At 68.4% G+C, this 57,671-nt stretch carries 45 protein-coding genes and 1 tRNA gene (1 of these 46 running past the window's edge); 11 read left to right on the plus strand and 35 right to left on the minus strand.

The genetic code is table 11. The features are described from left to right. The first annotated feature begins 508 nt into the window (after positions 1-508). Positions 509-1,366, plus strand: coding sequence for a mycofactocin oligosaccharide methyltransferase MftM (gene mftM, locus GONAM_RS05515; RefSeq protein WP_040535526.1), 858 nt, complete (start codon positions 509-511; stop codon positions 1,364-1,366). 9 nt (positions 1,367-1,375) lie between these two features. Here the strand turns inward: mftM and GONAM_RS05520 are convergent, their stop codons facing one another. The 7 genes from GONAM_RS05520 to murA form a co-directional block, all read right to left on the minus strand. Next, positions 1,376-2,062: a MadR family response regulator transcription factor gene (locus GONAM_RS05520; RefSeq protein WP_006865791.1), complete on the minus strand. Its 687-nt coding sequence runs from the start codon at positions 2,060-2,062 to the stop codon at positions 1,376-1,378. Next, entirely contained in the window at positions 2,059-3,423 is a 1,365-nt protein-coding gene (locus tag GONAM_RS05525) for a MadS family sensor histidine kinase (RefSeq protein WP_006865792.1), read from the minus strand. Before GONAM_RS05525 ends, GONAM_RS05520 begins: the two co-directional genes overlap by 4 nt. Next, positions 3,423-4,598 (minus strand): iron-containing alcohol dehydrogenase, encoded by a 1,176-nt coding sequence (locus GONAM_RS05530; RefSeq protein WP_006865793.1) that lies wholly within the window; start codon positions 4,596-4,598, stop codon positions 3,423-3,425. The genes GONAM_RS05525 and GONAM_RS05530 overlap by 1 nt, the downstream gene beginning before the upstream one ends. 69 nt (positions 4,599-4,667) lie before the next feature. Continuing rightward, complete coding sequence (gene madC / locus GONAM_RS05535) at positions 4,668-6,212, minus strand: MadC family VWA domain-containing protein (protein WP_006865794.1); 1,545 nt, start codon at positions 6,210-6,212, stop codon at positions 4,668-4,670. Continuing rightward, positions 6,209-7,300, minus strand: a complete 1,092-nt coding sequence (locus GONAM_RS05540; protein ID WP_006865795.1) for a MadB family AAA-type ATPase — start codon at positions 7,298-7,300, stop codon at positions 6,209-6,211. The genes madC and GONAM_RS05540 overlap by 4 nt, the downstream gene beginning before the upstream one ends. Positions 7,301-7,427: 127 nt before the next feature. Next, entirely contained in the window at positions 7,428-8,699 is a 1,272-nt protein-coding gene (gene mdo / locus GONAM_RS05545; protein ID WP_006865796.1) for an NDMA-dependent methanol dehydrogenase, read from the minus strand. 152 nt (positions 8,700-8,851) lie between these two features. Further along, entirely contained in the window at positions 8,852-10,108 is a 1,257-nt protein-coding gene (murA, locus tag GONAM_RS05550) for a UDP-N-acetylglucosamine 1-carboxyvinyltransferase (RefSeq protein ID WP_006865797.1), read from the minus strand. Positions 10,109-10,164: 56 nt separating this feature from the next. Between murA and GONAM_RS05555 the strand changes: the two genes are divergently transcribed. Next, positions 10,165-10,779, plus strand: coding sequence for a cob(I)yrinic acid a,c-diamide adenosyltransferase (locus GONAM_RS05555; protein WP_006865798.1), 615 nt, complete (start codon positions 10,165-10,167; stop codon positions 10,777-10,779). A gap of 55 nt (positions 10,780-10,834) precedes the next feature. On the opposite strand, the gene GONAM_RS05560 is transcribed toward GONAM_RS05555, so the two are convergent. The 16 genes from GONAM_RS05560 to rpmE form a co-directional block, all read right to left on the minus strand. Further along, entirely contained in the window at positions 10,835-11,323 is a 489-nt protein-coding gene (locus GONAM_RS05560) for a DUF2550 domain-containing protein (RefSeq protein WP_006865799.1), read from the minus strand. A 203-nt stretch (positions 11,324-11,526) separates the two neighbouring features. Further along, positions 11,527-11,907 (minus strand): F0F1 ATP synthase subunit epsilon, encoded by a 381-nt coding sequence (locus tag GONAM_RS05565; RefSeq protein ID WP_005194830.1) that lies wholly within the window; start codon positions 11,905-11,907, stop codon positions 11,527-11,529. 9 nt (positions 11,908-11,916) lie between these two features. Beyond that, the gene (gene atpD / locus GONAM_RS05570; protein ID WP_006865800.1) at positions 11,917-13,365 is read right to left on the minus strand and encodes a F0F1 ATP synthase subunit beta; all 1,449 of its coding nucleotides are present in this window, start codon (positions 13,363-13,365) and stop codon (positions 11,917-11,919) included. A 67-nt stretch (positions 13,366-13,432) separates the two neighbouring features. Next, entirely contained in the window at positions 13,433-14,356 is a 924-nt protein-coding gene (locus GONAM_RS05575) for a F0F1 ATP synthase subunit gamma (protein WP_006865801.1), read from the minus strand. A 45-nt stretch (positions 14,357-14,401) separates the two neighbouring features. Then, positions 14,402-16,030: a F0F1 ATP synthase subunit alpha gene (gene atpA / locus GONAM_RS05580; protein ID WP_006865802.1), complete on the minus strand. Its 1,629-nt coding sequence runs from the start codon at positions 16,028-16,030 to the stop codon at positions 14,402-14,404. Between the two features lie 81 nt (positions 16,031-16,111). Beyond that, positions 16,112-17,536, minus strand: coding sequence for a F0F1 ATP synthase subunit B/delta (locus GONAM_RS05585; protein WP_006865803.1), 1,425 nt, complete (start codon positions 17,534-17,536; stop codon positions 16,112-16,114). Further along, positions 17,536-18,024 carry a F0F1 ATP synthase subunit B gene (locus GONAM_RS05590; protein WP_005196345.1) on the minus strand — a complete coding sequence of 163 codons (489 nt, stop codon included), beginning with the start codon at positions 18,022-18,024 and terminating at the stop codon, positions 17,536-17,538. Before GONAM_RS05590 ends, GONAM_RS05585 begins: the two co-directional genes overlap by 1 nt. Positions 18,025-18,071: 47 nt before the next feature. Next, positions 18,072-18,323, minus strand: a complete 252-nt coding sequence (locus tag GONAM_RS05595; protein WP_006360523.1) for a F0F1 ATP synthase subunit C — start codon at positions 18,321-18,323, stop codon at positions 18,072-18,074. 132 nt (positions 18,324-18,455) lie between these two features. Continuing rightward, entirely contained in the window at positions 18,456-19,205 is a 750-nt protein-coding gene (gene atpB, locus GONAM_RS05600; RefSeq protein WP_006865804.1) for a F0F1 ATP synthase subunit A, read from the minus strand. Further along, on the minus strand, positions 19,202-19,615 hold the full coding sequence (locus GONAM_RS05605) for a hypothetical protein (protein WP_006360521.1): 414 nt from the start codon (positions 19,613-19,615) through the stop codon (positions 19,202-19,204). Before GONAM_RS05605 ends, atpB begins: the two co-directional genes overlap by 4 nt. 283 nt (positions 19,616-19,898) lie before the next feature. After that, positions 19,899-21,098 carry a glycosyltransferase family 4 protein gene (locus tag GONAM_RS05610; protein ID WP_006865805.1) on the minus strand — a complete coding sequence of 400 codons (1,200 nt, stop codon included), beginning with the start codon at positions 21,096-21,098 and terminating at the stop codon, positions 19,899-19,901. A 57-nt stretch (positions 21,099-21,155) separates the two neighbouring features. Then, positions 21,156-22,379 (minus strand): serine hydroxymethyltransferase, encoded by a 1,224-nt coding sequence (glyA, locus tag GONAM_RS05615; RefSeq protein WP_083876383.1) that lies wholly within the window; start codon positions 22,377-22,379, stop codon positions 21,156-21,158. 1 nt (position 22,380) lies between these two features. After that, positions 22,381-23,034, minus strand: a complete 654-nt coding sequence (locus GONAM_RS05620) for an L-threonylcarbamoyladenylate synthase (protein WP_006865807.1) — start codon at positions 23,032-23,034, stop codon at positions 22,381-22,383. Positions 23,035-23,081: 47 nt separating this feature from the next. Continuing rightward, positions 23,082-23,960 carry a peptide chain release factor N(5)-glutamine methyltransferase gene (prmC, locus tag GONAM_RS05625; protein WP_006865808.1) on the minus strand — a complete coding sequence of 293 codons (879 nt, stop codon included), beginning with the start codon at positions 23,958-23,960 and terminating at the stop codon, positions 23,082-23,084. Between the two features lie 4 nt (positions 23,961-23,964). After that, complete coding sequence (gene prfA, locus GONAM_RS05630) at positions 23,965-25,041, minus strand: peptide chain release factor 1 (RefSeq protein ID WP_006865809.1); 1,077 nt, start codon at positions 25,039-25,041, stop codon at positions 23,965-23,967. Positions 25,042-25,174: 133 nt separating this feature from the next. Next, positions 25,175-25,387 carry a 50S ribosomal protein L31 gene (gene rpmE, locus GONAM_RS05635; RefSeq protein WP_006865810.1) on the minus strand — a complete coding sequence of 71 codons (213 nt, stop codon included), beginning with the start codon at positions 25,385-25,387 and terminating at the stop codon, positions 25,175-25,177. A 271-nt stretch (positions 25,388-25,658) separates the two neighbouring features. On the opposite strand from rpmE, the gene GONAM_RS05640 reads away from it, so the two are divergent. Both GONAM_RS05640 and GONAM_RS05645 read left to right on the plus strand, forming a co-directional pair. Further along, positions 25,659-26,882, plus strand: coding sequence for a sulfite reductase subunit alpha (locus GONAM_RS05640; protein WP_006865811.1), 1,224 nt, complete (start codon positions 25,659-25,661; stop codon positions 26,880-26,882). Between the two features lie 26 nt (positions 26,883-26,908). Next, positions 26,909-27,856, plus strand: coding sequence for a ChuX/HutX family heme-like substrate-binding protein (locus GONAM_RS05645; RefSeq protein ID WP_006865812.1), 948 nt, complete (start codon positions 26,909-26,911; stop codon positions 27,854-27,856). Between the two features lie 297 nt (positions 27,857-28,153). On the opposite strand, the gene rho is transcribed toward GONAM_RS05645, so the two are convergent. The 6 genes from rho to argS all read right to left on the minus strand — a co-directional run bounded on the left by rho (position 28,154) and on the right by argS (position 37,149). Beyond that, a complete protein-coding gene (gene rho / locus GONAM_RS05650) occupies positions 28,154-30,232 on the minus strand; it encodes a transcription termination factor Rho (RefSeq protein ID WP_006865813.1) in 2,079 nt (692 codons plus the stop codon). A 443-nt stretch (positions 30,233-30,675) separates the two neighbouring features. Then, complete coding sequence (thrB, locus tag GONAM_RS05655; protein WP_006865814.1) at positions 30,676-31,680, minus strand: homoserine kinase; 1,005 nt, start codon at positions 31,678-31,680, stop codon at positions 30,676-30,678. After that, positions 31,661-32,746, minus strand: a complete 1,086-nt coding sequence (gene thrC, locus GONAM_RS05660; RefSeq protein ID WP_006865815.1) for a threonine synthase — start codon at positions 32,744-32,746, stop codon at positions 31,661-31,663. The genes thrB and thrC overlap by 20 nt, the downstream gene beginning before the upstream one ends. Continuing rightward, on the minus strand, positions 32,739-34,082 hold the full coding sequence (locus GONAM_RS05665) for a homoserine dehydrogenase (protein ID WP_006865816.1): 1,344 nt from the start codon (positions 34,080-34,082) through the stop codon (positions 32,739-32,741). Before GONAM_RS05665 ends, thrC begins: the two co-directional genes overlap by 8 nt. Then, positions 34,079-35,500, minus strand: coding sequence for a diaminopimelate decarboxylase (gene lysA, locus GONAM_RS05670; RefSeq protein WP_006865817.1), 1,422 nt, complete (start codon positions 35,498-35,500; stop codon positions 34,079-34,081). The genes GONAM_RS05665 and lysA overlap by 4 nt, the downstream gene beginning before the upstream one ends. Further along, positions 35,497-37,149 (minus strand): arginine--tRNA ligase, encoded by a 1,653-nt coding sequence (gene argS, locus GONAM_RS05675; RefSeq protein WP_006865818.1) that lies wholly within the window; start codon positions 37,147-37,149, stop codon positions 35,497-35,499. The genes lysA and argS overlap by 4 nt, the downstream gene beginning before the upstream one ends. A 156-nt stretch (positions 37,150-37,305) precedes the next feature. Between argS and GONAM_RS05680 the strand changes: the two genes are divergently transcribed. The 3 genes from GONAM_RS05680 (at position 37,306) to GONAM_RS05690 (ending at position 42,375) form a co-directional block, all read left to right on the plus strand. After that, positions 37,306-38,130: a thioredoxin-like domain-containing protein gene (locus tag GONAM_RS05680; RefSeq protein WP_006865819.1), complete on the plus strand. Its 825-nt coding sequence runs from the start codon at positions 37,306-37,308 to the stop codon at positions 38,128-38,130. 17 nt (positions 38,131-38,147) lie between these two features. Next, a complete protein-coding gene (locus tag GONAM_RS05685) occupies positions 38,148-38,939 on the plus strand; it encodes a DUF305 domain-containing protein (protein ID WP_006865820.1) in 792 nt (263 codons plus the stop codon). 121 nt (positions 38,940-39,060) lie between these two features. Further along, positions 39,061-42,375 carry an ATP-binding protein gene (locus tag GONAM_RS05690; RefSeq protein ID WP_006865821.1) on the plus strand — a complete coding sequence of 1,105 codons (3,315 nt, stop codon included), beginning with the start codon at positions 39,061-39,063 and terminating at the stop codon, positions 42,373-42,375. Here the strand turns inward: GONAM_RS05690 and GONAM_RS05695 are convergent. The 6 genes from GONAM_RS05695 to GONAM_RS05720 form a co-directional block, all read right to left on the minus strand. Continuing rightward, positions 42,353-43,036: a hemerythrin domain-containing protein gene (locus GONAM_RS05695; protein WP_006865822.1), complete on the minus strand. Its 684-nt coding sequence runs from the start codon at positions 43,034-43,036 to the stop codon at positions 42,353-42,355. The genes GONAM_RS05690 and GONAM_RS05695 overlap by 23 nt on opposite strands. A gap of 166 nt (positions 43,037-43,202) precedes the next feature. Then, positions 43,203-43,278 (minus strand) — tRNA-Arg (locus tag GONAM_RS05700). Positions 43,279-43,333: 55 nt separating this feature from the next. After that, the gene (locus tag GONAM_RS05705) at positions 43,334-46,309 is read right to left on the minus strand and encodes an AAA family ATPase (protein WP_006865823.1); all 2,976 of its coding nucleotides are present in this window, start codon (positions 46,307-46,309) and stop codon (positions 43,334-43,336) included. 13 nt (positions 46,310-46,322) lie between these two features. Continuing rightward, positions 46,323-47,522, minus strand: a complete 1,200-nt coding sequence (locus GONAM_RS05710; RefSeq protein WP_006865824.1) for an exonuclease SbcCD subunit D — start codon at positions 47,520-47,522, stop codon at positions 46,323-46,325. A 47-nt stretch (positions 47,523-47,569) separates the two neighbouring features. Continuing rightward, a complete protein-coding gene (locus GONAM_RS05715) occupies positions 47,570-49,123 on the minus strand; it encodes a DHA2 family efflux MFS transporter permease subunit (protein WP_006865825.1) in 1,554 nt (517 codons plus the stop codon). Between the two features lie 2 nt (positions 49,124-49,125). Beyond that, positions 49,126-49,791 (minus strand): PadR family transcriptional regulator, encoded by a 666-nt coding sequence (locus GONAM_RS05720; protein WP_006865826.1) that lies wholly within the window; start codon positions 49,789-49,791, stop codon positions 49,126-49,128. Between the two features lie 112 nt (positions 49,792-49,903). Here GONAM_RS05720 and GONAM_RS05725 point away from each other — a divergent pair, with 112 nt between their 5' ends. The 4 genes from GONAM_RS05725 to GONAM_RS05740 all read left to right on the plus strand — a co-directional run. Next, positions 49,904-50,980, plus strand: a complete 1,077-nt coding sequence (locus GONAM_RS05725; protein WP_006865827.1) for a glutathione S-transferase family protein — start codon at positions 49,904-49,906, stop codon at positions 50,978-50,980. Next, positions 50,977-51,702, plus strand: a complete 726-nt coding sequence (locus tag GONAM_RS05730; protein WP_006865828.1) for a hypothetical protein — start codon at positions 50,977-50,979, stop codon at positions 51,700-51,702. Before GONAM_RS05725 ends, GONAM_RS05730 begins: the two co-directional genes overlap by 4 nt. Next, the gene (locus tag GONAM_RS05735; RefSeq protein ID WP_006865829.1) at positions 51,699-55,655 is read left to right on the plus strand and encodes an ABC transporter ATP-binding protein; all 3,957 of its coding nucleotides are present in this window, start codon (positions 51,699-51,701) and stop codon (positions 55,653-55,655) included. The genes GONAM_RS05730 and GONAM_RS05735 overlap by 4 nt, the downstream gene beginning before the upstream one ends. A gap of 138 nt (positions 55,656-55,793) precedes the next feature. After that, positions 55,794-57,671, plus strand: partial view of a multifunctional oxoglutarate decarboxylase/oxoglutarate dehydrogenase thiamine pyrophosphate-binding subunit/dihydrolipoyllysine-residue succinyltransferase subunit gene (locus GONAM_RS05740; RefSeq protein WP_040535531.1) — the 5' portion only. The gene runs 1,935 nt beyond the window's last position; the window shows 1,878 of its 3,813 coding nt (coding positions 1-1,878); its start codon is at positions 55,794-55,796; its stop codon lies off the right edge, out of view.

Below are 57,671 nucleotides of genomic sequence, written 5' to 3' on the forward strand. Positions count from 1 at the left end.
GCTACGCACCCCCACAAGGGCTTTCACCAGCAGACTAGGTTCAGACTTTCCACGTCCACCCCGTCTCCGGGGCAACTCTTCCAGCCTACCAGACCTTCTCTGCGACCCGCAAACCCGAAGTTGGCGACTCACAAGGGATCTGGCAACCCCGTACCGCGTCCGCAAGACAAGAAGTCCTGCAGTCGAAGTTCGGGGGCGGTCTGCGCGAAGCCCGGTCTCCACTCCCCGTCTCCAGACCCTCTCAGGTCTTCCGGGGCGGCGCCGTGGCGCGCTGACTCGAAGAAAGTTACGCAACCGTTTCGCCAGGGTCAAATCGCCAGGTGGCCACCCGTCGCGTCGAACATCTTCGCAGGTCACGGTCTTCCGGCCTGCGACGAAACCGCCTGTCGGGCGTCCATTTTCCGCGATCCCACGGATGTGACGTGCACCGCAGAACCGTCCTTTCGGACAGGTACCCGCCCCCGGTAGGTCAGTTATGCGCAGGTCAGGATGTTTCTACGGTCGATTCATGACCATCATCGATCAGTCGACGACCGTCCGGGCGGAGCTTCTCGACTCATCTGTCGCACGCGAACGTATGCCGCGGATTCTCCGATCCGCGCTTGTTCCCAGTGGTTTCGCGCGCTGCGGCCTTCTGTCGTGGCGTCGGGTGGCCGGCGTCCTCCAGATCGCGCACCCATTCGACGAGGAGACCATCTCCGACTCGGTGGTCGTCGACGGCCTGGTGTCACTGGTCGACGCAGGTGTCCTGTCGGGGCAGGAACAGTTCGAATCCGCGGCGGTGGGCATCATCCGGACCTCGGCGGGCACGTCCGCCGACGCGTGGTCGGCGTTCTACGACAACTCGATCCGCGAACTCCGCTGCGGGGCTTCGGCATTCGCGCCGGTGCACCGGCGCGCACGGTCGCTCGTCACCGGTTCGTCGGTGCTCGAGGTCGGTTCGTGCTTCGGATTCCTGGCCCTGGCGTGCGCGATGGACGGGTTCGAGGTGTCGGCCTGCGACATCTCGCCAGGCGCCGTCTCCCTGCTCTCGTGCGCATCGCGTCGACTCGGCCTGCCGGTCGACGCGACCGTCGGCGACGCGACCGCTCTCCCCTACGACGACGACTCCGTGGACACGGTCTCGCTCATCCATCTGCTCGAGCATCTCGACGCCACCGGTGTGAAGGCGGCGCTGTCGGAGGCCCTGCGGGTGGCGAGGCGACGTGTGGTCGTCGCGGTCCCGTTCGAGGAGGAGCCCAGTCCGCACTTCGGACATCGTCTCCGCCTCAGCGAGAAGGACCTGCACCTCTGGGCACGCGGCGTCGGGCACTCCGGAGCCGAGGTGTTCGTCGACCACGGCGGCTGGCTGATCCTCACCCCGTAGGACCGCCGATCAGATGAGACCGCGCTTGCTGGCGATGTACACCGCGTCGGTGCGCTTGCTGACACCGAGCTTGCGGATGATGTTGCGGATGTGGAACTTCACGGTCGATTCGGAGATGTAGAGCGTCTCCCCGATGCGCTTGTTCGACATGCCATCCGCCAGCAACCGCAAGACCTCGCGCTCCCGGTCGCTGAGCGTCTCGGTGGCCTCCGCCTCCCCCGACACCGTTCGCAACACGACCGCGGCACTGCGCGGATCGAAAGCACTACCACCGGTGGACACCGCCTGGATCGCACGAACGAGTTCGGTCGTGTCGACGTCCTTCACGACGTATCCCCGGGCACCGGCGCGGACCGCCCGAACGACCAGGTCATCGTCGAGGAAGGTGGTGAGCACGAGCGCCGCGACCTCCGGGTGGCGCTGGGCGATGTCCTTGATCAGGCGCAGCCCCTCGTACTCGGTACCCGCGGACAGCTTGAGGTCCACGACCACGACGTCCGGTCGGCATGCGTTGACCTCGGCGAGCGCGGCGTCGTGCGAGCCTGCCTCCCCGACCACCTCGACGACCTCCTCCCGCTCCAGGAGTGAGCGCATCCCCTCCCGGAGCAGCGCATGATCGTCGACCAGCAGTGTCCGGATGGGCCTGACCTGCTTGCCCCGGCTGGTCGTGTCCCCGGCCGTGTTGTCAGTGCTCACGAGAACTCCCTGGTCGTCGTTCCGGCATCGGATGCAGTCGGCAGGATCGCGGTCAGCCGGATACCGCCCGCCCGCGACCGTCGTATCCGTACCTCGCCGCCGAGTTCGGTCGCCCTCGAGGCCATGTTCGCCAGACCGCGATGGCGTCCGGCGGCGAGGTCGCCGAGCGATGCGGTCCTGAGCACGCGTCGGAGGTGCTCGGGGTCGCCGACCCCGTCGTCGTCGACGGACAACGACACCTGATCCGGTGTGTAGGTGAGCGTCACGGTGACCTCGGTCGCGCGTGCGTGGATCGCCGCGTTGAAGAGCGCTTCTCCGGCGATTCGGAGGAGCGCGTGCTGGACGTCGTCGGTCAGGTCGCGGGAGCGGCCCCGGATGCGGACCGCGGTCGTCAGGTCCGGCGGCATGTGCAACGAGCACAGTTCGGTCAGGACCTCGTGGACGCTCGGCGACGGCACGCTAGCGGCGTTGTTGAGTGCGTAGATGAACGTCCGCAACTGCTCGACCGCCTCTTTTGCGAGCCGGCCGGCCATCTTCAAACGCTCGAGGGCGGCCCCGTCGACGAGGTCACGGCACAGCTCGATCTGCACGCCCGCGGACAGAACCGACTGGGTCACCGAATCGTGCAGCTCGCGGGCGATCCGTGACCGCTCCTCGTTGAGGACCGTGGTGCGCATCGCGGCGGAGAGTTCGCGTTGCGTGCGTTCGAGCTCGTCGTTCCGTTCGGCCAGTTCCGCTGCATGGCGGTGGGTTTCAGAGAAGAGCTCGGCGTTGAGCAGGGCGACGATCGCCTGGCTGGCCAGGATCCGCAGGACCACGACGTCGGTCGGGTCGACGACCCGGTCGGACGGCGTCCACGCCGACAGGCCGCCGACCACGTTGCCGTCGAGCTCGACCGGAACGTGCACGTGGTCCTCGGACAGGATCGGGCCGTGCAGCAGCGGCTCGTGGCCGCGCAGGATGTCGTTGAGACGGTTCAGCACCTCGTCGGGCAGACCGTCGGGCGGCGAGGCCGTCGCCGAACCCTCGAAGGCGTAGAGCCGGCCGCTGCCCGAGCTGATCAGGTGACGCGGCGCGGACCGCTCGAGCCGACCGTCGGCGAGGCCGAAGACCACCCACTCGGCGCCCAGGTGATCGCGTGCGGCCTCGACCACCGCGATGACCAGCGCCTCGGGCCCCTCGGCGGTGCGCACCAGCGCCCGCGAGATCCGTTCCAGTGCACCGACCACCCGGCTCAGCCGGGCCTCGACCCCGCGGTACTGGGCATAGTGACTGCCCTTGACGCTGCGGAGGCCGACGAGGCTCTCGAGGTCGGAACGGGCGGGTTCCCGCTCGGGGTCGGGGCGCGCGGCGCCGGCCATCACAGGGCCTCCACATACAGATCGCGAATCCCGGCCGCCTGCGGTCGGCGCGGGTTGGTGGTCATGCACGAGTCCGCGAGGGCGTGCGTGGTGAGCCGGTCGAGGTCTTCGGCGCGAACCCCCAACGGCTTCAGCGACTCCGGCATCCCGACCCGGGCTCCCAGTCCCCCGACGGCGTCGGCAAGGCGGTCGGCGACCATGCGTGCGTTCCCGTCGGTGGACAACCCGATCGCCCCGGCGAGGTCGACGAAGCCGTCAGCGCACACCTCCGCGTTGTAGCGGATGACGTGCGGCAACAGAACCGCGTTGATCGCGCCGTGGGGCGCGTCGCAGTGCCCGCCGACCGGGTGACTCATCGCATGCGTCGCGCCGAGGATCGCATTGGTGAACGCCATCCCGGCCCGCAGCGACGCCAACGACATCTCCTCGGCCGCGACCTTGTCCAGCGGATCGTCGACGAGCCGCTCGAGGTGGGTCCAGACGCCCCGGATCGATTCCAGCGCAAGCGAATCGGTCATCCGTCCGTGCGCGAGGGAGACATACGCCTCGACGCAGTGCGTCAGGACGTCCATGCCGACCTGTGCGGTGACCTCGGCCGGCACCGTGGTGAGCAGTTCCGGATCGCTCACCGACAGGTCGGGTACCAGCGAGCGGCCGATGATGGTGACCTTGGTGCGGCGCTGCGCGTCGTTGATGATGCAGAACTGCGAGACGTCGGCGCCGCTGCCGGCCGTGGTGGGCACCGCGACGAGCGGCGGCAGGGGCCGGTGGGCACGATCGATGCCCTCGTACTCCAGGATGTGGCCGCCGTTGGACGCGAGCACCGCGACCCCCTTGGCGGCGTCGATGACCGATCCGCCGCCGAGCGCCACGAGCCCGTCTGCGTCGTGCGAGTTGTACGCCAGGAACGCTGCGGTGACCTCCCCGGCGCGCGGGTTGGGCGACACGTCGAGGAAGGCGGCCGCGTGCAGACCGGCGTCGGCCAGCCCCGACATCAGCTGTGCATACCAGGGGGTGCCTTCCAGACCGCGGTCGCTGACCACCAGCGGACGGCGCATCCCGAGGCCCGAGGTGGCGAGCGGCACCTCACCGAAAGCGCCCGGTCCGAGCACGATCTCGGGGGCATGGAACTTGGCGACATGACCGGCGCTGCGTCGGCGCGTGCCACCCTGCATCCGTTGTCCTCCGATCACCACGGGCCGATGACTCGCTGTCCGCGACCCGCACATCCGACGCTACTCACGTCACCTCAGCGCTGCACCAAGTTCATCACAGCGCGCGAGCATCTCGGCGCCGTCCCGCACGCTGACCACCCCGCTGCAGTGCTCGGCATAGTCGGCCATCGCACAGCCCGTCTGGGACCAGTAGCGCGACGGCTCCGGCGTCACCCACGCGAGCCGGTGCGCGCGTCGACCGATCTCGGCGACGAGGTCGGTGCGCGCGTCGAATCCATTGCTGCGCGCGTCGCCGACGACGAGCACCGAGGTACGCGGGGTGATGAGGTCGCCGAACTCACCCAGCAACCCGGCGAACATCTGCCCGTAGTCACTTGTCGCGGCCAGGTCGAGGCCGTCGGCGGCGAGCACTGCGGCCAGTGCGGCGTCGGCGGACGCCGCCCGGAGCGCCGTGGTGACGCGCACCGGACGGTCGACGAAGGCGACGACCTCGCACCGGTCGCCGAAGCGGTGCAGGGTCTGGGCGAGTCGCAGGATGAACCCGGTGACCGGCCGGACCGACAGCGAGACGTCGACCAGGACCAGCAGTCGCACCGGACCGGGCCGCGGACGCCGCCGCCACAGTTTGGCCGGCACCCCGTCGGTCGCCACGGCCGCGCGCATGGTGGCCCGGATGTCGAGGGTTCCGCGGTCTCCGGGACGGATCACCCGACGCGGTGCACCGCGCATGCGCTGGACCAGCCGGTGGCACGCGCGGTCGATGTCGGCCTGCTCGGTGCGCGCAGGCGCGGACTGTCCGAGTGCGTCGCCCATGGCGATCCCGGCCGCCTCGAGGCGTGCGGTGAACGCATCGACGAAGGCCGCGAGCGCCCGTTCGAGTTCGACGCGACGCGCGTCGTCGAGGTCGGCGTTCCCGTCGGTGCCGTAGGCGCTGCGGGGGTCGTAGGCGTCGAGCGCAGCCAGGATCGCGGCGGCGCCGGTCAGACCCAGCGGCGTGGACTCCACCCGGGCCGCGGCACCGGTCAGTTCACCCACGGTTGCCGAATCGGCGGAATCGATCTCGACCGTGTAGGTCACTCCCCCGCTCACCGAACCGCTGTCCGGGTCGACGCCGAGCTGCTCGGCACCGGCGGAGACGGTGAAGTCGTTCTCCTCGCGATGGGCGCTCTCGCCATGACGCTCACCCGCGTCGGGATCGGGCGCCATCAGGTCGCCGATCTCCTCGGTGTGTTCGTCGGCGCCGATGCGACGGGCAGCCCCTTCGAACTCCTCGTCCCAGACGACGTCGTCGGGGAGGTCCGCGGCGGCACCCCGCGGCCGGGGCAGATCCGCCTCCCGACCGGAAGGCAGGTCGGCGTCGAGGAAGAAGACGTCGAAGGCGTGCTCGAAACCTTCGGTCTCATAACCGTATTTGACCGAGACGCTACGCAGGGCCGCGCGCAGCACGCCGAGATCACCGCCCCCGACGATGGCCAGCGTCCGGCGGATCTCGATCACCTCCGCGGGCGACGCCGCGACCCCGGCACCGCGCAGCGCCTGCCCGAACAGGACCGCGAGCAGGTCGAGGATCTCCGCGCGGCGGATGCTCCCCTTCGGCGGCGTGAGCACGTTCATCGTCCCGCGTGGACCCCGGCGCTGCGGGCCCGGCCCGCACCGAACGCCCGCGCCGTGACCGATCCCTGCGGCGTCGTGCCGTCGACCCCGACCTCCGCGACGGGGGTGTCGGCGGCGGCCGGCGACAGCACACGACGGGCGAGGTCGAGGTCGGTGCCGAACTTGACCAGCAACGAGAGCAACGCGGCGTCGGCGGGAGCGGGGCCAGAACCGACCTCCGGGCGGGACCCGGTGCTCTTGAGATATGACGCAGCCCGGGCGGCGTCGATGACCTCGGCGATCGAAGGACTCTTGCGCAGCGGCAGATCGCGGAGTCGCCGGGCGAGGTCGACGACCTCACCGATGACCTCGTCCTCGATGTCGGGCGCCCGCACCGCAACGATGGCGCGCTCGGTCTCCGGGTCCGGATAGTCGACCTGGAAATGCAGGCACCTGCGCTTGAGGGCCGGCGAGAGTTCACGGGTGTCGTTGGAGGTCAGGATCACCCAGGGCGACGACCGCGCGGTGAACGTGCCTAGTTCGGGGACCGACACCTGGCGTTCGGCGAGAACCTCGAGCATGACCGCCTCCATCGCCTCGTCGGTGCGATCGATCTCGTCGACGAGCAGCACGGTGGGGGTGGTCGAGGTGATCGCGGCCAGCAGCGGCCGGGCCACCAGGAAGTCCTCGGTGTACACCCCGACCTCGGTACGCGCCAGGGCTGCCGAAGCCGCCGAAAGGCTTGTCTCCGCGGCCAACTCGGCGCTGATGCGATCGCGCAGCATCTGCACGTGCAGCAGCTGGCGGGCGTAGTCCCACTCGTAGAGGGCGCGCGAGTCGTCGAGTCCCTCGTAACACTGCAGGCGGATGAGCTCGCGCCCCGACGCCGCGGCCAGTGCCTTGGCCAATTCGGTCTTGCCGACGCCGGCCGGCCCCTCCAGGAGCAGCGGGCGGTCGAGCAGCGTCGCCAGGTGCACGACGACCGCCAGCTCGGGTCCGATCAGGTATCCCTGCTCGCCCAGGGCGGCGGTCAGTTCCTCTGCGGAGGCGAAACGAGCGGTCTCGTCGGCATCCGCCAGGCGGGCCAGACCGGTGGAGGTGTGCGTCATCGGGTCGCCAGACCTTCCTTCGTCGGATCGATGGGGAGCGACGGACCGCAGGCCCCGGGAGGGATCTCCCCTCCCGGGGCGCTGCTCCGCCACAGGCGTCGTGGGGGGTCGACGCCCAGGGGCATGATCAGTAGCTGCCGGTAAAGGCGTGCGTGACCATCGGGATCAGCGATTCGACGGTGCTCTCGCGGGGATTGCCCGGGGTGCACCAGTCGCCCATCATGTGCTCGGCGATGGCGCGGATCTGCTTCTCCGAGGTGTCGATGCCCTCGCCGCGGCCCTCGTACTTGCCGGTGTTCATCCGGTTCTTCTCGTAGCTGTTGGTCGACAGCTGTCCGAAGTTGTCCGGGATGCCGAGGTCCTTCGACAGGCGGATGGCCTCCTCGACCGCAGCGTCGGCGGCCTGGACGGTGGTCATCTTGGAGGTGTCGACTCCGAGCAGCGCGGCGATCTCGGCATAGCGCTCGAAGCGGGAGGGCAGGTTGTACTCCCACACGCGGGGCAGCGCGATGGCGTTGTTGAGACCGTGGTGGCTGTCGTAGAAAGCGCTCACCGCGTGGGACAGGCTGTGCACCAGGCCGAGACCGCCGGAGTTGAACGCCTGCGCCGAGATGTACTGCGCGTGCATCATTCCGGTGCGCGCCTCGAGGTTGCGGGGATCGTAGACGGCGGTCCGCAGATGCTTGGCGATCAGCTCGATCGCGTACTTCGCGTTGCCGAGCGACGGCGCGAAGTCCAGGCGCGAGACGTACGGTTCACTGGCGTGGGCGAGGACGTCGAAGCCGCAGAACGCGGTGAAATGTTCCGGGCAGGGGTAGTACAGCAGCGGGTCGTCCATCGCGAGGTCGACCAGACAGGTGTCGTCGAACGCGACCCACTTGTGCGGGTTGTTCATGTCCGAGGTGTCGGTGATGACGTACGCCCACGAGGTCTCCGAGCCGGTGCCCGCGGTGGTCGAGACCGCGATGTGCTTCGGGTTCTCCTTGTTGGTGGCCTTGGAGAATCCCTCGAACTCGTTGATGTTGCGGCCGTCGTGCGCGATCACCATGCGGGCGCCCTTGGCGGCGTCGTGGCTGGAACCACCGCCGACCGAGATGATGCCGTCGCACTTCTCCGACTGGTACAGCGCGGCGGCGTCCATGACGTTGTAGTCCTTGGGATTGGACTCCACCTGGTCGAAGAGGACCACGTCGACGCCCTGGTACTCGATCTTGCCGATCAGCTCTTCGATGATGCCCGAACCGCGGAGGCCGGTGGTCATCAGCAGGGCACGGGTCATGCCCAGTTCCTTGGCCTCGACACCGAGCATGTCGTGCGCACCGACGCCCAGCTTCGCCTTCGGGAACGGGTGGAACTCCTTGATCGGGAAGTCCCAGATCTGGTTCAGCTCAATGGCCATGGGGGTGAACTCCTTGTGACGGTTGGGTCTGTCACAACGAGAATGTCGCTCAGATCACAACGGCCACAAGGGGTCCTGACCCTTGGCCGACAGGGACGGTCCAACGGGACGGGGGTACCACCTGTCCGATCGGACAGGTCGGCACGCGCGAATCAGTCGGAGACGCGCTCGATCTCGCCGCCGAGGCTGCGGAGGATCTCGACGAAGTGCGGGTAGCCGCGGTCGATGTGTTCGACGTCGTGCACCTCGGTGACGCCGTCGGCGACTAGGCCCGCTAGCACCAGTCCGGCGCCGGCGCGGATGTCCGAACACCAGACGGGGGCGCTCGAGAGCTTCTCGATGCCGCGGATCACCGCATGGTGTCCGTCGGTGCGTGCGTCCGCCCCGAGGCGGACCATCTCCTCGACGAAGCGGAACCGGGCCTCGAAGACGTTCTCGGTGATGACGGACATGCCCTCGGAGATGGCGGCGAGGCCGATGGCCATCGGCTGCAGGTCGGTGGGGAAACCGGGGAACGGCAGCGTCGAGACGTTGACCGCGACCGGTCGGCTGTCGTGACGCACCCGGAAGCCGTCGTCAAAGGTGTCGACGCGGGCGCCGGTGTCGACGAGCTTGTTGAGTACGAGCTGCAGGTGTTCGGGAAGTACGCCGCGGACGGTCACGTCACCGCGTGTCATCGCGGCGGCGATGCCCCAGGTGGCGCCGACGATGCGGTCCCCCACCACCCGGTGAGTCGTGGGATGCAGGCGGTCGACGCCGTTCACGGTCAGCGTCGACGTGCCGGCGCCCTCGATCTGCGCACCCATCTGCTGCAACATCACGCAGAGGTCGACGATCTCGGGCTCGCGGGCGGCGTTGTCGATGGTCGTCTGGCCCTCGGCGAGGACCGCGGCCATCAGGATGTTCTCGGTGGCGCCCACCGACGGGAACTCGAGCGCGATGGGCGCGCCGATGAGCGCGTCGGCCTCGGCGACCACGCAGCCGTGCTCGATGGAGCTGGTCGCACCCAGGGCGCGCAGGCCGGCCTGGTGCATGTCCAGGGGCCGCGACCCGATCGCGTCACCGCCAGGAAGAGCCACGACGGCGCGATGGCACCGGGCCATCAGCGGACCGAGGACGCACACCGAGGCACGGAATTGACGAACGGCCGCGAAATCGGCGTGGAACTTCGGTTCGGCCGGGGCCGTGATCGAGACGGTCTCGCCGTCCATCTCGACGACCGCACCGAGACCGCGCAGGACGTCGGCCATCAGCGGCACGTCGGCGATCTCAGGCGCGTTCGTCAGCACCGTCGTCCCCTCGGCCAGCAACGCCGCCGCCATCAGCTTCAGCACGCTGTTCTTGGCGCCACCCACCGACACCTCACCGGACAGACGTGCCCCGCCCGTCACCAGAAACCGATCGCTCACGCATGCCACCTTATCCGCCGCCGTCCGGCACTCATCGCACGCAGTACATTCAACGCATGGCCGTTCATCTGACGAGGATCTACACCCGCACCGGCGACGACGGTTCGACCGGTTTGAGCGATTTCTCGCGAGTTCCCAAGACGGATCCGCGCGTGGTCGCCTATGCCGACTGTGACGAGGCCAACGCTGCGATCGGCACGGCACTGGCTCTCGGCGGCGATGTACCCGCCGACATCGCCGCGGTGCTGTCCACGGTGCAGAACGACCTGTTCGACGCCGGCGCCGACCTGTCGTCGCCCATCGTGGAGAACCCGAAGTACCCGCCGCTGCGGATCGCCCAGGAGTACATCGACGCCCTCGAGGGCTGGTGTGACGACTTCGGCGCCGATCTGCCGCCGCTGGACTCGTTCATCCTCCCCGGCGGCACCCCGTTGGCGGCCCTCCTGCACCAGGCACGCACGGTGACCCGCCGCGCAGAACGTTCGGCTTGGGCCGCGGTGTCGGCACACCCGGACACCACCAGCGTGTTGCCGGCGAAGTACCTCAACCGACTGTCGGACCTGTTGTTCATCCTGTCGCGTGTGGCCAACCGGGCGCCCGACGGAACGCTCGGCGACGTGAAGTGGGTTCCGGGCGGCAACCGGCAACGTCCGGAATCGTCCGACAGCTGACGTCTGGGAGCCGAAAGGCCCCTGATCTAGAAGGGATCCCGCCGGAAGGGCGGGATCAGGCGCTTTTGCGCCGTTGTGACCGTGCCGACTGCCGCGACTCCAGCCAGGACTGGAACGCGGTGACCGCGCCCGGGCCCATGGCGAGCTCGTAGCCGTCCTTGACCTTGCCGTCGGGGAACGCTCCATCGGAACCCTTGCCGATGGAGGGGGTCCTACCGGTGGTCTGTACCTGGAGGATCAGCATGCCCTCGAGGATCTCCGTCTCGGTTCCCTCGGGACGGCGACGGCCGGCGATCTCGATGCTCTGACGGGCGAACGTGACGTTCGGGCCCGGACGCAGGGATGCCAGCCGGTAGTAGCGCAGTGAATTGTCGCTGTAGTGAACCGTGCCGTGTCGCCAGCCGTGATCGACCTCCGCCGGGATCGTGCGCAGCAGGATCGGGGTGCCCACGCGGCGGAGCTGGGCCAGACGCACCGCCAGGAGCACACAGACGATGACGGCAACCGCCAGCAGCACACTGAGCAACACGACCAGCAGCGTCATCACTTACTCCTCTGTGCAATCACCGCATACGTCCGACCCGCCGTCGAGATCCTGATCGAGGATGGACGGCATGACCGGCAAGCGGGACAAGGGCTGTGGATCCAGCATGCCAGATCACGCACATCGGACGCGAAACGACCTCGGCCGGTCACCGGACGTGAGTCCGATGACCGGCCGAGGCGACCATCGCGCGAGCGAGGGTGTTACTTCGAAAGGTGCTGTGCCGCAGTCAAACGCGCGTGAGCACGGTGATACTCCGGGGAGTCCGGCTCAGCCTGCTCGAGTGCGGTCTTCTCCGCGTTGATGTCGACGTCGTCGGCCCAGTCGGCCGACTCCGCGAGCACCGTGACGGCCTCGCCGGTGACGGACAGGAATCCGCCCTCGACAGCAGCCGCGCGGCGATTGCCGTTCTCCTCGACGATCACCACGAAACCACCCGGGACCAGCTGGCCCAGGAGCGGCTCGTGGTTGGCCAGGATGCCCAGCTCGCCGACCGTGGTCTGCGCGATCAGGAACGTGGCCTCGCCCGAGTACAGGCTCGAATCCGCGGAGACAACCTCCACGTGGAAGGACTTCTCAGCCATGGATTACCGCTACTTTCCGGCGATCTTGGCGGCGGCGGCCTCCACGTCGTCGAGTCCACCGCAGCTGTTGAACGCCTGCTCGGGCAGGTGGTCGAACTCGCCCTTGGCGACACGGTCGAATGCCTCGATGGTGTCTGCGAGCGGGACGACCGAGCCCTTCTGACCGGTGAACTTCTCGGCGACGAGGAAGTTCTGGCCGAGGAACTTCTGGATACGGCGAGCACGCTGCACCGTGACCTTGTCCTCTTCGGAGAGCTCGTCCATACCGAGGATGGCGATGATGTCCTGCAGCTCCTTGTACTTCTGCAGGATGCGCTTGACCTCGTTGGCGACGCGGAAGTGCTCGTCGCCCACGATCGAGGCCTCGAGGATTCGCGAGGTCGACGTCAGCGGGTCCACAGCGGGGTAGATACCCAGCTGCGAGATCGGACGCGAGAGCTCGGTGGTCGCATCGAGGTGCGCGAAGGTGGTCGCCGGCGCCGGGTCGGTGTAGTCGTCGGCGGGGACGTAGATCGCCTGCAGCGAGGTGATCGAGCGGCCCTTGGTCGAGGTGATGCGCTCCTGGAGCTCGCCCATCTCGTCGGCCAGGGTCGGCTGGTAGCCCACCGCGGACGGCATACGGCCGAGGAGGGTCGAGACCTCCGAGCCGGCCTGCGTGAAGCGGAAGATGTTGTCGATGAACAGCAGCACGTCCTGGTGCTTCACATCGCGGAAGTACTCCGCCATGGTCAGCGCCGACAGAGCCACGCGCATACGCGTGCCCGGCGGCTCGTCCATCTGACCGAACACCAAGGCGGTGTCCTGGAGAACGCCCATCTCCTCCATCTCGAGGTGGAGGTCGGTGCCCTCACGGGTGCGCTCGCCGACACCGGCGAACACCGAGGTGCCGGAGAACTCGCGCGCGATACGCGTGATCATCTCCTGGATGAGGACGGTCTTGCCGACGCCCGCACCACCGAACAGACCGATCTTGCCGCCCTTGACGTACGGGGTCAGCAGGTCGATGACCTTGATGCCGGTCTCGAGGATCTCGGTCTTGCCCTCGAGCTCGTCGAAGGCCGGCGGCTTGCGGTGGATGCTCCACTGCTCGCCGTCGCGACCCAGGCCGGGGCTGTCGAGGCAGTCGCCGAGGGCGTTGAAGACGTGGCCCTTCACGACGTCGCCGACCGGCACGACGATGGACTTGCCGGTGTCGGAGACCGACGCACCGCGGACGAGGCCGTCGGTGGGCTGCATCGAGATGGTGCGCACCAGGTTGTCACCGAGGTGCTGCGCGACCTCGAGGGTGAGGGTCTTGGCAACCGAGGAGAGGGTGACCTCGGCGTGCAGGGCGTTGAACAGCTCAGGGATCGAGCCCCGGGGGAACTCGACGTCGACCACGGGGCCGATGATGCGGACGACCCGCCCGTCGGCGGAACCCGCCGACTGCGCGGAGGGGTTTTCTACTGCTGCGGTCATGGTGCTTGGGTCACTTCCTCTTGATCGAAGTATTGGTTCTCGTCGTCAGGACTCGGGGGCGCTGCGGCTAGTTGGCCAGTGCGCTCGAACCACCGACGATCTCGCTGATTTCCTGGGTGATCTGGGCCTGGCGGAGCTGGTTGGCCTCACGCGACAGCGTCTTGGCCAGCTCCTCGGCGTTGTCGGTCGCCGCCTTCATGGCGGTACGGCGAGCCGCCGACTCCGACGCAGCCGAATCCAGCAGTGCCGCGTACACCCGCGTTGCCACGTACTTCGGCAGCAGCGCGTCGAGCAGGGCATCCGCACCCGGTTCGAACGTGTAGTTGCGAGACGGGGTGTCGTCGGACGACTCGTCGTCCTCGGACACGACCAGCGGCGCCACCCGGCGGACCTCCGGTACCTGCGACAGCATCGACTGGAACCGGGTGTAGACCAGATGCAGCTCGTCGACGCCCTCGAGGACGCCGTCGCCACCCGGACGCTCCACCTCGGTGCCCGAACCGGCCACGAACAGATCCACCAGGAACTGGGTCGGCTCGGCGGCGTCCATGTACTTCGGCGCCTCCGAGAAGCCCGTCCACGAGTCCGAGACGGTCAGGCCGCGGAAGTTGAAGAACCCCACACCCTTTCGACCCATCACGAACAGCACGGCTTCCTTGCCCTCCTCGCGCAGCAGCGCGATGAGTTCACGGGTCGCCTTGAGCACGTTGGCGTTGTAGCCACCGCACATGCCGCGGTCGCTGGTGACCACCAGGATCGCCGCACGCTTGGGATTCTCGCGCTCGTTCAGCAGCGGGTTGTCCAGGTAGCCCGAGTTGCTCGCGAGCTCGGAGAGCACCGTCGTCATCTCTTCCGAGTACGGCTTCGCCGCCGCGACGCGACCCTGGGCCTTCGTGATACGCGAGGTCGCGATCAGCTCCTGAGCCTTGGTGATCTTCTTGGTCGACTGGACCGACCGGATGCGTGAGCGCAGCTCACGAATGCTGGCCATGAGCCCTCACCCCTTCCTTATCGCAATGTCCGTTGACGTCTGAGATCACTTGCGGATCTTGATCTCTTCGTTCTCGACGTTCTCGGCATCCATTGCCTGCGCCTCGGCCTCGTTGACCACGCGACGGCCGTCGTGGGTGAGGTAGCCGTTCTTGAACTTGTTGGTCTCGGCGACGAGGGCCTCGGCCTGGTCGTCGGCGAGCGCCTTGCCGCCGGCGATCGAGTCGTAGACGCCCTTCGCGTTGTGGTGCAGGTGGCTCAGCAGCTGGGTCTCGAAGTTGCGCACGTCGTCGACCGGGACCGAGTCGTAGTGGCCCTCACCGCAGAGGTAGATCGAGACGATCTGATCCTCGACCGAGAAGGGGCTGTACTGGTCCTGCTTGAGCATCTCGACCCAGCGGGCGCCGCGCTCGAGCTGCGCCTTCGACGCATCGTCGAGGTCGGAGGCGAAGGCCGAGAAGGCTTCCAGCTCGCGGAACTGGGCCAGCTCCAGACGCAGCGATCCGGAGACCTTCTTGAGGCCCTTGGTCTGTGCGGCACCACCGACGCGCGACACCGAGGTGCCGACGTTGATGGCCGGGCGGACACCCTTGTTGAAGAGGTCCGACTCCAGGAAGACCTGGCCGTCGGTGATCGAGATGACGTTGGTCGGGATGAACGCCGAGACGTCGTTGGCCTTGGTCTCGATGATCGGCAGACCGGTCATCGAGCCGCCGCCGAGCTCGTCGGAGAGCTTTGCACAACGCTCCAGGAGGCGCGAGTGCAAGTAGAAGACGTCACCCGGGTATGCCTCGCGGCCCGGCGGGCGACGCAGAAGCAGCGAGATGGCGCGGTAGGCCTCGGCCTGCTTGGTCAGGTCGTCGAACACGATGAGGACGTGCTTGCCCTGGTACATCCAGTGCTGGCCGATGGCCGAGCCGGTGTAGGGGGCGAGCCACTTGAAGCCGGCCGAGTCCGAAGCCGGGGCGGCGACGATGGTGGTGTACTCCATCGCGCCGGCCTCTTCGAGAGCGGACTTGACGCCGGCGATGGTCGAACCCTTCTGACCGATCGCGACGTAGATGCAGCGGACCTGCTTGGTGGGGTCGCCGGTCTCCCAGTTCGCCTTCTGGTTCAGGATGGCGTCGATGCAGACGGCGGTCTTGCCGGTCTTGCGGTCGCCGATGACGAGCTGACGCTGTCCGCGACCGATGGCGGTCATGGCGTCGATGGCCTTGATGCCGGTGGCGAGGGACTCCTCGACGGGCTGGCGCTCGAGCACCGAAGCGGCCTGCAGCTCCAGGACGCGCTGCTCTTCGGCCTCGATGTCGCCCTGGCCGTCGATCGGGGCGCCGAGGGGATCGACCACGCGGCCGAGGAAGGCGTCGCCGACGGGCACGGAGAGCACGTTGCCGGTACGGCTGACCTGCTGGCCTTCTTCCAGGGACTCGTAGTCACCCAGGATGACGGCGCCGATCTCGTCCTCGTCGAGGTTCAGCGCGACGCCGAGGACGCCGCCGGGGAACTCGAGGAGCTCGTTGGCCATTGCGCTGGGCAGTCCGCTGACGTGAGCGATACCGTCCGACGTATCGGTGATGATGCCGACCTCGTCACGCGACGCTTCGGCTTCGAACGACGAGACGTACTGCTCGATCGCTCCCTTAATCTCGTCTGGTGAGATCGTCAACTCCGCCATGGGTTCTCGTCTTTCCTTGATTAGCTCTGAGGCTTTAGGGCTCGGGCTTTGGGTGTTCAGGTGGTCAGGGGTCGAGCTGCGTCAGCGCGGCAGGGTCTCGGCTGCCTTCGCGAGGCGCGTGGCGACATCGGCGTCGATGACCTCGTCGCCGACGCTGATCCGCAGGCCGCCCAGCAGTTCGGGCTGGACCTCGGTCTGCACCGAGATGGTGCGGCCGTAGATCCCGCCGAGGACGGTCGCGAGGCGCTCGACCTGTGCGTCGGCCAGCTCGGAGGCCGACACGACGTGGGCGACCGATTCGCCGCGTCGGGCGGCGGCCAGCTCGGCGAGCTGATCGACGGCGACATCGGCGGCCTGACCGTTCAGCAGGCGAACGGTCGAGGACAGCAGCGTCCAGGTGTGGCCACTGACCTTGTCCCCCGTCAGCTTCTGCAGGAGGTCGACGCGCTTGTCGGCATCCTTGCTGTGATCGGAGAGCAGCGACGCGAGCTGCGGGTTGGCCTCCAGGATCCGGCTGACGCGGAACAGTTCGTCCTCGACCTGCTCGATGACCCCGTCACGCTCGGCGGCGGTCAGCACGATCAGCGAGTTCTGACGACGCAGGGCGGTGATGAAGTCACCCGACGACGACCAGCGCTGAGTCGAGGCGGTCGCAAGGACCTCCACGACCACCGGGGCCACCTTGCCGTCGAACAGGGTGTGCACCAGCGAGTTCTTGCCGGCGGCGTTCTCGTCGTCCTCGACCAGGCGCTTGCGCAGCACCGGGTTCTCGCCGAGGAAGTTGATGGCCGAGGTCAGGTCACCCGACGCCGCGGCGAGAGCTGCACCGTCGAGGTCGCCCGCAGCCGAGTCGAACTTGTCCGACACGGCGAGAGCGGCGTCGCGGCTGGCGGCACGCATGGCGTGCAGACCGACGAGCTTGGCGCTCGACGGAATGGCCGACGACGATCCGGACGACATCTCCTCGAGCTCGTCGATGACCCGGTCGACGCTGGCGGCCTGGGCCGAGTCGTCGGCGAGGTGGTTGCGCACGAGTTCGCCGGCCTTGTCGACCGCGGCGAGGCCGAGGTCGGTACGGAGCTGACGGACCAGGTTCGCCCGCACCAGTGCGACCTGGTTGCGGCCGTGCTCGGAGATGCGCTTGACCTCGTGATCGGCCTGGGCGCGGATGTCGGAGGTGATCGCCTCGGCGTCGGCCGCGGCGTCCTTCTTCATCTGTTCCGCCTCGGCCTTGGCCTCGGCGACGGCCTTCTCACGGGCCTTCTGGCCTTCGGCGACCCGCTTCTTGGCGGCTTCGGCCTCGGCGAGTTGGGTGCGCACCGTCTCCTGACGATCACGCATCATCTTCTGCACCGGCGGGCGGACGTACTTCCACAGCAGGAAGATGATGACCGCGAAGCCGAAGAGCTGAGCGATGAAGATCGCAGGGTCGAACGCAGCACCGATGTCGTGGAGCCAGGTGCCGATGGGGCCCTGGTCGGATTCGGTCTCAGTGTTGGCAGCCATCAGTTCACCGCTCCGCTCGTCGATCGGGTGTCGGAAAGAGTGGCCGAGTCGACACCGAGCACACGCGCCGCGAGGGTCTTGGCGAGTGTGTCCACATCAGCTGCAGCCGTCGATGCCGCCTGCTCACCCTGAGCCGCCAGCTCGGAGCTGGTCGACTGCAGGGCAGCGTCGGCCTCGGCGGTCGCTCGCTGCTTCATCTCGTTCAGCTGTTCACGGCCCTGTGCGCGAGCTTCGTCGCGCTTGGCGGTGGCCTCACCGCGCGCTTCCTTGAGGAGCGAACGGAACTGCACGTCCGCATCCTCGAATTCGGCGGCGGCAGTCCGATTGTCCTCCGCGGTGCGGTGGATCATCTCGTCCCGCTCCTCGAGGACCTGCTGAATCGGCGGAACCACGAACTTGCGGATGACCAGCAGCAAAATCACGAAGATGAGCAGGACAACGAAGAACGTTCCATTCGGAAGCAGGAAGTTCTCTGCAGCAAGCGTCATTGTGGTGAGGTGTCGTTTCTACTCGGCGACAAAAGGGAGAGCGGTGATCAGCCGGCGCTGATCGGGGTGGCGAACACGAAGAGCGCCATGAAGGCCAGGTTGATGAAGTAAGCGGCCTCAACCAGACCAACGGTGATGAAGAACGGGGTGAACAGACGACCCTGAGCCTCCGGCTGGCGAGCGATACCGGCGATGAGCTGGCTACCGGCCAGGCCGTTACCGATACCGGCACCAACGGCGCCACCGGCCATGATCAGGCCGCCACCGATGAGTGCGCCGAGGCCAATGTAAGGATCCATTGTGATATTTCCCTTTCGGTTGCTGACAACTGGTGTGCCAGGTCTGTGGCTGCGACGACAGGCGCCGACGCAGGTCGGTCATGTGCGGTTGTGGTCGCGGCGTTCCCGCCGCGAGGTGCCCTGGACGGGCGGTCAGTGATCCTCGGTCTCCATCGACTGCGAGAAGTAGAGGATCGTCAGCAGCGCGAAGATGAACGCCTGGATCAGGCCGACGAACAGCTCGAAGGACTTCCAGATCGCGTTGGGCGCCCACATGATGTACGGCGGGAAGAGGGCGATCAGGGCGACCATCATGCTGCCGGCGAACACGTTGCCGAAGAGTCGCAGCGAGAGCGAGATCGGCTTGGTGAACTCCTCGATCACGTTGATCGGTGCGAGGAAGGCGACGTGGCCCTTCACGATGCGGGCCGGGTGACCCAGCAGGCCGCGGGCCCGGAAGCCGGCGATCTGGTACCAGACGAAGACGAAGAGGGCGAGCGCGTAGGCGAAGTTCACGTCCGCGGCCGGCGGCTTGAGGATCTCGTGGTGACCCACCTGGACCGGCAGGACCGACAGCCAGTTGGAGATCAGGATGAAGGTGAACAGCGAGACCGCGAGCGGGAGGACGTACGGAGCGACCTTCATGCCGATCGCGCTCTCGACCTGTCCGCGCATCTGGATGGTGACTGCTTCCCAGAAGAGCTGCACACCCGAGGGGACGCCGGTCGAGGTGACCTTGGACTTCAGGTAGAAGGCCAGCGCGAGCATGATCAACGCCGCGAGCGCAGTCGCGATGATGGTTTCCAGATTGAAGGTCAGTCCGAAGAGCTCGAACTTGGTGTAATGACCCACCTGAATGGCTGGTTCGCCATCCTCTGCGGCTAGGTAGAAGGCGGTCGTCATGGTTGGCTACGAAGTCCTTTCATCACCGGAATGACCGTGTTCAGCACCAAGACCACCTGGCCGATGGCGAGTCCGAACATCGCGCCCAACCCGTCGGGTTGGACCAGAAACGCCGCCAGCAGAGCGAGCACCGTGATGGCACCGAGTCGCATGGCGGAGTTGAGAGCAAGAGCGGTTTTACGGGGGTTCAACTCGGCGGTGACCGTGTCGACGGCACGCTTCACGAGCAGTGCGTTGACGAGGATTCCCGCGACTCCGAGCAGGAAGAACACTGCGAAGAGGGGATGACCGACGAGGATCGAGACCACCGCGACCACGAGCGTCACGCCGCCGGCGATGAGTGCCGGGCGACGCAGACCGGTGGGCGCCTGCGGATAGACGGGGGCTGAATCAGGGGCAGATGTCTCCATGTCCCTCTCCTCAGCTCGTTGAATCCATACCGACGGCACGGGGCACCCGCGTGCGTGCAGCAGCCAGTGGCCGCCATGCAACAGCTCGCGTTTGGTGTGACCCTACCAACACCACCCCGAAGGTCTTACCGGGGGGTATGAGTCGAGGCTCGCGAGAACCGCCGGCGAGATCCGTCGGCGCCCGGGCCACAACTACTACGGCCGATAGTACACCAGATTTATCGTGCCCTTACCAAGGGTGCGCTCGGTCGGAACCGGACATCGCCGGTCGACCCCGAGCACCTCATCGAAAGGCTTTCGTCGAGGTCCTGAGCTCGGCGAACCGGCGCTGTAGTCGCGGCGCCATGGTGACGAGCAGTGCCACCACCAGTCCCCCGCCGAACATCGGCGCGACCACCGACAGCGGGAACAGGGTGCTCGCCGCGGCGGAGAAGGCCAGGACACCGACCCAGAGGTAGATGATAAGCGCGACGCGGCGCTGGGAGTGCCCGAGTTCGAGCAGCCGGTGGTGCAGGTGCATCTTGTCGGGTGTGTAGAAACCGACTCCGGCGCGGGTCCGGCGGATCACCGCGAGCAGCATGTCGAGCATCGGGATGAAGACCACGGCCGCGACGAGGATCAGCGGTGACAGCAGGGTGAAGATGTCGGCTGGGCCGTAGGCGTTGACCGCGATACGGCCGGACGCACTCGTCGAGGCGGCCGCCAGCATGAGCCCGATCAGCATCGCCCCGGAGTCACCCATGAAGATCCGGGCAGGCGAGAAGTTGTGCGGCAGGAAGCCGAGGCAGGCCCCCGCGAGTGCGACGGCGATGAGGGCCGGCGGGTAGTAGCTGACGTCGCCACCCTGATCACGGAGCAGGCCGAGGGAGAACATGCAGATCGCCGCCGCGGCGATGAGTCCCAGCCCGGCGGCGAGACCGTCGAGACCGTCGACGAAGTTGATCGCGTTGATCGTCGCCACCGTGACGGCCACGGTGAGGAGGCCCGCCTGGAGCGGATCGAGCACGATGGTTCCGATGTCGGCGAACGGCACCGGCACCTGGATCCAGGAGATACCCAGGAGCACGAGCACCCCGGCGGCGGTGAGCTGGCCGACGAACTTCGTCAGCGCGTCGAGGCCCCACCGGTCGTCGACGACGCCGACCAGGACGATCACCGTGCCCGCCGTGATCACCGCGGTCATGTCGGTGGTGTAGGCGAACAGTCGGTTGAGAGCGGGCAGGTTGGCGGCGAGGGCGATACCGGCCACCACCCCGCCGAACATGCCGAGACCACCGAGTCGCGGGGTCGGGATCACATGGACGTCGCGCACGCGCGGCACGGCGACCGCGCCGGCCTTGATCGCGAACACCCGCACCGCCGAGGTCAGCAGATACGTCATCGCGGCGGCGGTCAGGCCGACGAGCAGCAACTCGCGCAGCGGGACACCGGCCCCTCCCCCGTCGGTCGCGGCCGCGAGCACCACCGGGGCGGCGTCGATCATCGGCTCACCACTGCAGCCGTCGAGGTCGCTGGGGACGTATCGGACACCCGGACAACGCTACCCGCATGCGAAGCCTCTGATCTCTCGGTGGATCCGGTCGTGCGTCGAGAGATCGTCGGTCGTCATCGCGGCCAGCATCGCGTCGGCGACCGCCGGGATCATCTCCGGGGTCAGGCCCCGGGAGGTGGCCGCCGGGGTGCCGATCCGGATGCCCGATCCCTCGGCGACGGGGCGCTCGTCGAAGGGCAGAACAGCCTTGTCGACCACGATCCCCGATCGATTGAGACGATCCTGCGCCTCGGTTCCGGAGATGCCGAGCGCCTCGACGTCGACAACCGCGAGATGGGTGTCGGTGCCCCCGGAGACCACCCGCAGCCCGCGCGCGGTCAACGCATCGGCGAGGTCGCCGGCGTTGCGCACGGCCGCACCCGCATAGGTGGCGAACTCCCTGGTTCCGGCATCGTGGAAGGCGACGGCCTTCGCGGCGATCGCGTGCATGGACGGGCCGCCCTGGATGAACGGATGGACCGCTTTACGCAACGCGTCGGCGTGCTCGGCGCGCGCCAGGATGACGCCGCCGCGGGGCCCGCGAAAGACCTTGTTGGTGGAGAAGGTGACGACGTCGGCGTGCGGCACCGGCGACGGGAGCAGCCCGGCGGCAACGTGTCCGGCGAGGTGCGCCGCGTCGACCAGGAGGATGCACTCCGCCTCGTCGGCGATCTCGCGCAGAAGCGGGTAGTCAAAAGAACGCGAATACGTCGTGGCCCCGGCCACCAGCATCCGCGGCCGATGCACCAGCGCGAGTTCCCGGACCTGGTCGTAGTCGACGAGCTCGGTGTCGCGGCGCACCTCGTAGTGCAGCGGCGAGAACCAGCGACCGGAGAAGTTGGCGCGCGAACCGTGGGTCTGGTGCCCGCCGTGCTCGAGCCGCAGCGCGAGCACCGGGTCCCCCGGCTGGGCGAACGCCGCGTGGACGGCGAGATTCGCCGCGCTCCCCGACAGCGGCTGGACGTCGACGTGGTCGGCACCGAAGAGGTCCCGCGCCCGGCTGATCGCGAGTACCTCGAGTTCGTCGACGATCTCGCAACCACCGTGATAGCGCGACCCGGGGCGCCCCTCGGCGTACTTCGAGTCGAAGGTCGAGGCCATCGCGGCCCGCACCCCCGTAGTCGGTTCGGTCTCGCTCGCGAGCAGCTGGAGCCACGTGCGCCGGCGGGATGATTCCCGCTCGATCAGCATGTCGATCTGCGGGTCACCCGTCGAACCGATGCCCGACGGCATCTCAACCACGCAGTGAGTCGGGGTCGACGTCGAGGACCTCGGCGACGGCCTCGATCGTGATGGCGCCCTCACGCAGGACGCGCGGCTGCGCGCCCGACACGTCGACGATCGTCGACGCCTGGGCGATCGGCGCGGGCCCGCCGTCGAGGTACACCGAGATCTTGTCGCCGAGCTGTTCCCGGGCCTCGTCGACCGTGGTGGCGGGCGGGCTGCCCGACACGTTCGCGCTCGACACCGCCATCGGCCCGACCTCGCGCAGCAGCTCGATCGCGACCGGATGCAGCGGCATGCGCAGCATGACCGTGCCGTCGGTGTCCCCGAGATCCCAGGCGAGCGACGGTGCCTGACGGACAACGAGACTCAGCCCGCCGGGCCAGAACGCCTCGATCAGGTCGCGGGCAGCCTGCGGGACGGACAGCACGAGTCCGTCGATGGAATGCCATGAGCCGACCAGGACCGGCACCGGCATGTCCCGGCCGCGGTGCTTGGCCGCGAGCAGCGAGCCGACGGCGTCGGAATCGAAGGCATCGCAACCGACTCCGTAGAGCGTGTCGGTGGGGACCACCACCAGGCGTCCCGCCTTCGCCGCCCCGACGGCCGCGCGAATGCCCGCCGAACGGCTCTGCGGATCGTTGCAGTCGAAAACAATGCTCACCGGTCCATCCTTTCATGCCCCCGGTGGTGCATTCCGGCAGACGCGCCTCAGCCGACGCGGCGGGCGGTGACGAAGCGCGGTCGCCCGGCCAGATCCGTACGGGCGGTCACCTCGTCGAACCCGCCGTGGGCGCGCAGGCAGTCGACGACGGCATCCGAGGTCGTGTCGTCGTGTTCGATCCCGACGAGACCGCCCGGGGCGAGCATGGTCGCGATGACCGGCACCATCGGGACGATGACGCTCATCCCGTCGTCGCCGCCGAAGACCGCGCGCGCCGGGTCGTGGTCCACCTCGGGACCGACCTCGGACCGCAGCGGGACGTAGGGCGGGTTGGTCGCGACGATCGAGACGCTCCCCGCCGGGATCGCGCGGCCGATCTGATCGGCATCGGTGACGTCCGCGGCCACCACGTCGAGCCGTTCCCGAACTCCGGACGGCGCCTCGGAAACGTTGCGCCGCAACCACTTCAACGCGGCGTCGTCAATCTCGACGGCCGTGACGCGCGCGGAACGGACCAGCGTCGCCAGGCCGATGGCCAGGGCGCCGCTACCGCTGCAGAGATCGACGATGCGTACCGGGTCGGCCATGGTCGCAGCGGCGGACGCCGCCCATTCGAGCAGATACTCGGTCTCCGGTCGCGGGATGAACACGCCCGGGCCGACGGCCAGCTCGAGCGGACCGAACGCCGCGGTTCCGACGATGTGCTGCAACGGGGTTCGACGCGCCCGCTGGTCGATCGCCGTCCAGAACTCACGGACGTGTGCGTCGTCGATGGTGTCGATGACGATCAGGCGGCCGGGGTCACACGAGAGGACGTGCGACATCAGCCATTCGGCATCGCGTCGTGCCGAGTCGATTCCGGCTGCTGCCAGTTGTGCGGTGGCTCTGCGGATTTCGTCGGCCACCCGGACCGGCGCGTCCGACATCGGGTTATTCGGCTTCCATGCGGGCCTGGCGCTCGGCGGCGACGAGCGCGTCGAGGAGGTTGTCCATGTCCCCGGCGAGAACGGCGTCGAGGTTGTTGGCCTTGTAGCCGATGCGGTGATCGGTGATGCGGTTCTCGGGGAAGTTGTAGGTGCGGATGCGCTCGGAGCGGTCGACGGTGCGGATCTGCGCAGCACGACCCTCCGCGGCCGCGGCCTCGGCCTCCTCCTCCGCCGCCGACTGGAGGCGGGCGGCGAGCACCTGCATGGCGCGGGCCTTGTTCTGCAGCTGCGACCGCTCGTTCTGGCAGGTCACGACGATGCCGGTGGGCAGGTGCGTGATACGGACTGCCGAGTCCGTAGTGTTGACACCCTGACCGCCCTTGCCCGACGACCGGTAGACGTCGATGCGCAGGTCGGATTCGTCGATCGCGACCTCGGCCACCTCTTCGGGCTCGGGGTAGATGAGCACACCGGCCGCCGAGGTGTGGATACGTCCCTGGGACTCGGTCACCGGCACACGCTGGACACGGTGCACGCCACCCTCGAACTTGAGTCGCGACCACACCCCGTCGCGGACGGCCTCCTTGGACTTGATCGAGAAGGTCGCCTCTTTGTAGCCGCCGAGGTCGGATTCGGTGACGCCGAGGGTCTGCACCTTCCAGCCGTGCCGCTCGCAGTACTTGAGGTACATGCGTGCGAGGTCGGAGGCGAACAGCGCGGACTCCTCGCCGCCGGCACCGGACTTGATCTCGAGCACCACGTCGTCGCTGTCGTGGGGATCACGCGGGGCGAGCAGGTCGGTGAGCGTCGCGTCGAGTTCCTCGACGGTCGCCTCGAGGGCAGGGATCTCGGCGGCGAACGATGAATCGTCCGCCGCGAGCTCACGTGCCGCCTCCAGATCCTCGCGTGCCGCCTTGAGCTTGTTGTAGGTCGACATCACCGGGGCGAGCTCGGCAAACCGTTTTCCCACCCGGCGCGCGGCAGCGGGATCGTCGTGCAGCGAGGGATCGGCGAGCTGACGCTCGAGGCCGGAGTGCTCGGCCAGGATGTCATCGATGGCCGACGGACTCTGCGTACTCACTGCAAACCTCACTTGGAAGACGGAACTCACCGCAGAAGAACATGGTCGGCGAGAACCTGGGGAGAGAAAAGACCTGGTCAAACACAAACGACGCCCGTCCCGACTGGGCGTCGGGCGGGCGTCGCAGCGTGGTCTACTTGGTGCGCTTGCCGTAGCGCTTCTCGAACCGGGCGACACGGCCGCCGGTGTCGAGGATCTTCTGCTTGCCCGTGTAGAACGGGTGGCACTGCGAGCAGACTTCGACATTGATACGACCGTTGGCAGCGGTGCTGCGGGTCTCGAACGTGTTGCCGCAGCCGCAGACGACGGTGGTCGCCGCGTACTCGGGGTGGATTCCCTGCTTCATGTCTGGTGCGTCCCTTTCTGTGGCCGCCGGGTCACCGTCGCCTCTCGACGGTGTGAACCGGAACCGGACTCGACCGCTCAGTATGCCATGTGTGCCCTTCGCGACGGAAATCGCGGACGCAGCGGTCGCAGGTTGGTCAACGGCACGGATCGCGATTTGATTCCCGGGTGAATATCACACCTCCGGAGGGTCGTGGAGGGTGCCCTAAGAGTAGTACCGTGGCCGACGGCCAATCTCTTGGCATCACCTCTCCGACCACGAAGGATTCTCGATGTACGACGCCGCTTCGGCCGGTACCAGCACTCCACTGAGCACCACCCCGGATGAGTCGTCGACGCAGCAGTCCGCCCCGGCACGGCGCAAGTCGGCCCGGTCGCCGTGGAACCGGCGGAACCCCTACCCGGCGACGATCGTGACCAACACCATCCTGTCCGGTCCGGGATCGGCCAAGGAGGTGCGCCACGTCGAGATCTCCCTCGGCGACAGCGGCATCACCTACGAACCGGGCGACGGCATCGCCGTCACGCCGGTCAACGATCCCGCCCTGGTGGATCTCCTTCTCGAGCGCCTGGGAGCGGTCGGCGACGAGATCATCGCCGACCGGAAGGCCACTTACAGCCTCCGCGAGGCCCTGACCACGCGCTACGAGATCGGCTGCCCATCGAAGTACCTGGCCAGGGCGGTGGCCGAGCGCACCGACCATGCCGAGTTGACCCGCCTGATCGAGGCCGGCGACGCCCAGGCGCTCGACACCTGGCTCCACGGGCGTGACGTCCTCGACCTGCTGAACATCGATCCGACCATGGTCTTCGCACCCGAGGAACTCCTCGAGGAACTCAGCCCGCTCGCCCACCGCGAGTACTCGATCTCCTCGAGCCCCGCCGTTCACTCGGGGACCGTGCACATCACGATGGCGACCGTGCGCTACGTCGCCGGCGACCGCGAACGCGGCGGTGTCTGCTCGACGCACCTCGCCGACCGGTGCGCGCCCGGTGACACCGTGAACGTCTTCATCACCCCCAACAAGACGTTCCGTCTTCCGGAGGGCGACGTCCCGGCCGTCATGATCGGTCCGGGAACCGGGATCGCCCCGTTCCGCGCTTTCCTCCATCACCGCGCGGCCACCGGGTCGACCGGATCGAACTGGCTGTTCTTCGGCGACCAGCATCGCGACACCGACTACCTCTACGCCGACGAGATCGACGGCTTCGTCACCGACGGCCTGCTGGATCGGCTGGACCTCGCGTTCTCGCGGGACCAGGACCACAAGGTCTACGTCCAGGACCGCATGCGCGAGAACGGCGCGGACCTGTTCGCCTGGCTCGAGAAGGGCGCCCACGTCTACGTGTGCGGTGATGCCGCCACGATGGCCGGCGACGTCGACGCGGCTCTCCATGAGATCGTCGCCCAGCACGGCGGTCTCGACTCCGACGCCGCGCGCGACTACGTCGACGCACTCCGCGCCGCGGGCCGCTACGCCCGCGACGTCTACTGAGCCGACTCCGGCGAGATCTGCGCGCCGTGCCCGACCCCACCGACGACCCGATCCGGCCGAGCGACCTCGAGACCCTCCTCGCGACACCGGGTTTCGGCGAGTCCGCGGTCAGTTCGGACATCGGCGCGATCGCCGCGCGACTCCCCTCGCTCGCCGAGGTCGTCGGTGTCACGGTCGCCGGACCGGTGATCATGAATGCGGTCGGCGTTCACGGAATCCCCACCCCGCTGGGTGGCCCCCTCGCTGTCGGTCCTGAACGGATCTCGTTGCGCCTCAACCCCTCTCGGTTGTCGTCGACACTGCAGACCGATCCCGCCGCCCAGGTCCCGCCCACGCTGCGCCTGTTCGACGCGAGCGGCGACACCGCGCACGCGACCTACCTGACCGAGAACTCCGACCGCCTCGCCTTCGAGTCGCTGAGCCTGTCCACCTCGATGGCGGCGGTTCACCACTCGGAACCCACGCCCGTCCCGACGTTTTCCGGACCCGAGTACATCCCGGCCGCACTCCCCGACCGCCACGACGGCGACCAGGTCGGGCTCTTCGACTCGGTCCTGCTCGACGGCGGCACCTCTCGGCTCCAGTCGCTGGCCGAGGGCCGTGGTTCGCGCGGCACCCGCGTCGATCCGCGTCGGATCATCGCCGCACTCGAGCACGCCGCGCTGCTGGGGATGACGGTCACCCTCGCCGCCGCAGCGCCCGGATGCATGCAGATGCGCCAGGACCGGCTCGACGGCGCCCGCGAGCACCGCGGGCAGATGGTCCTCGCGTCCGGCGCGTCTCGGGTGATGATCAACTTCACCCACGTCGAACAGTGCTGGGTCACCTGGTCAGAAGGAGCCTGGGGCCCCACTGCCGCCCTCGAGTTCTACGACCGGCGCGGGCGCTGCTGTCTCGTCGTCACGCACGTCGGCGCCGTGTCCCGCGCCACCGTCGAGGCGTGGGATCACCTGACCGGCGATCTGGCTTCCTGACCCTTTGGCTGCCTGAGGCGCGAGGAGCGCAAGCCGACGGGCTGAGTAGCGACGAAGGAGCGTATCGAAGTCGACAAGCCACGAAGGCCTGGTGACCCTTCGATACGCTCGCAAGCTCGCTACTCAGGGAGCGGATACGCTCGCAAGCCCGCTACTCAGGGAGCGGATACGCTCGCACGCTCGCTACTCAGGGAGCGGATACGCTCGCACGCTCGGTACTCAGGCAGCAGAGACACAAAGACCGACGGCCCTGGCCCGCGTGATGCGGGACAGGGCCGTCGGGTGGTTCGTCGACTGTCAGTCGTCGTTGCCACCGGCTCCCGGAGCGGTCTTCTGGACCGACATCAGGAACTCGATGTTCGTCTTGGTCTTCTTCAGCTGGCTGATGAGCAGGTCGATCGCCTGCTGCGAGTCGAGACCGGACAGGAGACGACGCAGCTTGTGGACAATCGCGAACTCATCGGGCGAGAGCAGGAGCTCGTCCTTGCGGGTGCCCGACGGGTTGACGTCGACCGCGGGGAACACGCGACGCTCGGAGATCTTGCGATCGAGCTTGAGCTCGGCGTTGCCGGTGCCCTTGAACTCCTCGAAGATGACCGTGTCACCGGTCGAACCGGTCTCGACCATCGCGGTGGCGATGATGGTCAGCGATCCGCCGTTCTCGATGTTTCGAGCCGCACCGAGGAATCGCTTCGGCGGGTACAGCGCGGTCGAATCGACACCACCGGAGAGGATTCGGCCCGACGCCGGCGATGCGTTGTTGTACGCACGACCCAGACGGGTGATCGAGTCCAGAAGCACCACAACGTCTTTGCCGCTCTCGACGAGACGCTTGGCACGTTCGATGGCGAGCTCGGCGACCGAGGTGTGGTCTGACGGCGGCCGGTCGAAGGTCGAGGCGATGACCTCACCCTTGACCGAGCGCTGCATGTCGGTGACCTCTTCCGGACGCTCGTCGACAAGCACCACCATGAGGTGACATTCCGGGTTGTTGACGGTGATCGCGTTGGCGATGTCCTGCAGGATCGTCGTCTTACCGGCCTTCGGCGGCGAGACGATCAGTGCACGCTGCCCCTTGCCGATGGGCATGATCAGGTCGATCACGCGGGTGGACAGGCGTTCCGGTGTGGTTTCCAGGCGCAGTCGCTGGTTCGGGTACAGCGGAGTGAGCTTGTTGAACTCGGGGCGCTTCTTCGCCGCCTCCACGTCACCGCCGTTGACGGTGTCGAGGCGCACCAGCGGGTTGAACTTCTGGCGCTGGTTCTGCTGGTCACCCTCGCGCGGCACCTTGACCGCGCCGGTGATCGCGTCGCCGCGTCGAAGGCCGTTCTTGCGCACCATGTTCATCGACACGTAGACGTCGTTGGAACCGGCGAGGTAGCCGGAGGTACGGACGAAGGCGTAGTTGTCGAGCACGTCGAGGATGCCGGCGACGGGCTGCAACACGTCGTCTTCGGAAACCTGCGGCTCGTTCTGGCTGCCGCCGTCACGATCGCGCCCACGACGACGCTCGCGGAAACGGCGTCCCCGGCGACGACCGCCGCCTTCGCCGTCGTCGTCCCGGTCGTCACGGTTGTCCCGGTTCTGGCCGCCGCCGCGGTTCTGGCCACCGTCGCGATTCTGGTTGTCGCGATTCTGGTTGTCGCGGTTCTGGCCGCCCTCGCGGTTCTGGCCACCGTCGCGGTTCTGGTTGTCCCGGTTCTGGCCGCCCTCGCGGCTCTGGCCACCGTCGCGGTTCTGGTTGTCGCGGTTCTGGTTCCGGTTGCGGCGATTGCGCTGCTCACCGGCTTCGGAGTCGCCGCCCTTCGGCGAATCCGCCTTGGCGTCGTCCTTCGACTCGCCACCCTTGGAGGACTGGTCGGCGTTCTGCTCGCCGGCCTCCGGGTTCACGTTCTTCTTGCCCGAGCGGGAGGCCTGACCGGAATCACCGTCTTCGGCGGACTCGACGATCGACAGCTGCCCGTCCTCGGACGAGGCCTTGGCGCTCCGGCGCCGAGTCTCGGAGGTCTTGGTGTCGGCCTTGGCCTCGGCCGAGGCACCCTCGGTGGCCTTTACCTCGGTTTTCTTGGCTTCGGTGTTCTTGGCTTCGGTGTTCTTGGCTTCAGGGCTCTTGGCCTCGGCCTTGGCGTCTGCGGTCTTGGCGGCTCCGCCGCCCTGGCGCTCCTTGATGGCGGCGATCAGATCGCCCTTGCGCATCCCGGAGGTGCCCTTGATGCCGAGTTCACCGGCAACGGTCCGCAGCTCGCTGAGCACCATGCCGGACAGGCCGGTACGTGCTGCACGAGCGCGTGTCTTGGCCGGTTGCCCCGAGTCAGGGCCGGCCGAACCCGCGGATTCCTGCTCGGCAGGTGCGGTGATCAGGTCCGTATCTGTCACGGAAGTCCTTTCGTTCCTCCCGCAGACGGAAGCTGCGAGAGGTCTACGTTTCCCTGCTGTGTACGCGAGGGAGTCCGTCCGCGTTGGACGGTAGGGGGTGAACGGTCAGAGAGATGTTCGGTCCCGCTGCGAGCGTGCTCGGGAGCCACCCGTGCTTCGGCACCGTCGACAGAGACCCACGACCCCGGCCGGATACGATCGGTGGCCCCGATCGGTGATGGATGAGAAGCACGGCGGGACAAGCCCGCGCGGCTAGACCAGAATATGTTAACCCCGTTCGCATGATAGGGGCAACACGCCGAAAGTGCCAAATGGAGACATCGATCGGAAATTGTGATCCTCGGCTGGACACCGCTGAACACCTCGTTCCCAACGTGCGTTGCACGTCGGGTATTCCCCGGGCGCCCCGTGACGAAACGCCTCCACCGCGAGGAGCGTCGAACTCAGCCCGCGCTGATGTCCACGCCGCCGGCAATGGCCACCGAATGCGTGGTGAAACCGAGTCCTTGCGCGAGCAGCCGGATGTCGGCCGGGATCGGCCCGGTACCCAGCACGAGCACCGTGGGCCCGGCGCCGGAGACCGTCGCGGCATGTCCGCGCGCGCGCAGTTCGGCGACGAGTTCGCTGGTCGGCACCATCGCCGAAGCACGATAGGGCTGGTGCAACCGGTCCGCCGAGGCGGCCATGAGATTACGCGGGTCGGAGGTCAGCGCCACGACAGCGAGCGCAGCCCGGCTCAGGTTGAAGACCGCATCGGCGCGCGGCACCTCGTCCGGCAGGAGACCGCGGGTGAACGACGTCGACGACTCGGTGTCGGGGACGAAGACGGTCGCGCACACGTCGGGGTGAACCGACAGCCGGTGGGCGTGATACGAGTTCACGTCGTCGGTGGTCTCCGTCCAGGTCACGACGACCGAACCGAGGACGCTCGCGGCGGCGTTGTCGGGGTGTCCCTCGAACTCACTGGACAACTGGACCAGTTCGTCGGTGGACAACCCGGCGCCGAACCCCGCGGCCGAGATCAAACCGGAGGCCGCGGCGAGGCCGGAGACCGCGGCCGCCGCCGATGAACCGAGGCCCCGCGAATGCGGTATCTGGTTGACGCAGCGCAACTTCAGGCCGGGCGCGGACACGCCGGCGTGGGTGAGACCGCGGTTGAGGGCGCGCACGACGAGGTGGGACTCGTCGCGCGGAACGTCGGCCGACCCCTCCCCCTCGATGTCCAGCACGATGCCGCCGTCGACGGTTTCGACGATCACCTCGTCGTAGATGCCCAAAGCGATGCCCAGACAGTCGAATCCCGGTCCGAGGTTCGCGCTCGACGCCGGCACCCGGACGCGCGCCGAGACACCCACGGGCAGCTGACGTGTCGCCACCCCGGGTTCGGTCATCTCGCCGTTCTGCGTCATCTCCTCGACCCCGGCGGACTCAGCCGACACCGAGGGCATTCGCCACCGCCACCGGATCGACCGGGATCGCCTCGACCTCGGGAATGCCTGCCAGCGCGGTGTCGGGGTCCTTGAGACCGTTGCCGGTCACGGTGCAGACCACCGTCGAGCCGGCCTCGATCCAACCGTCGGCACGTGCGGCGAGGAGTCCGGCCACGCTCGCGGCGGATGCCGGCTCCACGAAGACGCCTTCCTTGCCCGCGATCAGGCGGTAGGCCTCGAGCAGCTTCTCGTCGGTGGCCGCACGGAACTGACCGTTCGACTCCTCCTTGGCGGCGACGGCCTGGTTCCAGCTCGCGGGCGAGCCGATGCGGATCGCGGTCGCGATGGTCTCCGGCTCCTTGACCGGGGCGCCGTTGACCAGCGGGGCCGCTCCGGCGGCCTGCACGCCGAGCATCCGCGGCACCGAGGACGACACACCGTCGGCGTGGTACTCGGTGTACCCCTTCCAGTAGGCCGTGATGTTGCCGGCGTTGCCGACGGGCAGCGCGTGCACGTCGGGCGCGCGGCCGAGGACGTCGACGATCTCGAAGGCGGCCGTCTTCTGGCCCTCGATGCGGGCCGGGTTGACCGAGTTCACGAGCTCGATCTCACCGAACTCGGCAGTCGCCTTGCGGGCGAGCTCGAGGCAGTCGTCGAAGTTGCCCTGGACCTGGATGATCTTGGCGCCGTGCATGACCGCCTGGGCGAGCTTGCCCATCGCGATCTTGCCCTGCGGGATGAGCACCGCACAGGTGATCCCGGCGCGGGTGGCGTAGGCGGCCGCCGAGGCGGAGGTGTTGCCCGTCGAGGCACACAGCACGGCGGTCTTGCCGTTGTTGACCGCGTTGCTCACGGCCATGGTCATGCCACGGTCCTTGAACGAGCCGGTCGGGTTGAGACCCTCGACCTTGAGGTAGACCTCGCAACCGGTCAGCGACGACAGATGCGGGGCGCTGATCAGGGGGGTGCCGCCCTCGAGCAGGGTGACGACCTTCCAGTCGTCGGCGACGGGCAGCCGCGAACGGTATGCCTCGATCAGGCCGGGCCACGCGCGGTGCACAGGCGCAGGAGTCGTCTCAGTCATCGGTACCTTCCAATCGCAACACACTCGACACCTTGATGACGGCGTCCATGTCTTCTAGCGCCGCAACGCAATCCGACTGCGCGCGGTCCGGGGCCCGATGGGTGACCACGATCAGGCGCGCGTCGTCTCCCGCACCTTCCTGGCGTACCGCGGCGATGCTCACCGAACGCTTGGTGAACTCACCGGCGACCTGGGCGAGGACGCCCGGGCGGTCGGCCACGCGCATCGAGATGTAGTAGCGGGTGAACACGTCGTCGATCGGGGCGATCGGCAGCGACGCATAGGTGGACTCCAGCGGACCCCGCCCGCCGTGGACACGGTTGCGCGCAGCCATCACCATGTCGCCGAGCACGGCCGACGCGGTGGGCGAACCACCGGCACCCTGGCCGTAGAACATCAACCGGCCGGCGTTCTCCGCCTCGACGACCACCGCGTTGAACGCCCCGTTGACGGTGGCGAGCGGGTGGGTCAGCGGGATCAGCGCCGGGTACACGCGCGCCGAGACCCGCTGGGAGCCGTCGACATCGCGCACCCGCTCGCAGATCGAGAGCAGCTTGATCGTGCAGTCGAACTTCTTCGCGGCGACCAGGTCGGCCGCGGTCACCGAGGAGATGCCCTCGCGGTGGACGTCGGCGGCGGTGACCCGCGAATGGAAGGCGATCGACGCGAGGATCGCGGCCTTGGCCGCCGCGTCGTAACCCTCGACGTCGGCGGTCGGATCGGCTTCGGCGTATCCGAGACGGCCCGCCTCGGCGAGGGTGTCGGCGTAGTCGGCGCCGGTCTCGTCCATCTCCGACAGGATGAAGTTTGTGGTGCCGTTGACGATTCCGGCGACGCGCTCGACGGTGTCGCCGGCGAGCGACTGCATCAGCGGGCGGATGACCGGGATCGCACCGGCGACCGCGGCCTCGAAGTAGAGGTCGACCTTCGCCTCGGCGGCCGCGCTCGCGAGTTCACCGGTGTACTCGGCCAGCAGCGCCTTGTTGGCCGTGACGACCGACTTGCCGCTCTCGAGCGCGGTGCGGATCAGCGCACGGGCCGGGTCGATGCCGCCCATGAGTTCGACGACGATGTCGACGTCGTCGCGTGCGATCAGCGACGCGGGATCGTCGGTCAGCAGTTCCTGGCCGATCTTGCGCGGCCGGCTGAGATCTCGCACCGCGACGCCCCGGATCTCCACCGGTGCGCCCACGCGCGCTCGCAGGTCGTCGGCGTTGTCGGTGATGATGCGCACCACCTCGGCACCGACGTTGCCCATCCCGAGTACCGCCACCCCGATGGGTCGCACGGCATTCACCTCGCTTGTGTCGCTTGCGTTCTGAACAGATCCGGTCACGAGCCCACCTCCAGGCTGAGGAAGTCGTCGATGGTCTCGCGCCGCAGCATCACGCGTGCTGCCCCGTCGGCCACGGCCACGACCGGCGGCCGCATGGTCATGTTGTACCGGCTCGACATCGAGTAGCAGTAGGCGCCGGTGGCGGCGACCGCGATCAGGTCGCCGGGACCCAGATCCTCGGGCAGCCAACAGTCCTTGATGACGATGTCGCCGCTCTCGCAGTGCTTCCCGACGACGCGGCAGACGACCGCACGTGCGTCGGACACCCGCGAGACCAGCCGGACGTCGTATTCGGCCTGGTACAGGACCGTGCGGATGTTGTCGCTCATCCCGCCGTCGACGGAGATGTAGCGGCGGGTGGCACCGCCGCCGAGCGCCACGTCCTTGACGGTGCCCACACGATAGAGCGTGACCGTGCCGGGACCGGCGATCGCGCGACCGGGCTCGACGGCGATGATCGGCATCGGCAGACCGACGGCTTCGGATTCGCGGCGGACGATGTCGGCGAGAGTTTCGGCGACCTTGCCCACCGGCAGCGGGCGCTCCTCTTCGAGGTACGAGATACCCAGTCCGCCACCAAGATCCACGATCGACATCTGCGAGGTCTTCTCCACGCCGAACTCGTCGACGACATCGTGGAGCAGGCCGAGGACACGGTGGGCGGCGAGCTCGAAGCCGTCCATGTCGAAGATCTGCGAGCCGATGTGGCTGTGCAGACCGACGAGGCGGAGGTTGTCGGTCGCGAAGACCCGACGGATCGCGTCCATCGCGACACCGCCGGCGAGGGCGAAGCCGAATTTCTGGTCCTCGTGGGCTGTGGAGATGAACTCGTGGGTGTGGGCCTCCACACCGACCGTGACGCGGACGAGCACGTCGGTGACGACTCCCCGCTCGCCCGAGATCGCGTCGAGCCGGTCGATCTCGATCATCGAGTCGAGAACCACGTGCCCGATACCGGCGTCGACCGCCGCAGCCAGCTCCTCGGGGCTCTTGTTGTTGCCGTGCAACGCGATTCGCTCCGCGGGGAAACCGGCACGGAGCGCGATGGCGAGTTCGCCGCCGCTGCACACGTCGAGGGAGAGGCCCTCGTCGTTCACCCAGCGCGCGACCTCGGTGCACAGGAAGGCCTTCGATGCGTAGTGCACCCGGCCGTAGGGGCCGAAGGCCGCCATCATGTCGCGGCACCGGGACCGGAAGTCGGCCTCGTCGACGATGAACGCCGGGGTGCCGAACTCGGCGGCCAGCTCGCTCACCGGCACGCCGGCGATCCGCAGCTCACCCGACTCGTCGCGGGCGGCGTTGCGCGGCCACACCTGGGGCGGCAGGGCGGCGAGGACGGCCGGATCGTTCGGGCGCTGCGCGAGGTGCGGGGCGGCCAGGAGTTCGGCGTGCCGCGGGCCGGCCGGGTGCGCGCTCACATCTGCTCCGGAGCGCTGACACCGACCAGTCCGAGGCCGTTCGCCAGGACCTGGCGGGTGGCCTCGCACAGGGCGAGCCGGGCGCGGTGGATGTCGGCCACCTCTTCGTCGCCCTGGGGAAGGACGCGGCACTTGGCGTAGAAGCGGTGGTAGGTGCCGGCCAGAACCTCGAGGTAGCGGCAGACACGGTGCGGCTCGCGCAGGGTGGCCGCGGTGGCCACGACCTCGTCGAAATCCCCGATGGTGCGGATCAATTCACCCTCGGCCGGGTCATCGAGCAGGTCGAGGTGATCGAGCGAGGACACCACGCCCAGGTCGGCGGCGTTGCGCGCCAACGCCGACATCCGGGCGTGCGCGTACTGCACGTAGTACACCGGGTTGTCGTTGGACTGCTTGGTCAGCAGGTCCAGGTCGATGTCGATGTTCACGTCCACCGACGAACGGATCAGCGAATACCGCGCGCCGTCGACGCCCACGGCGTCGACGAGATCGTCGAGGGTGATGACCGTGCCCGCACGCTTCGACATGCGCACCGGCTTGCCGTCCTTGACCAGGTTCACCATCTGGCCGATGAGGACCTCGACGGTGGCCGGATCGTCGCCCAGCGCAGCCGCGGCGGCCTTGAGGCGGCTGATGTAACCGTGGTGGTCGGCGCCGAGCATGTAGATGCACAGGTTGAAGCCGCGGTTGCGCTTGTCGCGGTAGTAGGCGATGTCGCCGGCGATGTAGGCGGCGTTGCCGTCGCTCTTGATGACGACACGGTCCTTGTCGTCACCGAAGTCGGTGGACTTCAGCCACCACGCACCGTCGTTCTCGTAGAGGTTGCCGTTGCCCTTGAGCTGCTCGATGCACTCGTCGACGAGGCCCGTCGCGAACATCTTGTCCTCGTGGGTGTAGACGTCGAAGTCGGTGCCGAAATCGTGCAGGCTCTTCTTGATGTGGTCGAACATCAGGTCCACGCCGACGGCGCGGAAGGTCTCGACCCGGTCGGCCTCGGGCTGCGACAACACGTCGGGCACCTTCGCGACGACCTGGGCGGCGATGTCGCCGATGTAGTCGCCGGCGTAACCGTCCTCCGGGGTCGGGTTGCCCAGCGCCGCGGCCTCCAGCGACCGCGCGAAGCGGTCGATCTGGGCGCCGTGGTCGTTGAAGTAGTACTCGCGCGTCACGTCCGCGCCGCGAGCGGCCAGAACACGACCGAGCGCGTCACCGACGGCAGCCCAGCGGGTGCCGCCGAGGTGGATGGGTCCGGTCGGATTGGCCGACACGAACTCGAGGTTGATGATCGAGCCGGCCAGCTCCTTGCCGCGGCCGTAGCTCTCACCCTGCTCCAGCACGGTCTTCACGACGGTGTTCTGGGCGGCCGCACCGAGCCAGATGTTGACGAAGCCGGGACCGGCGATCTCCGATTTCGCGATGCCCTCGGCGCCGGCGAAGGCCTCGGCGAGCCAGCCGGCCAGCTCACGCGGCGCCACCCCGAGTCGCTTGCCGAGCTGCAGGGCGACGTTGGTGGAGTAATCGCCGTGGTCAGCGTGACGGGGGCGCTCGACGACGATGGAGTCGGGCACCAGGTTCTCGTCCAGTCCGCGGTCGCGGACCACGGTCAGGGTCACGGCGCGCAGCAGCGCGGCCAGGTCGGCGGGAGTCACGGGACACCATCCTATTGGCCGAGGGCTGCTCATCGATAATCGCACCCTCCCAGAGCGGGGGCAGCCCACCAGTAGACTCGGGTGCGCCGAGCGCGCGTCGGGGGGTACGACCGCCCGCGCGCACGGCGACCCCCCGTCGTACGAGGAAAGAAGTCAATGGCGCGCAAACCAGGGGCCAACGTCCCCAAGGCTCGTAAGAAGTCCGGGTCCGTACCCACTGCGACCGGCCGGCAGGTCGACTGGATGCTGATCGGCGCCGTCGTCGTGGTCATCGGCCTCGTGGCCGGACTCGCGATCTACCTGCTCCCGAAGCTCAACGAGAAGCGCGCCAACGAGAAGGACGACGTGGCGGTCCAGTCGGCCGAGGGGTTCGTCCCGTCGCCGCAGACCCCGGACCCGTCACAGGGCATCGACGGCGTCACCAAGATCTACTACGAGGCCGGCAAGCACGTGAACGCCTCGCAGCGCGTCGCCTACGACCAGTCGCCGCCGTTCGGCGGTCCGCATGACGAGATCTGGGCGACCTGTACCGGCGTCGTCTACCCGAACCCGCTGCGTTCGGAGAACGCCGTCCACGCCCTCGAGCACGGCGCGGTCTGGATCACCTACAACCCGGACACCGTCTCGCCCGAGGATCTCGACTACCTGAAGCGACTTGTGCGCGGTGAGCAGTACCTGTTCCTGTCGCCGTACCCCGGCCTGGACAAGCCCATCTCGCTGCAGAGCTGGGGTCACCAGCTCAAGCTCGACTCGGCGAACGACCCGCGGATCGACCAGTTCATCACCTCGCTGCGCCGCAACATGATGCCCGGCGTCTACCCGGAGAACCCGCAGACCGCGGCCTACCCGGAGACCCAGGCCACCTGTACCGCCATCCCGGGCTTCGATCCGTCGAATCCCCCGCCGGCCGATGAGGGCGAACCCGGCCCCGACGCCGTGCCCATGGACGGCGGCGGCAACAACCCGATGCCCGCGGGCTGAACAAGCGAGGAACGACCATGAGCGAGACACCCGAGGGCACGACGACACCCGAGAGCACCGAGACCACCCCGTCGCGTCGACGCCCGGCTCTGCTCGCACTCGCCGCGGTGGCGGTGCTCCTCGTCGGCGTCGGACTGGGCCTGCTGATCCAGGCGAGCCTGACCGACAACTCCTCCGGGAAGGACTTCCCCGCGGCGAACTCGGCGGCGGTCGGTTTCGCACAGGACATGACGCGTCACCACGAGCAGGGCATCGAGATGGCCGCGATCGAACTCGAGCACGGCACCGATCCGCAGGTGCGCAGCATGGCTTTCGACATCCTGACCGCGCAGAGCAACGAGATCGGCCAGATGCAGTCGTGGCTGAGCCGCTGGGGCCGGCCCGTCACCAACCCCGGCGAGACGATGGGCTGGATGGGCCACGGACCGTCGACGGAGGCCTCCGGTGACGATCACGGTGACATGGACCATGGGGACACGGACCACGGCGACATGGGACACGGGGATCACGGGGCCGCTCCGGCGGCCGACGTCGAGCAGCCGGCCATGCCGGGCATGGCGACCTCGGCCGAGATGGAGCGGTTCCGCGCGATGCGCGGCCCGGAGGTCGACACGACCTTCCTGCAGCTGATGTTGCGCCACCACGAGGGCGGACTCCACATGATGGAGTACGCCGCGAACCCCGACAACGTCTCGCAGCCCTACGTCCGCGACCTCGCGTCGGCGATGGAACGCACGCAGGACAAGGAGATCGGGATCATCAAGGCGATGCTGGCCGAGCGCAACGCCCAGCCGCTGCCGATGAACTGACGATCGCCGCACTCGCCACCTCCGTTCGGAACGCCGCCGGCAGGCCGCGATTTCCGTAGCGGAGGTGGCGATTTCGTCGGCGGGTTAGTCTGGCCACGTCGACGAGAGGATCGGGTTGGTCATGGCGGTTCGGGGCGCGGGTCCGGCCGGTGATGCCGGTTCGAGGCTGCGGATCTCCGTGCTCGGCTCGCTCTCCTGCGAACTCGACTCCGAGCCACTCGATCTGGGCCCGCGTCGGCAGCGCGCGGTCCTGGCGCGGTTGGTCGCGGGTCGCGGTCGAGTGGTGTCCACCGACCGATTGATCGACGACCTGTGGAACGGCGAGCCCCCGCCCAAGGCCCTGGCCGGACTCCAGGTGCAGGTGTCCAATCTGCGGCGCGTCATCGAACCGTCTCGTCCGCCCCGGGCACCCGCCACCGTCCTCGTCAGTGAGCAACCCGGGTACGCCTTGCGGTTGCCCGACGCCGCGGTGGATGCGTGGGAGTTCGAAGCCACCGTCACCGGGGCCGCCTCCGACTCCCCCGAACGACGACTCGACGAGCTGGATGCCGCATTGCGGCTGTGGCGCGGAGATCCCTACGGTGGCTTCGCCGGTGACAGCTGGGCACAACCCGAAGTCGCGCGACTACACGACCTCCGTCGATCGGCGATCGAACAGTGGGCGGCACTGGCCGTCGACCACGGGCGGGCGGCGCAGGTGGCCCAGGTCCTGGCCGCGGAGTGCGACGACCAACCTGCCCGGGAGGAGTTCTTCCGCCTGTTTGCCCTCGCCCTGTATCGACTGGGCCGGCAGGCAGACGCCCTCGCCGCGCTCCGACGGTTGCGGTCATACCTCGCAGACGAACTCGGAGTGGACCCGGCACCCGCGATTCAGCAACTCGAACGCGACATCCTGCAGCAGTCGTCCTCGCTGGACACTCCCGCGGTGCCGCAGACGCCGGCTCCGGCGATGCCGTCGCCCGGTCCGTCCACGGCTGCGCCGGACGAACGCCGCGAACCGGCCGGACGCGAGGACGAGTTGGTCCTGTTGAGCGGCCACGCCGACACCGCGGCCGCCGACGGGCTGCGCGTGGTCTGGGTCAGCGCGGAGGCCGGTGGCGGCAAGAGCACTCTCGCACAGACGTTGGTGGGTCGGTTGGAATCCGGCGGCTGGGTCGGGGCCACCGGCCACTGTCCGGAGGTCGACGGTGCACCGACGGCATGGGCGTGGCGGGAGATGCTGCAACAGTTGGCGGTTCAGCGTGACTCGAACACCTCCGAGGGCCTCGACACCACGTTCGACATCGCGCGCCGGATGGTCGACGCCTGCGCAGCCCGGTCGACCGCACCGGGAACGATCCTCGTGCTCGACGACGCGCACCGAGCCGACGGCGCCACGTTGCAGGTGCTTCGGCAGCTCGTGACGTGGATGGCGCGGTCACCGATCCTGGTCCTGGTCACCTACCGTGCCTCCGAGGCCGGGGTCGACCTGCTCGCGACCACGGCGTCCCTCGCCGCGGTCACCGCTGACCACGTCGACCTCAAAGGCCTGTCGGACAACGGCATACGCGAGCTCGCCCGGTCGGTAGGACTGGGCGACGTGGATGCGACCCTCCTTGATCTGCTGCGATCCAGAACCGACGGCAACCCTCTGTTCACCCGCGAACTCGCGAAACTGATCGCCTCCCGTGGGCCGTCCGAGGCCGTCGACGGCATTCCCGACGGCGTCAAAAACGTCCTGCTGCAACGCATTCAGCGCCTGCCCGCGGAAGTGGCCACGGTGTTGCGTCTCGCCGCCCTCTTCGGGCGCACCGCACCGATCGACGGCGTACTCGCACTGTGGTCCCGGTCGGGCGGCGGTGCCGCGGCCGAGGATGAGGTTCTCGACGCCGTCGACACCGCTGTTGCGGCCGGCCTGCTGACCGCCGACATCGACAGCGTCCACTTCAATCACGTACTGGTCCGGGACACCGTCTACGACAGCGTGCCCGCGCTGCGCAAACGCCGGTTGCACTGGCAGATCGTGAAGTTCCTCGAACGGGTCCCGGACGCCGACCCGGACGAGCTGGCCCACCACGCTGCCCTGGGCGTCGCCACCGACACCCTCGACCACGCCATCGAGCTGGTGACGCGCGCAGCCCGGGCCCGCTTCCGAACCGAGTTCAAGGCCGATTCCGCCGAGTCGTGGCGGTCTGCCGTACTCCTCCACGAGTCGGCCGGGCATGCGGGCGCCGATGCCAGGGCGGCCGACCGCAGGGCCCTCGTCGATGCGTTGACCCATCTGGTGACGGCCCTGGCCTTCCGTGGCGACGACACCATCGAGGCCCGGGAACGTCGACGCCAGGCCCTCGATCTGGCGCGCGGCCTGGGCGACGACGATCTGGTGATGTCCGCGCTGACCTGCTGGCGGGCGCCGGTCATCTGGACCATCCGTCGCCAGCGGGTCGCCGACACCGAGCTGATCGCGGCGATGACGGACGCACTTCCCCGGGCCACCGACGTGCAGCGGGTGTACCTGCTGGTGTCCGCGGTCTTCGAGCTGGAGGGCATCGACGACCTGCACGCGATCGGACTGGCCGAGCAGGCGGTGCAGGCGGCGACGCAGCACGACGACCCCGAAGCGCTATGTGCCGCGTGGAATGCACGCGTGTACACCGCGCTGGGACCCGACGCCTCCGCCGGTCTCCCCGACTTCACCGACGAGTTCGCACGAGTCGCCCGGGAGTCGGGAATTCTCGCGTATCAGGCTGCCGCGCACTTCTTCTCGTTCCTGGCGCGGGCCGCGCAGACCGACCTGCCCGGTGCTGCGTCGGAGGTTCAGCAAGGACTCCGGTCCGCTTCGGCAGGTCGAGCCGGTGAGCTCGTCGTCGTGCTCTCCGCCTTCTCGGCCGTGCTCGAGGCACTCGGCGGTGACATCGACCGGGCCGAAGGCGAGTACCGCGACCTCACCGCTCGACTCGAAGCGGCCGGAGCCGTCAATGCCGCCGAGATCGGTCTGGTCGGCGAGATGGTGATCGGGTGGTTCCGCGGTTCGCTGGCCCACCTCGTCGAACCGCTCGGGGTGGTCGTCGGCGCCGCACCTCAGATGGTCTCGTGGCCGTATGTGGTCGCGCTGCTCGACGCAGGACGCCCGGACGAGGCGCGGCGCGTCGCCGAGACCGCCCCGCCGGTCAGCCGTGACTTCTACTGGACCGCGATGTCGGTGTTCCACGCGCGGGCACTGGTCCGATTGCAGATGGTCGAGGCTGCTGCCGAACTCTACGACGAACTACGACGCTGGTCGGGGACGGTCGCCGGATTGAACTCGGGATCCGTCGTGTTCGGCCCGATGGATGTCGTACTCGCTGAGCTCGCCGAGTTGCTGGGCGACCACGCTGCTGCGGCCGACCACCGTCGAAGCGAGGCGAAGGTCCGGGCCGAGGTCGAGTCGGGTCTCACCGCGCTTGGCCGACGATGATCGCCTCCCGCTTGTCGTAGCTGCGGATCAGCAGGCCGAGCACGGCACGAATGATCGGTCCGGCTTCCTTTCGCATCTTGGCGAGCTCGCATGCGTCGGCATGCCGGAACATGCGGGGCGCCTCGAAACTCATCTTCCCGCCGGTGCGCGCCGCCTTTTCCACCCGATCCCAGTCGGTCACGCTCACGTAGCGGTCGACGATCGGGAACACCACCTTCTCCTCGTCTGCGATGTGCTCGGCGAGCAGCTCGTGGGTCTGCCGGAGGGTCTCGGCCAGGTTCCCGGCCGCCCGGGTGTCGCCGGATCGTGCACGGGCGAACCCGCCGACATGGGTGCCCAGGACGGCCAGTAACGCTTTGAGTTCGGTGTGATCGTCCTGCAACTCGCGCACGTCGACGGCAGCTCCCGCCGACGCGGTGAGGATCGGCCACACGATCTCGTCCTCGATGGTGTGGTGATGGTGGATCGAGGCACACAGCTGCGTGAGATAGTCGCCGATGGCTCGCCGGCGGCGGTCGTCGCACGGTTCACCGGCACCGATGCGGCCCAGGATCTCGGCGAAGCGACGTGTGTCGTCGAGCATGGCGCGGTGGGCGATCTTCATACCGGTGAGGTCCGGTGTCGAGGTGGCGGTGGACTGACTGGAAGAACGGCTGGTCACGGGTCTCTCCTGACGGCTGGTGTCTGTTGACTGCCGTCACTGTGCGCCCAGCTGCTTACCCGGGACTTGTAGTCGCCTTGTGACGCGCGCAAACCCACCACAAATGCGTAAACCCACCACCGTGGAGGCAGTGGGTTTACGCAAAAGTGGTGGGTTTGTGCAGTTGTGGTGCCCCCGGCAGGATTCGAACCTGCGACCTTCTGCTCCGGAGGCAGACGCTCTATCCCCTGAGCTACGGGGGCTCATCGGGCGAACCCAGACTAGCGCACGCTCACCGGCACATCACAATCGGGCTGCTCACGACACGCCGAGCGGACTCTGCACCCGCAGCGTCGACCCGTGTTCGCCGCGGAGGACGTGCAGTTGAGCCGGAATCCGGGCCCGCAACTCGTCGACGTGGCTGACGACACCGACGACGCGACCGCCGGTGCGGAGGTCGTCGAGGACACCCATCACGAGATCGAGGGCTTCGGGGTCGAGAGTGCCGAAACCCTCGTCGATGAAGATCGTGTCGAGGACCCGACCGCCCGATTCGGCCGAGACGACATCGGCCAGACCCAGCGCGAGGGCCAGCGAGGCGAAGAAGGTCTCCCCGCCCGACAGCGTCGTGGTGGCGCGCAGCACGCCGGTGTACTCGTCGCGGACCTCGATACCCAGGCCGCCGCGCCGACCGCGTACACCGGCGGCGTCGGAGTGGACGAATTCGTAACGCCCCGACGACATCTCGCGAAGACGTCCGGATGCGGCGACGAGCACCTCGTCGAGCCGGGCGGCGAGCACATACGACCGCAGCGACATGCGTCGCGAGTTCTGTCCGCGCCCGCTCACCAGTTCGGCGAGTCCCTGCAGCTCTTCGTGTCGGGTCTTCAGCGGCGCGAGTGCGTCGAGAGCCGCCCAGAAGCCGGAGACGTACTCCTCGAGGTCGGTACGGCGTTGCGCGGCCACCGCATTCACGCGGGCGGCATCGTCGCGTCGGGCGCGTGCGGCCACCAGATCCGCCGTCAGACCCGCGACGTCGACCTCAGGCGCCTCCAATGCCGCACACACCTCGGGGTCGGCGAGGGTCTCCTCGGCGCCGGCACGTATGGCCGCCGCCTCCTCGAGGAGCTTCTCCCACTGGCGGATCTGCCCCTGCGACGCGGCGGCCGACCGGACCTCCTCGGCGCCGGTGAACCCGGCGTCGGCACAGGCTGTCGCGAGGCGCTCGGCGATCTCCGCCTGCCGTCGGCGGGTCCGGTCGAGCTCACGCCGGGCTTCGCGGAGATCCCGTGTGCGGCGGCAGAGCTCGGCGAGTTCACGGCGCCGCTCCGCGATCCCGATCCGTCCGCCCGTCGCCTCGTGAACCTCGGCGTCGAGGGCGCTCAGATTCTCACGCAGGGCGGTGAGTCGTTCGCTTCGTCCGGCCTGCGCGGTGTCGTGATCGGCCAGAGTCCGACGCCGGTCGGCGATCTCGGCGTCGATGCGGTCGACCGCGTCCTGCAGCGACGGTGTACGGGCGGCCGCCCGTTCGGCTGCCGCGAGGTCGGCGACCAGGCGGTCGTGATCGGCCTGGGTGGCGGCGCGGTCGGCACCGGCGATGACGGCGTCGAGATTGGCCCGGCGCTCCTGCAGTGCGGCGACCGCGGACTGGGCGATGGCCTTGATCGCGCTCGCACGTTCTTCGGCGGCCGCGGCCTCCTTCTCTTCGGCCTCACCCACCGAGGTGCCGGCGTCGCCGGTCGCCGGCGCGGGATGACCGACCGAGCCGCAGACCACGCACGGTTCCCCGTCGACGAGGGCACCGGCGAGTTCGACGGCCATGCCGGTGAGGCGCCGTTCGCGGAGATCGAGCTGGTGTTCCCGTGCGGCGGAGTGCTTTTCCCGCGCGTCGAGTAGGTCCTGTTCGGCGTCGGCCAGCTGCGCGAGTACCTGGTCGCGATCGGTGAAGGCCTGGAGGACGCGGCGGGCGTGGTCCCGTTCGGCACGCAGCTTGGGTGCCTGGACACGCAGTTCGTCGGCCGCCCGGAGTGCGGCGACCGCCTCGTCGCGGCGAGCAGGTGCCGCCTCGAGCCACGTCCGCATGTCCGTGGCCTGTTGTTCCGCAGCGGCGATCGTCTTCTCCAGCCGATCGAGATCGGCGACGAGCCGGGGTCTCTCGGCGACACGCTTCGCCAGTGGCTCCCAGCGGCCCGATTCCTCGGTCCATCTGTCGACGGCCGCGACGAGAGCGGCATCGTCGCAGTCGGATTCACACAGGGTCGCGCCCTCGGCGAGTTCGGTGAGGGCCACCCGCGCACGATCGGCGGCGTCGGATGCCGCGGTCACGTCGGCGTCCACGCGCTCGTGATCATCGGCGAGCGGCACGATGGGTGCCGCCCGCAGGGCTAGCCGGCGGAACTGCTCGGCCGCCGTCAGCGTCGCCTCGCCTTCGACGAGCCGGGCGAGCCGTTCGCGAGCCTGCAGTCCGCGGCGACGCTGATCGTCGACGCGCCGGCCGTGTTCGTACGCGGCTTCGGCCTGTTCGACGGCGGCCTGCGCGGCGGTTGATTCCGCCAGCGCGGACTCGGCGGCCTGCCGGGCGGAGTCGAGACACCCCTGGGCCCAGTCGAAATCGGGTTCGGCCGGCGCCTGGGTGCCGCTGATCGCGACGATCTGCCCGGCGATGCGGTCGAGGGTGCCGGTCTGCTCGGCCAGCTTGGATGCGCTCTCGCGGGCGCGATCGCGGAGCCAGTCCTCGAGGTCGCCGAAACGCTCGGTGTCGAAGAGGCGTTCCAGCAGCTCCTCCCGCTCGTCGGAGTGCGCGCGGAGGAACCGGGCGAAATCGCCCTGCGGCAACAGGACCACCTGGAAGAACTGCTCGGCGCTCATACCGAGCAGGCGGACGACCGCCTCGCCGATCTCGGGGATACGGGTGAGGTCCGGCCCCGAACCGTCCACCCAGACCAACGACGCACACGCGTTGATCTTCCGCTTGCCGTCGCCGCGCTTTTTGGGGCGCTCGTGTTCGGGAGATCGCGTGATGCGCAACCGCCGGGAACCGATGGTGGCCTCGAGTTCGACCTCCGGAACCGTCTCGGGTGCAGCATGATCCGAGTGGAGTCGGCGGTTGGTGTCGCGGGCGCCGGGGACCCGGCCGAACAACGCGAACGCCACCGCGTCGAGCACGGTGGTCTTGCCGGCACCGGTCTGGCCGTGCAGGAGGAACAGGCCGTCGGCGCCCAGCTCGTCGAAGTCGACGGTGACCTCGTCGGCGAACGGGCCGAACGCCCGAATCCGGATGTGGTGCAGTCTCATACGGCGTCAGTGCTCACGCGGTCTCGGCGACGAACGCGTCGAGGGCGAACAGAGCGAGCTCTCCGTCGGCACCGGCGTCGGCCTCGGGTTCGCCGACGACGGCGCGCAGTGCGCGTTCGATCAGCACCCGCTCCCCCTTGGTCGGGGTGTCGCGGACGTCCTCGATGAAGGAGTTGATGATCTCGGCGTCGCTGCGGCCGCGGACCCGCGAGCGGTAATCGACCCCCGGACCGGTGTGCGGGCGGTCCCATTGCACGTGGACCGCGTGCGGGAACCGCTCCCGAAGGCGACGCATGGCGTCGAGCGGGCGCACCGCGTCGGTCAAGGTCACCTCGACGTAGTGGTCCTCGGCATCGGCGAAGCTCCCGGAGGTCAGCAACTCGTCGAGAGTCCCGCGCAGAGAACTCAATTCGCGGACGACCGGCAGTTCGTGCCTGCGGATCCCGCCGACCCCGTCGGCGTCGAGGTCGACGACCCACACTGCCTTGCGATGTGTGCGTTCGCCGAAGGAGTACGGGAGCAGCGAACCGCTGTAGCGGACGGTGTCGGTGACGCACTGCGGGGAGTGCAGATGTCCGAGGGCGACGTAGTCGGCTCCGGAGAAGGTCTCGGCGGGCACGGTTTCCACTCCCCCGACGCTGATCGACCGCTCGGAACCGGACGCGGCGGCACCGCTGACGAAGGCGTGGGCGACGACGACGGATCGGGACTGCCGGGTCGCGAGGTCGGTACGGATGCGCGTCATGGCGGCGTCGAGAACCGCGGTGTGGCCGCACACCTCCTCGACCCCGAGATGGCGCCGGGCGGTGTCGGGTTCGAGGTACGGGATGCCGTACACCGCGACCTCGCCGTGCTCGTCGGTCAGGACGACGGGTTCGGCAATCGCCTCGATCGAGGTCCGCAGGTACAGTCCGCCGGCCGCCGCGAACGCCGACCCTGCGCCGAGGCGGGTGGGCGAGTCGTGGTTGCCCGAGGTGACGATGATGCGCGCACCGGCAGCGGCGATCTCGGCGAGGCCCTCGTCGTATACGCGCACCGCGTCGGCCGACGGCACCGACCGGTCGTAGACGTCACCGGCGACGATCACGGCGTCGGCCGATTCGGCGGCGACCAGCTCGGCGAGATGGGTCAGCGCGCGACGCTGGTCGGCGAGCAGGTCGACACCGTGGAACGTCCGGCCCAGGTGCCAGTCGGAGGTGTGCACGATCCGCATGGTGACAAACCATACGGTCGGTGCCCGACAGATCGTGGGACGCGCGCTCAGGCCCCGGTCATCGGCACATTGTGAGTCGCGCTACCCGCCGCGGCATCCGCGGGACCGCCGGGTGCGGCCGCGGCCGTCGGCATCTGGTGGGCGGGTCGCACGAAGAAGAACGTCGCCACCACGCCGACCAGCAAGGCGGCCGCGGGCAGGTACAGCGACTGACCCATCGCCGTGGCGAAACCCTCGCGGAGGAACTCCGGCAGCTGGTTCGCGCCACTGGCGTCCTGTGCGGCGCCGGCGTCGATCCCGGGCAGTTCGGCTGCGAGACGGGACTGCAGAAGGGCGCCGATCATCGCCGACCCCAGCACCGAACCGATCACGCGCAGAGTGTTGTACACACCGGCGCCCGCCCCGGCCTGATGCCACGGCAGATTTCGGGTGGCGGTGGCGGCCAGGGGCGCCCAGACCCCCGCCGACGCGACACCCATCAGGCACAGCGGCAGGATGATCATCCACACCGGCGTGTCCGGTCGGGTGACGACACCCAGCCATCCGACGGCGATCGCGCTCAGGAGGAGTGCGGTGGAGACGATGGCGCGCGGGTGCACACGATCGACGACGCGCCCCACGATGGGTGCCAGGATTCCGGTCAGTACCGCCATCGGGACCATCACGACCGCCGACTGGGTGGGTGTCATGCCGCCGACGAGCTGCAGGAAGAAGCTCAGCGGGATCATCATGGCCGACATCGCGAAGCCCATCGACGCGATGCCGATGGTCGCCAGTGAGAAGTTCCGGTCGCGGAACAGCCCGAGCGGGAGCAGCGGTTCGGTGCGGATGCGCGACTGCCACCAGACGAAGACGCCGAGGAAGATCACCCCGCCGACGATCAGGACCCACACCCAGGCGGCCCAGTCGAAGCTCTCGCCCTCCTGGATACCGAAGACGAGGGCGGACAGGCCGATCGCCGACAGTGCCACGCCGATCCAGTCGAACTGGTGGTCGTTGGTCTCGACCTGCGGGACCAGGATCGCGGCCAGTGCGAGGCCGGCGATGCCGACGGGCAGGTTGATGAAGAAGATCCACTCCCAGCCGAACGAGTCGGTGAGGACACCGCCGAGCAGTGGGCCCACCAGGGTGGCCACACCGGCGACCGTGCCCCAGATCCCCATCGCCGCACCGCGTTTCTCGGGCGGGAAGATGCGGGTGATCAGCGACATCGTCTGCGGGGTGATGAGCGCGGCGCCGACGCCCTGCAGGGCGCGCGCGGCGATGAGCTCGCCGATCGAATCCGACAGTCCGCACCACACGCTGGCGATCGTGAAGACGATCAAGCCGATCTGGTACATCGACTTCGGCCCGTACTTGTCGCCGAGGCGCCCGGTGATGAGCAGCGGTACCGCATACGTCAGCAAGTAGGCGCTGGTGACCCACACGACGCCGTTGACGTCGGTGTTCAGGTCGGCCTGGATGCGCGGCTGCGCGACCGCCACGATCGTCATGTCGACGAGGATCATGAAGAAACCCACGCACAGCGCCATCAGCGCGGCCCAGGGTCTCGTCGTCACCTCGGAGCCGGTGACCCCGGTGTCAGGGGTGGAACGGGTCATCTCTACTCGACCTTCTGTGCGAGGTGTGCGGCGTCTGCGCCGGGATTCGGTGCCGGGGCGGAGTCCGGCTGGGTCGGCACGCGATACGGCGACTCCGGATCGTCGAGCCATTCGATGCGGCGGGTGCGGAGCCTCTCGACGAGGTCGTCGAGCCAGCCGATCTGGGCGGTGAGCGTGGCGATACGGCAACCCCCGTCGAGGAAGAACATCTCCGGTTTGCCGCGGGACCGGAACTCCGCGACGGCGGCCTCGACGTCGGCGAGGTCGGCGCGCATGGTCGCGACCCGCCGCTCGAGGAGCTCGACGACCCGCTCCCTGGGCAGACCGTGCGCCTCGGACAGGGCGAGGTAGAGCTCCGGGTACTCCTCGGGTCGCGTCTCGAGGATGCGTTCGAGGTTCTCGGTCAGTGCTCGCCGCCCCGCTTCGGTGATGGCGTACACCGTCCGCTCGGGCCGATTGCCCTCACGACGGACCTCGTGGACCTCGATCATCCCGTTCTCGGCGAGTCGGTCCACCGCGTGGTACAGCGTGCCGGCCCGGAACTTGGCCAGCCGGTCCTCGCGACGTGCGACGGTCGTCTGCACCATCTCGTACGGATGCATCGGACGTTCCAGAAGTAGGCCGAGCACCAGGATCGCCACCGGTCCGAGCGGTGTGGAACACGCCATGCGTGACCCCCTTGGTCCGGTGGCCGCTGATCGGCGTCGAATATTCCAGTCGGAATATACGCACGTGTGCGGTTGCTGCCAAGTGTCGCCGGCCATCATTACTGTGGACGGCATGACTCGTGCGCAGGAGGAATCCACCCAGAGCGACCCCACCGGGACGACCGATTCCGGGGAGCAGGGCAGCTATGTGATGTCCGGCCAGGAGTTCGTGCGGGACACCAAGTACATCGAGACCCGCATCACCGCCGACGGGCGGGACGGCTATCCCGTCGAGGCCGGGCGCTATCGACTCGTCGCCGCACGCGCCTGCCCGTGGGCCAACCGGACGCTCATCGTCCGCCGGCTCCTCGGACTCGAGGACGCCATCTCACTCGGACTGTGCGGACCCACCCACGACAAGAACTCGTGGACCTTCGACCTCGACCCCGGAGGCCTCGACCCCGTCCTGCAGATCCCGCGCCTCAAGGACGCCTACGAGAAGCGGATCCCGGGTTACCCCAAGGGGATCACGGTGCCGGCGATCGTCGACGTCCCCACCGGCGAGGTCGTGACCAACGACTTCCCCCAGATCACCATCGACTTCTCCCTGGAGTGGACCGCGTTCCACCGCGACGGCGCCCCCGAGCTGTACCCCGAACGCCTGCGCGACGAGATCGACGAGGTGAGTCACGGGATCTACACCGAGGTCAACAACGGCGTCTACCGGTGCGGGTTCGCCGGCAGCCAGGAGGCCTACGAGGCTGCCTACGACCGTCTGTTCACCAAGCTCGACGAGCTGTCCGAGCGGCTGTCGACTCAGCGATACCTCGTCGGCGACACGATCACCGAGGCCGATGTCCGGCTGTTCACGACCCTCGCCCGTTTCGATCCCGTCTACCACGGCCATTTCAAGTGCAATCGCAGCAAGCTGAGCGAGATGCCGGTGCTCTGGGCCTACGCCCGCGACCTGTTCCAGACCCCCGGTTTCGGCGACACCACCGATTTCACCCAGATCAAGCAGCACTACTACATCGTGCACACCGATGTGAACCCCACGCAGATCGTGCCCAAGGGCCCCGACCTGCGGGGATGGTTGACCCCGCATCACCGCGAGGAACTCGGCGGGCGTCCCTTCGGCGACGGCACGCCGCCCGGCCCCCCACGACCCGACGAGGTCGTCCCCGAGGAGAATTGGGTACCGAAGTCATGACCGACACCACTCGTAAGCCCACCGGCAAGGCCGTCGAGGTCACCGGCGGCATCCTCGACCGTGCACAGCGCCTGCAGGGCCCCGCGGTCAAGAAGTACGTCGACTCACTGCGCCGCAAGTACCCCGACGACTCCCCCGCCCAGATCATCGAGCGACTCGAGAAGCGCTACCTGAACGCGGTGACCGGTTCGGGCAGCGCCGTCGGCGCGGCCGCGGCCGTGCCCGGGGTCGGGACGATGACCGCGTTCGGCGCGATGACCGGCGACACCGCCTTCTTCCTCGAGGCCTCGGCGCTGCTCGCCCTGTCGATCGCCGAGGTCCACGGCATCGGCGTCCATGAGACAGACCGGCGCAAGTCGCTCGTGCTGGCGGTCGCCCTGGGTGAAGAGGGCGTGCTCGCCCTCGGTCGGGTCGTCGGTACGCGCGGCGGCCCCCTGCGTCGTCTCGGCGGGGCGGCCCTGCCATCGGGCGCCATCACCAAATTGAACAAGACCCTGGTCAACAAGCTCGTGCGCAAGTACGCGATCCGGCGCGCGCCGTTGATCTTCGGCAAGCTGATGCCGGCCGGCATCGGTGCGGTCATCGGCGGCGCGGGCAGCCGCGCGCTCGGCCGGAAGGTGGTCCACAACGCGCGTGAGGCATTCGGGCCCGCACCCGCCTTCTGGGTTCTCGACGCCGAGGTGGTGAACGAGACGAGCCCGCTGCCGCCCGGCTCCCGGTGATCCCGGAATCCACCGCGCCTCCCTCCACCGGGAGCACCCCCACCTCACCGGGCTGGATCCGGAAACTGCTCGGCGAGGCGTGGCGTTACCGTCGCATCGTCATCGTGACCCTGACCGTCACGATGATCGCGGTCGCCGTCGACGTCGTGATGCCCCTGCTGGCCAAGGCCGCGATCGACCGGGCCACCGGCGTCATCGACGACGACCTCGCCCTGTCCACCATCATCACCGGCCTGGTCGTTCTCGCATTCGTCCGCTATGCGTGTCACTTCGGCCGGCGGGTGTTCGCCGGTCGCCTCGCGATCAACGTGCAGAACAACCTGCGCCGGCGCCTGCTCGACACCCTGCTGCACCTCGACGGCCGCAGCCAGCACCAGATCCGGACGGGGCAGATCGTCTCCCGCTCCATCTCCGACATCCAGGTGGTCCAGGGGTTGCTGGCCATGGCGCCGCTCTCGATGGGTGCCGCGGTGCAGATGGTCGTCGCGCTCGGTGTCATGGCCTATCTCTCCCCGCTGCTCACCGCGGTCGCGCTGGTGATCGCGCCGCTGATCGCCCTGGAGGTCTTCCGCACCCGCCGCAAGCTCTTCGCGGCGACGTGGTCCGCGCAGCAGTCCGCGGCCGACGTGGCCCAACACGTGGAGGAGACCGTCACCGGCGTCCGTGTCGTGAAGGGCTTCGGTCAGGAGGACCGCGCCGTCGACGGCCTGGTGACACGCTGTCGCACCCTGTTCGCCCGGCGCCTGCGCGCGGCACGCATCAACGCCCGCTTCGGGCCCACCCTGAGCGCCATCCCCCAGCTCGGCATGGTCGGCGTGATCATCGTCGGCGGCTATCTGACGATGACGGACGCGATCACCGCCGGCACGTTCCTCGCGTTCACCACCTACGTCACCGCGATGACCGGCATCGCCCGCCTGCTCACCAATCTCATCGTCAACGCCCAGCTGGCCCGCGCCGCGGTGGAACGCGTCTACGACGTCATCGATCACCCGCGCGATCCCGGCGAGACCGCCACCGGCACGCTGCCCGACGGCCCGCTCGGCGTCGAACTGGAAAACGTCTCCTTCGCCCACCACACCCACGAGGCCGACGATCCGCCCGCCGTGCTGACCGGGATCGACCTGCGGATCGAGCCCGGTGAGTGCGTGGCGATCGTCGGACCACCCGGTTCCGGGAAGTCGACCATCGCCGACCTGGTCAGCCGCTTCGAGCGACCCGACGCCGGCACGATCGCCCTCGTCGGCGCCGATGGCCCGCACCCGGTGGACTCGCTGTCGCCGACCGCGCTGCACGAAGCCCTCGCCGCCGTCTTCGACGAGCCGTTCCTCTTCTCCGACACCATCACCGCGAACATCGCCATGGGCCCGGGCGCCACCGCCGACCCCGCTTCCCTCGCCGACCGCGTGCAAGCCGCAGCGGCCGCGGCCGAGGCCACCGAGTTCATCGAGGCGCTCCCCGACGGCTACGACACCGTCGTCGGCGAACGCGGCCTGACCCTCTCGGGCGGACAGCGCCAGCGGATCGCGCTGGCCCGCGCACTCTTCGCGGACCCGCGCGTCCTGGTGCTCGACGACGCGACGTCGGCGGTCGACGCCACCACCGAGGCCCGGATCCTCGGCCGCCTGCGCGACCAGAAACGGACCATGCTGGTCCTCGCCCACCGGCGGTCGACGCTCGTGCTCGCCGATCGGGTGGCCGTGCTCGACGAAGGCCGGATCACCGCGATCGGCACGCCTGCCGAACTCGAGGCCTCTTCGGCGCGGTTCCGCGAGCTGATGACGAACGCCTCCGTTGACCCGCACGACGACGGGACCGCGCCCACCCCGTCAAGCGTCTCCGACGACGTCATCGAGAGCCTCTGGCCCACAACGCATCTCCCGGAGGAGCAGGCCTACGCCCGGACCGGCGCGCCGGTCGGCGCCGGCACGCGGACCGGGCAACGGGGCGGGGGCGTCGCCAGCGCACTGGGGTCGATGCCGGCGACCCCCGAACTCCAGGCCCGGGTCGACGCCCTGCCACCCGCCGCCGAGGACCCCGCCGTGGACGTCGCCGACGCCCGACGCGAGAACCCGCGCTTCACCCTCCGCGGATTGCTCGCACCGGTTCGCTGGCTGCTCGCGTTCGCACTGGCGGCCATCGCCGTCGACACCCTCGTCGGTCTGGCGTTCCCCAGCATCGCGCGCGCGGTCATCGACGCGGCCGGCGATCACGACCAGCGCACGCTCTGGTGGGCGGCGATCGGTGGTGTGATACTCGTCGGCGTCGGGTGGGTCGCCGCATCCCTGCTGACGATGACCTCCACCCGAGCGGGTGAACGCGTTCTGTTCGGACTGCGCATCCGCAGCTACGCCCACATCCAGCGCCTCGGCCTGGACTACTACGAGCGCGAGCTGTCGGGCCGGATCATGACGCGGATGACCACCGACATCGACGCGCTGTCGACCTTCCTGCAGACAGGTCTGACGTCAGCGGTCGTCGCGCTCCTGACCCTGGTCGGCGTCACGGTCGCATTGCTGGTCACCGGGCCGCTGCTCGCGCTGCTGGTGCTCCCGGTCTTCCCGCTGCTCATCGTCGCCACGGTCGTCTTCCGGCGCGTCGCGAGCGCCGCCTACACGCGGTCGCGCGAACTGATCAGCACGGTGAACGCCGACTTCCAGGAGAACATCGCCGGGATCAAGACCACCCAGACCTATCTCCGCACCGACGACGCGCAAAAGCGTTTCAGACAGCGTTCGGCGGCGTGGGTCGCGGCCCGGATGGTCTCTCAGCGGGCGATCGCCTCGTACTTTCCGTTGATCATGCTGATGTCGGACATCGCCACCGCGATCGCACTCGGCGTCGGCGCCGGACAGGTGGCCGACGGCTCGCTCACCGCCGGCACACTGGTGGCCTTCGTCCTCTATCTCACGATGCTGTTCGGGCCCGTTCAGCAGCTGTCCCAGGTCTTCGACGGTTACCAGCAGGCGGCGGTCGGCCTGCGGCGCATCGGCGACCTGCTGCGCACCCCGAGTTCGCTGCGGGTCAACCCGGACGCCACCACGCCGCCGGCCGCCGGCTTCGACGGCGAGGTCGAGTTCGACGGGGTCGGCTTCCGCTATCAGGGCGCGGAGTCCGACGCCCTGCACGACGTCGACCTGCACATCCCCGCCGGGTCCTCGCTCGCCCTCGTCGGCCGCACCGGAGCGGGCAAGTCGACGATAGTGAAACTGCTGGCCCGCTTCTACGACCCGACCACCGGACGCGTCCTCGTGGACGGCACCGACATCGGCGACCTCGTCCTCTCCGGATACCGCAGCCGCTTGGGACTGGTCCCGCAGGAGCCGCACCTGTTCACCGGGACCGTCGCGGACAACATCGCCTACGGCCGGCCGGATGCCGACCGCGCCGCGATCGTCGAGGCCGCGGCCGCGGTGGGCGCCCTACCGATGATCACCGGTCTACCGGGGCGCATGAACCATCCCATCGGCGAACGTGGCCAGGGCCTCAGCTCCGGTCAGCGCCAGCTGATCGCCCTGGCCCGCGCCGAACTTGTCGACCCCGACCTCCTCCTGCTCGACGAGGCGACCGCCACGCTCGATCAGGCCACCGAGGCCCAGGTCCTGGCCGCCGGACGGGCGATGACGCGGCGCCGGACCTCCGTCATCGTCGCGCATCGGCTGGGTACCGCGGCCCGCGCCGATATGATCGCCGTGGTCGACGGCGGCCGAATCGTCGAACTCGGAACACACGACGAACTCCTGGCGTTGCACAGTTTGTATCGCGGCTTCTGGGAGGCCGGTGTGGATCCCGACGAGGCCGCGGTGACCGAGCCCGGTGGAATGGTGCCCATCGCGGGTATGGACGCAGTGGACGCCGACTCCTACACGGGCTCGAAACAGGACGCTCGACGTGGCGCGTCCGCAACCGACAACCAGACCATCCGCGCCGGATCACCCGAGATGACGATCTGACTCCGTAGTAGCAGGTCGGTGGGTGTGACGCACCAGACGACGCGTAGCATCGGCAGATGGTTCACCGATAGTCTCCACAAGGGACGTCAGCGTGGCAGAGAACCCGGCACCTTAAGGGAATTGAGGCGAGATACCGCTGTGAGCAGCAGTTCGATTTCTGACTTCGGACAGAACACCTGGCTGGTCGAGGAAATGTACCAGCAATTCAAAGAGGACCCGAGCTCGGTGGACCCGAGTTGGCATGAGCTCTTGAAGAGTTACAAGCCCGGAGACAACGGTGGTTCTACGTCCGCCGCACCGGCCTCCACCACCCCCTCCTCCAACGGCAGCGCTCCGGCGAAGCCCGCGGCCGAGTCGGCACCGCGTAAGCAGGTGACACTCGACCAGGAGCCGACGCGGACCGCCTCTGCCCGCAAGCCCTCCCCTGCCAAGGAGTCGACCGCGACCAAGGCCGCCTCCGGCCACAGTGTCGCGAGCCGTGACGGCTCCGCCCGTTCCCAGCCGAAGCCCGCCGCCGCTGCCAAGCCCGCTGCCGCCAAGCCCGCAGCCGCCGAGTCCAAGAAGGATTCCGAGGACGGCAACAAGGTGCTCCGCGGCCCCGCCGCCGCCATCGCCAAGAACATGGCGCTGTCGCTGCAGATCCCGACGGCCACCAGTGTTCGCGCGGTTCCCGCGAAGGCGATGATCGACAACCGTATCGTCGTCAACAACCATCTCGCCCGTACCCGCGGCGGCAAGATCAGCTTCACCCACATCCTGGGTTACGCGATCGTCCAGGCCATCAAGGCCTTCCCGAACATGAATCGGCACTACGCCGAGATCGACGGCAAGCCCAACGTCGTCACCCCCGCGCACACCAACCTCGGTCTGGCCATCGATCTGGTCGGCAAGGACGGCAACCGCACGCTCGTCGTCGCGGCCATCAAAGAGTGCGAGACGATGGGCTTCGCCGAGTTCTACAACGCGTATCAGGACATCGTCCGCCGTGCGCGTGACGGCAAGCTCGGCGCCGATGACTTCTCCGGCGTCACCATCTCGCTGACCAACCCCGGCACCATCGGCACCGTGCACTCCGTGCCGCGCCTGATGAAGGGTCAGGGCGCGATCATCGGCGCCGGTGCGATGGAGTACCCCGCCGAGTTCCAGGGCGCCAGCGACGAGCAGATCGCCGAGCTCGGCGTCGGCAAGCTGATGACGCTGACCTCGACCTACGATCACCGCATCATCCAGGGTGCGGAGTCGGGCGACTTCCTGCGCACCGTCCACGAGCTGCTGATCGACGACGCGTTCTACGACGAGATCTTCACCGCGTTCCACGTGCCCTACGAGCCGGTCCGCTGGCGTCGTGACATCCCGGCCGGCCTCGTCGACAAGAGCACCCGCGTCCTCGAGCTGATCGCCGCCTACCGCAGCCGCGGCCATCTGATGGCCGACATCGATCCGCTGATGATGAACAGCGATGCGCGCAGCAGCCATCCTGATCTCGACATCGCGACCTACGGCCTGACCCTCTGGGATCTCGACCGCACCTTCAAGGTCGGTGGCTTCCACGGCCAGGAGAAGATGAAGCTCCGCGACGTGCTGTCGATCCTGCGCGACGCCTACTGCCGCCACGTCGGTGTGGAGTACACCCACATCCTCGAGCCTGAGCAGCAGAAGTGGCTGCAGGAACGCGTCGAGGTCAAGCACGTGAAGCCGCCGGTCGGCGAGCAGAAGTACATCCTGAGCAAGTTGAACGCGGCGGAGGCCTTCGAGACCTTCCTGCAGACCAAGTACGTCGGTCAGAAGCGCTTCTCGCTCGAGGGTGCCGAGTCGGTCATCCCGATGATGGACGCGGTCATCGACCAGAGCGCCGAGCACAACCTCTCCGAGGTTGTCATCGGTATGCCGCACCGCGGCCGTCTCAACGTGCTCGCCAACATCGTCGGCAAGCCGTACTCGAAGATCTTCTCCGAGTTCGAGGGCAACCTGAACCCGTCGCAGGCGCACGGTTCGGGTGACGTGAAGTACCACCTC

The organism is Gordonia namibiensis NBRC 108229 (genome assembly GCF_000298235.1).
Lineage (GTDB): Bacteria > Actinomycetota > Actinomycetes > Mycobacteriales > Mycobacteriaceae > Gordonia > Gordonia namibiensis.

What these genes read in the sequence shown, in the direction of transcription:
- prmC (WP_006865808.1), bottom strand. Translation starts at nt 23,960, where the DNA reads ATGTCGGACGCGCCGGTCCGGGTGGCCGACGAAATCCGCAGAGCCACC.
- GONAM_RS05605 (WP_006360521.1), bottom strand. Translation starts at nt 19,615, where the DNA reads ATGGAGACATCTGCCCCTGATTCAGCCCCCGTCTATCCGCAGGCGCCC.
- GONAM_RS05685 (WP_006865820.1), top strand. Translation starts at nt 38,148, where the DNA reads ATGAGCGAGACACCCGAGGGCACGACGACACCCGAGAGCACCGAGACC.
- GONAM_RS05540 (WP_006865795.1), bottom strand. Translation starts at nt 7,300, where the DNA reads ATGACGCACACCTCCACCGGTCTGGCCCGCCTGGCGGATGCCGACGAG.
- GONAM_RS05565 (WP_005194830.1), bottom strand. Translation starts at nt 11,907, where the DNA reads ATGGCTGAGAAGTCCTTCCACGTGGAGGTTGTCTCCGCGGATTCGAGC.
- GONAM_RS05610 (WP_006865805.1), bottom strand. Translation starts at nt 21,098, where the DNA reads ATGATCGACGCCGCCCCGGTGGTGCTCGCGGCCGCGACCGACGGGGGA.
- GONAM_RS05705 (WP_006865823.1), bottom strand. Translation starts at nt 46,309, where the DNA reads ATGAGACTGCACCACATCCGGATTCGGGCGTTCGGCCCGTTCGCCGAC.
- mdo (WP_006865796.1), bottom strand. Translation starts at nt 8,699, where the DNA reads ATGGCCATTGAGCTGAACCAGATCTGGGACTTCCCGATCAAGGAGTTC.
- mftM (WP_040535526.1), top strand. Translation starts at nt 509, where the DNA reads ATGACCATCATCGATCAGTCGACGACCGTCCGGGCGGAGCTTCTCGAC.
- GONAM_RS05525 (WP_006865792.1), bottom strand. Translation starts at nt 3,423, where the DNA reads ATGGCCGGCGCCGCGCGCCCCGACCCCGAGCGGGAACCCGCCCGTTCC.
- GONAM_RS05680 (WP_006865819.1), top strand. Translation starts at nt 37,306, where the DNA reads ATGGCGCGCAAACCAGGGGCCAACGTCCCCAAGGCTCGTAAGAAGTCC.
- GONAM_RS05530 (WP_006865793.1), bottom strand. Translation starts at nt 4,598, where the DNA reads ATGCAGGGTGGCACGCGCCGACGCAGCGCCGGTCATGTCGCCAAGTTC.
- thrB (WP_006865814.1), bottom strand. Translation starts at nt 31,680, where the DNA reads ATGCCCTCGGTGTCGGCTGAGTCCGCCGGGGTCGAGGAGATGACGCAG.
- GONAM_RS05590 (WP_005196345.1), bottom strand. Translation starts at nt 18,024, where the DNA reads ATGACGCTTGCTGCAGAGAACTTCCTGCTTCCGAATGGAACGTTCTTC.
- GONAM_RS05720 (WP_006865826.1), bottom strand. Translation starts at nt 49,791, where the DNA reads ATGGCGTGTTCCACACCGCTCGGACCGGTGGCGATCCTGGTGCTCGGC.
- GONAM_RS05725 (WP_006865827.1), top strand. Translation starts at nt 49,904, where the DNA reads ATGACTCGTGCGCAGGAGGAATCCACCCAGAGCGACCCCACCGGGACG.
- GONAM_RS05690 (WP_006865821.1), top strand. Translation starts at nt 39,061, where the DNA reads ATGGCGGTTCGGGGCGCGGGTCCGGCCGGTGATGCCGGTTCGAGGCTG.
- GONAM_RS05710 (WP_006865824.1), bottom strand. Translation starts at nt 47,522, where the DNA reads ATGCGGATCGTGCACACCTCCGACTGGCACCTGGGCCGGACGTTCCAC.
- GONAM_RS05715 (WP_006865825.1), bottom strand. Translation starts at nt 49,123, where the DNA reads ATGACCCGTTCCACCCCTGACACCGGGGTCACCGGCTCCGAGGTGACG.
- GONAM_RS05730 (WP_006865828.1), top strand. Translation starts at nt 50,977, where the DNA reads ATGACCGACACCACTCGTAAGCCCACCGGCAAGGCCGTCGAGGTCACC.
- thrC (WP_006865815.1), bottom strand. Translation starts at nt 32,746, where the DNA reads ATGACTGAGACGACTCCTGCGCCTGTGCACCGCGCGTGGCCCGGCCTG.
- madC (WP_006865794.1), bottom strand. Translation starts at nt 6,212, where the DNA reads ATGAACGTGCTCACGCCGCCGAAGGGGAGCATCCGCCGCGCGGAGATC.
- GONAM_RS05640 (WP_006865811.1), top strand. Translation starts at nt 25,659, where the DNA reads ATGTACGACGCCGCTTCGGCCGGTACCAGCACTCCACTGAGCACCACC.
- atpB (WP_006865804.1), bottom strand. Translation starts at nt 19,205, where the DNA reads ATGACGACCGCCTTCTACCTAGCCGCAGAGGATGGCGAACCAGCCATT.
- GONAM_RS05560 (WP_006865799.1), bottom strand. Translation starts at nt 11,323, where the DNA reads ATGACGCTGCTGGTCGTGTTGCTCAGTGTGCTGCTGGCGGTTGCCGTC.
- atpD (WP_006865800.1), bottom strand. Translation starts at nt 13,365, where the DNA reads ATGACCGCAGCAGTAGAAAACCCCTCCGCGCAGTCGGCGGGTTCCGCC.
- rpmE (WP_006865810.1), bottom strand. Translation starts at nt 25,387, where the DNA reads ATGAAGCAGGGAATCCACCCCGAGTACGCGGCGACCACCGTCGTCTGC.
- GONAM_RS05595 (WP_006360523.1), bottom strand. Translation starts at nt 18,323, where the DNA reads ATGGATCCTTACATTGGCCTCGGCGCACTCATCGGTGGCGGCCTGATC.
- glyA (WP_083876383.1), bottom strand. Translation starts at nt 22,379, where the DNA reads ATGCCGTCGGGCATCGGTTCGACGGGTGACCCGCAGATCGACATGCTG.
- GONAM_RS05555 (WP_006865798.1), top strand. Translation starts at nt 10,165, where the DNA reads ATGGCCGTTCATCTGACGAGGATCTACACCCGCACCGGCGACGACGGT.
- GONAM_RS05575 (WP_006865801.1), bottom strand. Translation starts at nt 14,356, where the DNA reads ATGGCCAGCATTCGTGAGCTGCGCTCACGCATCCGGTCGGTCCAGTCG.
- atpA (WP_006865802.1), bottom strand. Translation starts at nt 16,030, where the DNA reads ATGGCGGAGTTGACGATCTCACCAGACGAGATTAAGGGAGCGATCGAG.
- GONAM_RS05585 (WP_006865803.1), bottom strand. Translation starts at nt 17,536, where the DNA reads ATGGCTGCCAACACTGAGACCGAATCCGACCAGGGCCCCATCGGCACC.